General features: G+C 65.9%; 55 protein-coding genes, 1 tRNA gene and 1 riboswitch (2 of these 57 only partly in view). Of the genes, 20 read left to right on the plus strand and 36 right to left on the minus strand.

Annotated features, from left to right (window positions below; genetic code table 11):
* From ACLMAJ_RS14235 to ACLMAJ_RS14245, 3 genes are all read right to left on the minus strand, one after another.
* Positions 1–374, minus strand: partial view of an MDR family MFS transporter gene (locus ACLMAJ_RS14235; RefSeq protein ID WP_412014136.1) — the start only. 1,351 nt of this gene lie to the left of the window's left edge; 374 of the gene's 1,725 nt are visible here — the first part of the coding sequence; its start codon is at positions 372–374; its stop codon lies off the left edge, out of view.
* Positions 371–877 carry a MarR family winged helix-turn-helix transcriptional regulator gene (locus ACLMAJ_RS14240; protein WP_412014137.1) on the minus strand — a complete coding sequence of 169 codons (507 nt, stop codon included), beginning with the start codon at positions 875–877 and terminating at the stop codon, positions 371–373. The genes ACLMAJ_RS14235 and ACLMAJ_RS14240 overlap by 4 nt, the downstream gene beginning before the upstream one ends.
* 90 nt (positions 878–967) lie before the next feature.
* Complete coding sequence (locus ACLMAJ_RS14245) at positions 968–1,789, minus strand: crotonase/enoyl-CoA hydratase family protein (protein ID WP_412014138.1); 822 nt, start codon at positions 1,787–1,789, stop codon at positions 968–970.
* A 183-nt stretch (positions 1,790–1,972) separates the two neighbouring features.
* Here ACLMAJ_RS14245 and ACLMAJ_RS14250 point away from each other — a divergent pair, with 183 nt between their 5' ends.
* Entirely contained in the window at positions 1,973–2,446 is a 474-nt protein-coding gene (locus ACLMAJ_RS14250; RefSeq protein WP_412014139.1) for a YbaK/EbsC family protein, read from the plus strand.
* A gap of 67 nt (positions 2,447–2,513) precedes the next feature.
* The gene (locus ACLMAJ_RS14255; RefSeq protein ID WP_412014140.1) at positions 2,514–3,065 is read left to right on the plus strand and encodes a flavin reductase family protein; all 552 of its coding nucleotides are present in this window, start codon (positions 2,514–2,516) and stop codon (positions 3,063–3,065) included.
* Between the two features lie 87 nt (positions 3,066–3,152).
* Here ACLMAJ_RS14255 and ACLMAJ_RS14260 read toward each other — a convergent pair whose 3' ends face one another.
* Positions 3,153–4,475 carry an aminotransferase class V-fold PLP-dependent enzyme gene (locus ACLMAJ_RS14260; protein WP_412014141.1) on the minus strand — a complete coding sequence of 441 codons (1,323 nt, stop codon included), beginning with the start codon at positions 4,473–4,475 and terminating at the stop codon, positions 3,153–3,155.
* Positions 4,476–4,532: 57 nt separating this feature from the next.
* Positions 4,533–4,646, minus strand: a riboswitch (SAM riboswitch).
* Positions 4,647–4,771: 125 nt separating this feature from the next.
* Between ACLMAJ_RS14260 and ACLMAJ_RS14265 the strand changes: the two genes are divergently transcribed.
* A complete protein-coding gene (locus tag ACLMAJ_RS14265; RefSeq protein WP_412014142.1) occupies positions 4,772–5,419 on the plus strand; it encodes a LysE family translocator in 648 nt (215 codons plus the stop codon).
* On the opposite strand, the gene ACLMAJ_RS14270 is transcribed toward ACLMAJ_RS14265, so the two are convergent.
* Positions 5,416–6,834, minus strand: a complete 1,419-nt coding sequence (locus ACLMAJ_RS14270) for a DHA2 family efflux MFS transporter permease subunit (RefSeq protein WP_412014143.1) — start codon at positions 6,832–6,834, stop codon at positions 5,416–5,418. The two genes, ACLMAJ_RS14265 and ACLMAJ_RS14270, sit on opposite strands and share 4 nt — an antisense overlap.
* A gap of 80 nt (positions 6,835–6,914) precedes the next feature.
* On the opposite strand from ACLMAJ_RS14270, the gene ACLMAJ_RS14275 reads away from it, so the two are divergent.
* The 3 genes from ACLMAJ_RS14275 to ACLMAJ_RS14285 all read left to right on the plus strand — a co-directional run bounded on the left by ACLMAJ_RS14275 (position 6,915) and on the right by ACLMAJ_RS14285 (position 12,917).
* Positions 6,915–7,349, plus strand: a complete 435-nt coding sequence (locus tag ACLMAJ_RS14275) for a MarR family winged helix-turn-helix transcriptional regulator (protein ID WP_412014144.1) — start codon at positions 6,915–6,917, stop codon at positions 7,347–7,349.
* A 148-nt stretch (positions 7,350–7,497) separates the two neighbouring features.
* Positions 7,498–11,568, plus strand: coding sequence for a Pls/PosA family non-ribosomal peptide synthetase (locus ACLMAJ_RS14280; RefSeq protein ID WP_412014423.1), 4,071 nt, complete (start codon positions 7,498–7,500; stop codon positions 11,566–11,568).
* Positions 11,568–12,917, plus strand: coding sequence for a M1 family metallopeptidase (locus ACLMAJ_RS14285; protein WP_412014145.1), 1,350 nt, complete (start codon positions 11,568–11,570; stop codon positions 12,915–12,917). Before ACLMAJ_RS14280 ends, ACLMAJ_RS14285 begins: the two co-directional genes overlap by 1 nt.
* 5 nt (positions 12,918–12,922) lie before the next feature.
* Here the strand turns inward: ACLMAJ_RS14285 and ACLMAJ_RS14290 are convergent, their stop codons facing one another.
* Both ACLMAJ_RS14290 and ACLMAJ_RS14295 read right to left on the minus strand, forming a co-directional pair.
* The gene (locus ACLMAJ_RS14290; RefSeq protein WP_412014146.1) at positions 12,923–13,111 is read right to left on the minus strand and encodes a hypothetical protein; all 189 of its coding nucleotides are present in this window, start codon (positions 13,109–13,111) and stop codon (positions 12,923–12,925) included.
* Positions 13,112–13,168: 57 nt separating this feature from the next.
* The gene (locus ACLMAJ_RS14295; protein WP_412014147.1) at positions 13,169–13,630 is read right to left on the minus strand and encodes a DUF2752 domain-containing protein; all 462 of its coding nucleotides are present in this window, start codon (positions 13,628–13,630) and stop codon (positions 13,169–13,171) included.
* Between the two features lie 148 nt (positions 13,631–13,778).
* On the opposite strand from ACLMAJ_RS14295, the gene ACLMAJ_RS14300 reads away from it, so the two are divergent.
* On the plus strand, positions 13,779–14,045 hold the full coding sequence (locus ACLMAJ_RS14300; protein ID WP_412014148.1) for a hypothetical protein: 267 nt from the start codon (positions 13,779–13,781) through the stop codon (positions 14,043–14,045).
* A gap of 275 nt (positions 14,046–14,320) precedes the next feature.
* Positions 14,321–15,373, plus strand: coding sequence for an alpha/beta fold hydrolase (locus tag ACLMAJ_RS14305; protein WP_412014149.1), 1,053 nt, complete (start codon positions 14,321–14,323; stop codon positions 15,371–15,373).
* Between the two features lie 60 nt (positions 15,374–15,433).
* On the opposite strand, the gene ACLMAJ_RS14310 is transcribed toward ACLMAJ_RS14305, so the two are convergent.
* The gene (locus ACLMAJ_RS14310) at positions 15,434–16,255 is read right to left on the minus strand and encodes an SDR family NAD(P)-dependent oxidoreductase (RefSeq protein WP_412014150.1); all 822 of its coding nucleotides are present in this window, start codon (positions 16,253–16,255) and stop codon (positions 15,434–15,436) included.
* 24 nt (positions 16,256–16,279) lie between these two features.
* Between ACLMAJ_RS14310 and ACLMAJ_RS14315 the strand changes: the two genes are divergently transcribed.
* Together ACLMAJ_RS14315 and ACLMAJ_RS14320 are read left to right on the plus strand one after the other, a co-directional pair.
* Entirely contained in the window at positions 16,280–16,762 is a 483-nt protein-coding gene (locus ACLMAJ_RS14315; RefSeq protein ID WP_412014151.1) for a TetR/AcrR family transcriptional regulator C-terminal domain-containing protein, read from the plus strand.
* Positions 16,763–17,450: 688 nt separating this feature from the next.
* Positions 17,451–17,579: a hypothetical protein gene (locus tag ACLMAJ_RS14320; protein WP_412014152.1), complete on the plus strand. Its 129-nt coding sequence runs from the start codon at positions 17,451–17,453 to the stop codon at positions 17,577–17,579.
* A gap of 151 nt (positions 17,580–17,730) precedes the next feature.
* On the opposite strand, the gene ACLMAJ_RS14325 is transcribed toward ACLMAJ_RS14320, so the two are convergent.
* From ACLMAJ_RS14325 to ACLMAJ_RS14335, 3 genes are all read right to left on the minus strand, one after another.
* Entirely contained in the window at positions 17,731–18,285 is a 555-nt protein-coding gene (locus ACLMAJ_RS14325) for a C40 family peptidase (protein WP_412014424.1), read from the minus strand.
* A gap of 694 nt (positions 18,286–18,979) precedes the next feature.
* Positions 18,980–19,858 (minus strand): hypothetical protein, encoded by an 879-nt coding sequence (locus tag ACLMAJ_RS14330; protein WP_412014153.1) that lies wholly within the window; start codon positions 19,856–19,858, stop codon positions 18,980–18,982.
* On the minus strand, positions 19,858–20,583 hold the full coding sequence (locus ACLMAJ_RS14335; RefSeq protein WP_412014154.1) for a ParA family protein: 726 nt from the start codon (positions 20,581–20,583) through the stop codon (positions 19,858–19,860). Before ACLMAJ_RS14335 ends, ACLMAJ_RS14330 begins: the two co-directional genes overlap by 1 nt.
* Before the next feature lie 493 nt (positions 20,584–21,076).
* Between ACLMAJ_RS14335 and ACLMAJ_RS14340 the strand changes: the two genes are divergently transcribed.
* Complete coding sequence (locus ACLMAJ_RS14340) at positions 21,077–21,388, plus strand: hypothetical protein (RefSeq protein ID WP_412014155.1); 312 nt, start codon at positions 21,077–21,079, stop codon at positions 21,386–21,388.
* A gap of 65 nt (positions 21,389–21,453) precedes the next feature.
* Here the strand turns inward: ACLMAJ_RS14340 and ACLMAJ_RS14345 are convergent.
* From ACLMAJ_RS14345 to ACLMAJ_RS14370, 6 genes are all read right to left on the minus strand, one after another.
* Positions 21,454–21,529: transfer RNA gene (locus ACLMAJ_RS14345), tRNA-Thr, on the minus strand.
* A 126-nt stretch (positions 21,530–21,655) separates the two neighbouring features.
* The gene (locus tag ACLMAJ_RS14350) at positions 21,656–22,957 is read right to left on the minus strand and encodes a cytochrome P450 (RefSeq protein WP_412014156.1); all 1,302 of its coding nucleotides are present in this window, start codon (positions 22,955–22,957) and stop codon (positions 21,656–21,658) included.
* Positions 22,958–23,329: 372 nt separating this feature from the next.
* Complete coding sequence (locus tag ACLMAJ_RS14355; RefSeq protein WP_412014157.1) at positions 23,330–24,535, minus strand: DNA polymerase III subunit delta'; 1,206 nt, start codon at positions 24,533–24,535, stop codon at positions 23,330–23,332.
* An 82-nt stretch (positions 24,536–24,617) separates the two neighbouring features.
* Complete coding sequence (locus ACLMAJ_RS14360) at positions 24,618–25,121, minus strand: DinB family protein (protein WP_412014158.1); 504 nt, start codon at positions 25,119–25,121, stop codon at positions 24,618–24,620.
* A gap of 90 nt (positions 25,122–25,211) precedes the next feature.
* Positions 25,212–28,031, minus strand: a complete 2,820-nt coding sequence (gene topA / locus ACLMAJ_RS14365) for a type I DNA topoisomerase (RefSeq protein WP_412014425.1) — start codon at positions 28,029–28,031, stop codon at positions 25,212–25,214.
* A gap of 448 nt (positions 28,032–28,479) precedes the next feature.
* Positions 28,480–28,686, minus strand: a complete 207-nt coding sequence (locus tag ACLMAJ_RS14370; RefSeq protein ID WP_011206895.1) for a cold-shock protein — start codon at positions 28,684–28,686, stop codon at positions 28,480–28,482.
* Between the two features lie 433 nt (positions 28,687–29,119).
* Between ACLMAJ_RS14370 and ACLMAJ_RS14375 the strand changes: the two genes are divergently transcribed.
* Positions 29,120–31,495, plus strand: a complete 2,376-nt coding sequence (locus ACLMAJ_RS14375) for a DEAD/DEAH box helicase (protein ID WP_412014159.1) — start codon at positions 29,120–29,122, stop codon at positions 31,493–31,495.
* Positions 31,496–31,802: 307 nt separating this feature from the next.
* Here the strand turns inward: ACLMAJ_RS14375 and ACLMAJ_RS14380 are convergent, their stop codons facing one another.
* From ACLMAJ_RS14380 to ssd, 7 genes are all read right to left on the minus strand, one after another.
* Complete coding sequence (locus tag ACLMAJ_RS14380) at positions 31,803–32,330, minus strand: Rv3654c family TadE-like protein (RefSeq protein ID WP_412014160.1); 528 nt, start codon at positions 32,328–32,330, stop codon at positions 31,803–31,805.
* Positions 32,327–32,641, minus strand: coding sequence for a TadE family type IV pilus minor pilin (locus ACLMAJ_RS14385; protein ID WP_412014161.1), 315 nt, complete (start codon positions 32,639–32,641; stop codon positions 32,327–32,329). The genes ACLMAJ_RS14380 and ACLMAJ_RS14385 overlap by 4 nt, the downstream gene beginning before the upstream one ends.
* A 53-nt stretch (positions 32,642–32,694) precedes the next feature.
* The gene (locus tag ACLMAJ_RS14390; RefSeq protein WP_412014162.1) at positions 32,695–32,934 is read right to left on the minus strand and encodes a DUF4244 domain-containing protein; all 240 of its coding nucleotides are present in this window, start codon (positions 32,932–32,934) and stop codon (positions 32,695–32,697) included.
* A gap of 342 nt (positions 32,935–33,276) precedes the next feature.
* A complete protein-coding gene (locus ACLMAJ_RS14395; RefSeq protein ID WP_412014426.1) occupies positions 33,277–33,909 on the minus strand; it encodes a type II secretion system F family protein in 633 nt (210 codons plus the stop codon).
* A 130-nt stretch (positions 33,910–34,039) separates the two neighbouring features.
* On the minus strand, positions 34,040–34,831 hold the full coding sequence (locus tag ACLMAJ_RS14400) for a type II secretion system F family protein (protein WP_412014163.1): 792 nt from the start codon (positions 34,829–34,831) through the stop codon (positions 34,040–34,042).
* Positions 34,828–36,015, minus strand: a complete 1,188-nt coding sequence (locus ACLMAJ_RS14405; RefSeq protein WP_412014164.1) for a TadA family conjugal transfer-associated ATPase — start codon at positions 36,013–36,015, stop codon at positions 34,828–34,830. The genes ACLMAJ_RS14400 and ACLMAJ_RS14405 overlap by 4 nt, the downstream gene beginning before the upstream one ends.
* Positions 36,012–37,124: a septum site-determining protein Ssd gene (gene ssd / locus ACLMAJ_RS14410; RefSeq protein ID WP_412014165.1), complete on the minus strand. Its 1,113-nt coding sequence runs from the start codon at positions 37,122–37,124 to the stop codon at positions 36,012–36,014. The genes ACLMAJ_RS14405 and ssd overlap by 4 nt, the downstream gene beginning before the upstream one ends.
* A 369-nt stretch (positions 37,125–37,493) precedes the next feature.
* Between ssd and ACLMAJ_RS14415 the strand changes: the two genes are divergently transcribed.
* Positions 37,494–38,330, plus strand: a complete 837-nt coding sequence (locus tag ACLMAJ_RS14415) for an HAD-IB family hydrolase (protein ID WP_412014166.1) — start codon at positions 37,494–37,496, stop codon at positions 38,328–38,330.
* A 501-nt stretch (positions 38,331–38,831) separates the two neighbouring features.
* On the opposite strand, the gene ACLMAJ_RS14420 is transcribed toward ACLMAJ_RS14415, so the two are convergent.
* The 5 genes from ACLMAJ_RS14420 to ACLMAJ_RS14440 form a co-directional block, all read right to left on the minus strand.
* A complete protein-coding gene (locus ACLMAJ_RS14420) occupies positions 38,832–39,578 on the minus strand; it encodes an oxidoreductase (RefSeq protein ID WP_412014168.1) in 747 nt (248 codons plus the stop codon).
* A gap of 31 nt (positions 39,579–39,609) precedes the next feature.
* The gene (locus tag ACLMAJ_RS14425; protein WP_412014169.1) at positions 39,610–41,292 is read right to left on the minus strand and encodes a dipeptide ABC transporter ATP-binding protein; all 1,683 of its coding nucleotides are present in this window, start codon (positions 41,290–41,292) and stop codon (positions 39,610–39,612) included.
* 8 nt (positions 41,293–41,300) lie between these two features.
* Positions 41,301–42,254, minus strand: coding sequence for an ABC transporter permease (locus ACLMAJ_RS14430; RefSeq protein WP_412014170.1), 954 nt, complete (start codon positions 42,252–42,254; stop codon positions 41,301–41,303).
* Complete coding sequence (locus tag ACLMAJ_RS14435; protein WP_412014171.1) at positions 42,247–43,173, minus strand: ABC transporter permease; 927 nt, start codon at positions 43,171–43,173, stop codon at positions 42,247–42,249. Before ACLMAJ_RS14435 ends, ACLMAJ_RS14430 begins: the two co-directional genes overlap by 8 nt.
* Positions 43,174–43,235: 62 nt before the next feature.
* Positions 43,236–44,843: a peptide ABC transporter substrate-binding protein gene (locus ACLMAJ_RS14440; protein WP_412014172.1), complete on the minus strand. Its 1,608-nt coding sequence runs from the start codon at positions 44,841–44,843 to the stop codon at positions 43,236–43,238.
* 414 nt (positions 44,844–45,257) lie between these two features.
* Here ACLMAJ_RS14440 and acs point away from each other — a divergent pair, with 414 nt between their 5' ends.
* The 4 genes from acs to ACLMAJ_RS14460 all read left to right on the plus strand — a co-directional run bounded on the left by acs (position 45,258) and on the right by ACLMAJ_RS14460 (position 50,141).
* Positions 45,258–47,213 (plus strand): acetate--CoA ligase, encoded by a 1,956-nt coding sequence (gene acs, locus ACLMAJ_RS14445; RefSeq protein WP_412014173.1) that lies wholly within the window; start codon positions 45,258–45,260, stop codon positions 47,211–47,213.
* Positions 47,214–47,391: 178 nt separating this feature from the next.
* Positions 47,392–48,612 (plus strand): Na+/H+ antiporter NhaA, encoded by a 1,221-nt coding sequence (gene nhaA / locus ACLMAJ_RS14450; RefSeq protein ID WP_412014174.1) that lies wholly within the window; start codon positions 47,392–47,394, stop codon positions 48,610–48,612.
* Between the two features lie 39 nt (positions 48,613–48,651).
* Positions 48,652–49,158: a phage holin family protein gene (locus ACLMAJ_RS14455; protein ID WP_412014175.1), complete on the plus strand. Its 507-nt coding sequence runs from the start codon at positions 48,652–48,654 to the stop codon at positions 49,156–49,158.
* Positions 49,159–49,205: 47 nt separating this feature from the next.
* On the plus strand, positions 49,206–50,141 hold the full coding sequence (locus tag ACLMAJ_RS14460; RefSeq protein ID WP_412014176.1) for an alpha/beta fold hydrolase: 936 nt from the start codon (positions 49,206–49,208) through the stop codon (positions 50,139–50,141).
* 43 nt (positions 50,142–50,184) lie between these two features.
* Here the strand turns inward: ACLMAJ_RS14460 and ACLMAJ_RS14465 are convergent, their stop codons facing one another.
* Genes ACLMAJ_RS14465 through nth form a run of 4 tightly spaced genes read right to left on the minus strand, consistent with a single transcriptional unit; the run spans position 50,185 to position 53,493 of the window.
* Positions 50,185–51,378 (minus strand): MarP family serine protease, encoded by a 1,194-nt coding sequence (locus ACLMAJ_RS14465; RefSeq protein ID WP_412014177.1) that lies wholly within the window; start codon positions 51,376–51,378, stop codon positions 50,185–50,187.
* Positions 51,375–52,100 carry an NUDIX hydrolase gene (locus ACLMAJ_RS14470; protein ID WP_412014178.1) on the minus strand — a complete coding sequence of 242 codons (726 nt, stop codon included), beginning with the start codon at positions 52,098–52,100 and terminating at the stop codon, positions 51,375–51,377. The genes ACLMAJ_RS14465 and ACLMAJ_RS14470 overlap by 4 nt, the downstream gene beginning before the upstream one ends.
* Complete coding sequence (locus ACLMAJ_RS14475) at positions 52,097–52,735, minus strand: TlpA family protein disulfide reductase (RefSeq protein ID WP_412014179.1); 639 nt, start codon at positions 52,733–52,735, stop codon at positions 52,097–52,099. Before ACLMAJ_RS14475 ends, ACLMAJ_RS14470 begins: the two co-directional genes overlap by 4 nt.
* On the minus strand, positions 52,732–53,493 hold the full coding sequence (gene nth / locus ACLMAJ_RS14480; RefSeq protein ID WP_412014180.1) for an endonuclease III: 762 nt from the start codon (positions 53,491–53,493) through the stop codon (positions 52,732–52,734). The genes ACLMAJ_RS14475 and nth overlap by 4 nt, the downstream gene beginning before the upstream one ends.
* A gap of 163 nt (positions 53,494–53,656) precedes the next feature.
* Between nth and ACLMAJ_RS14485 the strand changes: the two genes are divergently transcribed.
* Both ACLMAJ_RS14485 and ACLMAJ_RS14490 read left to right on the plus strand, forming a co-directional pair.
* Positions 53,657–53,899, plus strand: coding sequence for a hypothetical protein (locus ACLMAJ_RS14485; protein WP_412014181.1), 243 nt, complete (start codon positions 53,657–53,659; stop codon positions 53,897–53,899).
* A gap of 146 nt (positions 53,900–54,045) precedes the next feature.
* Complete coding sequence (locus tag ACLMAJ_RS14490; RefSeq protein ID WP_067517152.1) at positions 54,046–54,720, plus strand: Crp/Fnr family transcriptional regulator; 675 nt, start codon at positions 54,046–54,048, stop codon at positions 54,718–54,720.
* A 103-nt stretch (positions 54,721–54,823) separates the two neighbouring features.
* Here ACLMAJ_RS14490 and ACLMAJ_RS14495 read toward each other — a convergent pair whose 3' ends face one another.
* Genes ACLMAJ_RS14495 through sp36 form a run of 3 tightly spaced genes read right to left on the minus strand, consistent with a single transcriptional unit; the run spans position 54,824 to position 56,298 of the window.
* Positions 54,824–55,618 (minus strand): MBL fold metallo-hydrolase, encoded by a 795-nt coding sequence (locus ACLMAJ_RS14495; RefSeq protein ID WP_412014182.1) that lies wholly within the window; start codon positions 55,616–55,618, stop codon positions 54,824–54,826.
* 43 nt (positions 55,619–55,661) lie between these two features.
* Positions 55,662–56,120, minus strand: coding sequence for a RidA family protein (locus tag ACLMAJ_RS14500; protein WP_412014183.1), 459 nt, complete (start codon positions 56,118–56,120; stop codon positions 55,662–55,664).
* 16 nt (positions 56,121–56,136) lie between these two features.
* Positions 56,137–56,298, minus strand: a complete 162-nt coding sequence (sp36, locus tag ACLMAJ_RS14505; RefSeq protein ID WP_412014184.1) for a Sp36 family protein — start codon at positions 56,296–56,298, stop codon at positions 56,137–56,139.
* Positions 56,299–56,481: 183 nt separating this feature from the next.
* Between sp36 and bagA the strand changes: the two genes are divergently transcribed.
* Positions 56,482–57,121: the 5' portion of an ATPase BagA gene (bagA, locus tag ACLMAJ_RS14510; RefSeq protein ID WP_412014427.1), read on the plus strand. The gene runs 380 nt beyond the window's last position; the window shows 640 of its 1,020 coding nt (coding positions 1–640); its start codon is at positions 56,482–56,484; its stop codon lies off the right edge, out of view.

Genomic DNA, 57,121 nt, shown 5'->3' on the forward strand with positions numbered 1-57,121 from the left:
ATCAGGCCGCCTGCTCCGAGCCCCTGGAACGCACGGAACGCCGCCAGCTCGTACATCGACTGCGAAATCGTGCACAGCAGCGAGCCGATCACGAAGATCGAGATCGCCGCCATGAAGAACGGCTTGCGGCCGAACATGTCGGACAACTTGCCGTACAGCGGTGTCGCCAGCGTCGCGGTGATCAGGTAGGCCGTGGTCGCCCACGCCTGCATCGAGTAGCCGTCGAGATCGTCGGCGATGGTGCGGATCGAGGTGGACACAATCGTCTGGTCCAGCGCCGCGAGCAGCATGCCGAGCATCAGACCACTGAGAATGGTCAGGATCTGCCGGTGGGTGAAACCCGTGGACTCCTCCACGGTTGCCGTTGCTGTCACGAATCGTTCTCCGTCCGAGTATTGTACAGGTCTTTGTCGATGCGGATGGCCGCGAGCATGCTCGGCTTGGCTTGCTCGAAGTCGTCGACGAACTGAGTGAGCAATCGGGCGAAGGCGGCCCGATCCTGCGGCGTCCAAGCGGCCGTCACCCGGGTCAAGTTCTCGCGCTTGCGCCTGCGGATCTGCTCGGCGACGGCACGGCCGTGCTCGGTGACGACCAGCACGGTGGCACGACCATCGGACGGGTCGGCCTGCCGCTCGACAAGCTTCCGCTCAACCAACTGCGCGACCTGACGACTGACCGTCGAGGCATCCGAGTGCACCGCGTCGGCGAGCGCACCCGAGCGCATCGGACCGTCGCAGAGCAATCGGAACAGGATCGCGAAGGCAGCGGGATCCACCCCATCCCTGGTACGCAGCTGCGCTGCGACCCGATCCCGGTGCCGTTGCAGCCTGGTGAGCTGGATGGCGATCGTGTCGACCGACTGCTCGTCCGCGTCCACTCAGCCCTGCCTTTACTTGCGACAATCAATTAGTTGTGTGATGCAAGTATGTAGACAATTCGTCGGCTGGGGCAAGCGATTTACTGGTCTTTACCGCCCCTTGAACTCCGGCGTCCGCTTCTCGAACACCGCTTGAATGGCCTCGGTCAGGTCCTCGGACGCCAGGAACGCGGAGTTCCACGCGGACACGTAGCGCAGCCCCGCGGCCACCTGATCCTTGGTCCGCTGCTCGAGCACGTCCTTCGCACCCTGCACCACAAGAGGCGGGTTCGCCGCGATCTCACGCGCGGTGGCGTGCGCCGCGTCCAGCACCGCCTCCTGATCGGCGAACACGTCGTTGACAAGGCCGATCTTCTCGGCACGCGCGGCGTCGATGTCCTTGCCGGTGTAGGCGAGTTCGCGCAGATGTCCCTCGCCGATGATGCCGGGCAGCCGGTGCAGCGAACCGATATCGGCGACGATCGCCACCTTCGCCTCACGCAGGCTGAACTTCGCCTCCGCGCTCGCATAGCGAATATCGACGGCGGCGATCAGATCGAGACCGCCACCGATGCACCAGCCGGACACCGCGGCGATGACCGGCTTGCGGCAGTCCGCCACCGCGGTCACCGCGGCCTGCATCCGGCGCACCTCGTAGAGGAATTCCGTGCGCGGCGCGGCGAAGGCCCTGTCGGCCATGAGCGGACCGAACGTCCCCGCCATCGCGGGCAGATCGAGGCCGTAGGTGAAATGTTTGCCGGAAGCGGTGAGCACGATCGCACGCACCTCCGGGTCGGCGTCGAGGCCCCGGAAGATCTCCGGCAGTTCACGCCAGAAATCCGGGCCCATCGCATTGCCCTTACCGGGACCGATCAGGGTCACCTGCGCGACGTGGTCCTTGGTTTCGACGGTGAAAGCCAGCCAATCAGTCATTTGTACAGCGTATCCAGCGCAGCGCGGACCGAGACTCCGGATCCCGGAAATGGCTCGACGCCCGGGGTCACCGCATGCGCCCGAGTGTTGAAGCCGCGCAAAGAACGCTGCGCCACACTGGTTCTCACCTCCTATCTGGTCATCCGCCCGGCATACCGCTCGCAATCGCTCTACCCTGGTTTCATGCGCAGGTCCCTTCCACCAGTCGCATGCCGGGTCTCGGACACGTTGATCGCGCGCGGCCATCACGGTGTCATCGTCACACAACCCGAGCCGACGCCCACCGCCGCCGATGCCGCGCGGGCACTCGGCATCGATGTGGGCGCGATCACAAAGTCACTGGTGTTCCTGCTCGACGACGATCCGGTGCTGTTGCTCGTCTCGGGCGCGCATCAGGTCGACCTGCGCCACACCGGCGAACGGCTGGAGGGAACGCTGACCCGGGCCCCCGCCGCGATGGTGCGCGAGGTCACCGGCCAGCCGATCGGCGGCGTCGCTCCCGTCGGCCACCCGACCAACCTGCCGACCTGGGTCGATAACGCGCTGTCCGAGCATCGCGAATTGTGGGCGGCGGGCGGTCATCCGAACACCATCTTCCGCACATCTTTTCGTGAACTGGTCCGCATTACCGCCGGACTCCCGCTCGACGTGGATTGAATGCCGACCGACCGGACGAAGAACGACGCGAGCTCCCCACACTCGTAAACGGGCGTAGTTTCGTCAGGTGACCGAAGCACAGCGGCCAGCCACGGATTTCCAGATTCCCGACGATCTGAGCGGTATCACCGCCGACCAGTACCGCGCCTCGATGCGCCATTACCCTGCGGGCGTCACCGTCGTCACGCTCCGCTCCGCGACCGGCCCCGTCGGTTTCACCGCGACGTCCTTCGCGTCGCTGTCGCTGGACCCACCACTGGTCTCCTTCAATATCGCGCACACCTCATCGAGCCTCACCGCGCTGCGGGCGGCCGACTCCGTTGTCATCCACTTCCTCGGCGAACACCAGCACGACCTGGCCAAGCGCTTCGCACGCACCGCCGACGAACGCTTCACCGACCGCTCACTGTGGACAACCCTGGACACCGGCGAGCCCGTGTTGCACGGCACCCCCATCTGGCTGCGCACCACGATCCGACAACTCATCCCCATCGGCGACCACACCTTCGTCGTCGGCCTCGTCACCCGAGTCCACGACAACACCGATGAAAAACCCGCCGCCGCCCCACTGCTCTACTACAACGGCAGCTACTACCGCCCGACCGCGCTCAACGACTGAACACGGCCGGACGGCAGTCGGATTCGCCGGTAGCGGCCGATTGGTTCCATCCGGATGAAATCGCCTGCGACACAGGCTTGTTTCCAGCTACTCGATCAGACAGGGTGCCGCACCGGCGAATGTGTCCGGGCCGGCGAAAGGACGGGTTTCGGGGGTCGGATTCCAGAGGCCGTCGGTGCCGGCGTAATTCCACTTCGAGCCGGACTCGACGAGGGTGGCGACCGCCCCGACGAGGCGGTCGACGTCGGCGGAGCTGGTACCGAGACCGACGCTGGCACGCAGCGCGCCGTCGAGGCCGAGGCGGGCAAGTAGCGGGTGGGCGCAGAAGCGGCCGTCGCGGACACCGATGCCGTGTTCGGCGGAGAGGTAGGCGGCGACGTGGCCGGGGACGAAGCCGTCGAGGGTGAAGGCGACGATGCCGACGGTGTCGGGGCTGTCGTCCCAGATACGCAGGAGATCGACGCCGGGGATGGCGCGCAGGCCGGCGCGCAGGCGCTCGGCGAGCGCACGCTCGTGGGTGATGAGGGTTTCGGGATCGATCGCGCAGAGCGCCTCACAGGCGGCGGCGAGCGCGGCCGCGCCGAGAACGTTCGGGGAGCCTGCCTCGTGCCGCTGCGGCGCGGGAGCCCACTCGGCGCCGGTTGTGCTGACCTCCCTGACCGCGCCGCCGCCCGCCAGATACGGATCCGCCGCATCCAGCCAATCGCGGCGACCGACAAGGACGCCGGCGCCGAACGGCGCGTACAGCTTGTGGCCCGAGAACGCGAGATAGTCGATTCCGGTGTCGCGCAGGCTGATTCGCCGATGCGGTGCCAGCTGCGCCGCATCGACCAGTATGCGTGCGCCGCACTGGTGGGCAATGGTGGCCAGCCGCTCGAGCGGTAGCACCTCGCCGGTGACATTGGACGCACCGGTGACCGCGAGCAACGCGGCGGGCTTGCTGCACAGTTCGGCGACGAGCAGCCGGATGGTCTCGGCCACGGTATCCGCGGCCCGCACGACCCGGCGGCCATTCCTGGTCCAGGCCAGGAAGTTCGCGTGGTGCTCGATGTCGAGCACCACGGTGTCACCGGGCACGCAGCCTGCAAGCAGGTTCAGCGAGTCGGTTGTGTTACGGGTGAACACGACCACCTGGTCGTCGTCGGCATCGAGGAACCGCGTCACCGAACCGCGTGCGGCCTCGTAGCACTCGGTGGAGATCCGCGAGGCGTACCCGGCACCGCGGTGCACACTCGCGTAGTACGGCAGCAGCTGCTGCACGCGGTCGGTGACCTGCGCCAATGCCGGAGCACTCGCGGCGTAGTCGAAGTTCGCGTAGGTGGTCGTCCCGCCTTGAACGAGCGGGACCTGGAGGTCGTCGCCGGAGACCCTGGCGAGAGCGGTACAGGTCTGATCCACAACAGCAGTCATCACGAAATCCCGTCGGTTTTAGGACCCAGAACCAGGAGGAACCAAGAGATTTGTTCGAGTCCGCGCTTGCCGCGCCCGGTCGGGCGGCGGCCAGGTCGTCACCTGGAGCACCCCACCGCGGAGGAGGGTTGCCGACCAGCTAGCCAGGGCTTGATGCTGGTACTCATGACCTGCACCGAGATTGGCAGACCTCACCCGCCCCTGTCAACAGCAATCACAAACGCCGCCCATCACGGCGTGGCGTGCGCAGGTCGAACTCGGTTGCGCAATGTCGTGATGTGCGGTCCCATCGGTGGGTGACGCTTTCCCTGCTGCTCAGTTTCATCGGTGTGTGCGTGCTGCTGTCGATCACGCCTGGGCCCGATACGTTCCTGGTGCTGCGTTTCTCGATGGTGGACGCGCGACCCGGGGTCGCCGCGGCGATCGGGTCGGCACTCGGCGGCATCGTGTGGGCCGTGGTGGTCGCGGCGGGCGTCGCCGCCCTGCTGGAGCAGTCGGCGACGGCCTATCGCGCGCTCAAGGTCGTCGGCGGAATCTACCTGGTGTACTTGGGCGTCCGCGCACTGATCGATCATCGGCGGCAACGCCGCGCGGCGGTTGCGGACCCCACGGAAGCGATTACCGCGCAGGCGAATTCCGGCACGCCGAGCTCGATTCGCTCGGCGTTCGCCGCCGGACTGGTGTCGTGCATGTTCAACCCGAAGGTCGGCCTGTTCTACCTGGCGGTGCTGCCCCAATTCCTCACCGAGGTCACCTTCGCCAATACCCTCGCCCTCGGCGCGGTCGAATCGAGCATCGCGGCGGTGGAGATGGTGCTGCTCGCGATCGCCGCCTCCCGCGCGGTGGCGATGCTGCGCAAGCCGAAGGTCCGCGATCGCCTCGAACAGGCGAGCGCGGCCATCCTCGCGGCACTCGGCATCGGCACCGCCGCCTCAGCTGCCTAACCTTTTTCCTTGCGCCACAACAAGACCGAGGCGACAAGCGCGATGAACCCCGCCGCCGTGAGCCACCAGAACGCCTGCTGGAAGCCGACGTCGATGGACCGGCCCGCGGCGCCGGCGCGGTACAGAACCACCGCCATCAGCGCCGCGCCGATGGACCCACCCACCCGCTGCAGAATATTCACGAACGACGCCGCATCCGGTAGCTGCTCGCGACCGACCGCCGCATAGGCCGCCGCGATGATGGGCATTCCGGTCAGCCCGGCCGCGATTCCTCGGACCAGCAATAACCCTTGCACCAGAACGGCATCGAGCGAGGCATCCGAGAGTGCGAACGGCATTGTGGTCGCGACGATCAATACATTGCCGACCACCGCGACGACACCACCGCCATAGCGGTCGGTTAGCCGCCCCGCTACCGGCATCGCGACGATGCCGCCGATACCGAACGCAAGCAGCAGCAGCCCCGTGGCGATCAACCCCTTGCCGTGCAGTAGCTGGAAGTACAGGGGCAGCAGCAGCATCGACCCGAACATCGCCGCACCCGAGAAGAAGTTGGCCACGTTCGCGGTCGCGAAGATCGGGCTGCGGAACAGGCCGATGTCGAGAACCTTCGGCCCGCGGCCCCACACCGATCGCAGCACGAAGCCACCGAGCGCGAGCGCACCTACGACCACGGGAACCCACACCGACACCGCGGAAAGACCGCCACGGCTACCGAATTCGCCGAGTCCGTAAACCAGCAGCGATAGGCCCGCTCCGATCAGCACGAACCCCGCGATATCGAACGGCTCGCGGCCGAGGGACACCTGTTCATGTGGCAGCACGCGCCGCGCGAGCACGAACGCCACCGCGCCGAACGGAATGTTGATCAAGAACAGCCACTCCCACGACAGCTGCGCCAGCAGCACGCCGCCGATCGTGGGCCCGACCGCGGGCGCGACGACCACCGCGATCCCGACCACGCTCATCACCCGGCCCAGCCGCTGCGGTCCCGCGACCCGGCCGATCAACGTCTGCCCCGCTGGCACCAACAGTCCGGCGGCCAATCCCTGCGCGATGCGCAGCGCGATGAGCCAGCCGATGTTCGGAGCCAGCGCGCAGAGGCCGGAGACGACCGTGAAAGCGACCAACGCGCCGAGCCACACCCGATCCGTCCCGACCCTTCGCCCCAGCCAGCCGCACAGCGGCAGCGTCACAGCGAGAGCGAGCAGATAGGCGCTGGCGATCCACTGCGCACTGTCCAGCGATGCGCCGAGATCGCCCGCGATCACGTTGAGCCCGATATTGACCAGCGATGTATCCAACATGCTCATCACCGCGCCGAAGACAACGACACCGGCCACTCGCCACACATGTGCGGGGATCGGTTCGAGTGTGGGCCCGGCAGTGGTGACCGTCGCTCGAGTTTCCGTCACGGCTTCTCCCATTTTGTTGAGCTTCTAGATTGTGGAGAGTATCAACAATCTGGAAGCTCAACAATGGGTAGACTTTCGAAATGTCCGCCGAATTCACCCACCCGCCCGGGCTGCTGCGCTTCCCGACCTTCGTGCTCGGCAAGCTGCACCAGGCCATCAAGGCGGAGGTGGGCTCGTCGCTGCGCGATCACTGGGTGCTCGTATATCTCGAGGATCACGACGACTTGAGCCAACAGCAGGTATCGGACGCACTGAAGATCGACCGCAGCGAAGTCGTGCGGCTGATCGACAGCCTCGAGCAGGCCGGTTTCGTGGTGCGCACCCGGGATACCAGCGATCGCCGCAAATACCGGCTCACCATCACCCAGGCCGGACGGGCCGAACGACGACGGTCCGACACACTCATAGAACAGGCCACCGACACCGTCCTACATCGCCTCGACGACGACGAAAGACGGACCATGCACCGACTCGCACTGAAGGCACTCGGCGAGGACATCCCCGACGGTTGCTGACCGCCCGGACGGTTCGCTACGCCACAAAAGCCCAGTACCGCAGGTACCGTGGACTGTTGGTCACCATGATGTTTGCCCATTGGTAACCCTCTTGTGAAACAACACTCGTGAAGCGTTAGGCAGGTCTATGAGAGGTGGGCAGGACGTGATGCTGCAGCCGCAGGTCGACGCGGCGACGGGCGAGGACAGCGATCCCGGGCAACCGGCACCGAGTCCACTGCTGCACGCCGTGCTCGCTCCGCAGGTCAGGACCCTTGTCGACATCTTGGCCAGCACGACCATCGCCCACCCCGACGCGGCCGCCATCGACGACGGCAGGGTCGTACTCAGCTACACCGAGCTGCGAGCCGAGATCGAAACAGGCGTTGCCCGGCTGATCGCGGCGGGCGTGCGCTCCGGCGACCGAGTCGGCATCCGGATGCCCTCGGGCGCCCATGAGCTCTACGTCACCATCCTCGCCATCCTGCACGCGGGCGCCGCCTACGTTCCTGTCGATGCCGATGACCCCGAGGAACGAGCCCGACTTGTGTTCGGCGAGGCGAAGGTCGCCGCGATCGTGACCGCGTCGGGCATCAAGACGACGGTCGAGGGCGCCCAACGGATCGCGGCGGGAGCCGACTCGGACGATGCGGACCCGGCCGACGACTCACCGCTGCGCCCGACCCCCGCCGACGATGCCTGGATCATCTTCACCTCCGGCTCCACCGGAACCCCGAAAGGCGTTGCGGTCACCCATCGCAATGCCGCCGCATTCGTCGACGCCGAGGCGCGACTGTTCCTGCGGGACGCCCCGATCGGGCCCGGCGACCGGGTCCTGGCCGGACTCTCGGTCGCGTTCGACGCCTCCTGCGAGGAAATGTGGCTGGCCTGGCGCAATGGCGCCTGCCTTGTGCCCGCACCGCGCGCACTGGTGCGCACCGGCGCAGACCTCGGCCCCTGGCTGGTGCGCAGGGAGATCAGCGTCGTCTCCACGGTGCCGACACTGGCCGCGACCTGGCCCGCCGAGGCGCTCGACCCGGTCCGATTGCTGATCTTCGGCGGCGAAGCGGTACCACCGGAGCTCGCCGAACGCCTGGCGGGCAACACTGCGGCGCGAACGACGGGCCCGGAGGAGGTGGGGCCCCACGAACGCCACGAAGCCAACACCGACCCCGACCGCGAGGTGTGGAATACCTACGGCCCCACCGAAGCAACGGTCGTCGCCTGCGCGGCACTACTGGACGGGAGCTTCCCGGTTCGGATCGGCCTCCCACTCGACGGCTGGGACCTCGCCGTAGTCGACGCGGCCGGAGATCCGGTGGGCGAGGGCGAATCCGGCGAGCTGGTGATCGGCGGTGTCGGATTGGCCCGCTACCTCGATCCGGCAAAGGACGCCGAAAAGTACGCCCCACTACCATCTTTGGGCTGGGATCGGGCCTACCGCAGCGGTGACCTCGTCCGCAACGACAGCGCTGGCCTCGTTTTCCTCGGCCGCGCCGATGATCAGGTCAAACTCGGCGGCCGCCGCATCGAACTCGGCGAGATCGATAACGCGTTGCAGCACCTGCCCGGCGTGACCGGCGCCGCCGCGGCAATCCGAACCACCAAGGCGGGCAACAAGATCCTCGTCGGCTACCTGACCGGCACGGCGTCCGACTTCGACATCTCCGCCGCCAGAGCCGCACTCGCCGAACAACTTCCCGCGCCACTTGTGCCACGCCTGGCCGTCGTCTCTGAACTGCCGACCCGCACCTCGGGCAAGGTCGACCGCGACGCACTGCCGTGGCCACTGCCCAACGACACCGACACCGACACCCCGAGCCACGATCTCACCGAAACCGAACAATGGGTTGCGCGACTGTGGGATTCGATCCTCGGAGCCGAAGTCACCAGCCCCGATACCGACTTCTTCGACGTGGGCGGCGGCTCGCTCGCGGCCGCCCAACTGGTCACCGCGCTGCGCGAACGCTACCCACGCATCGCGGTCGCCGACCTCTACGACCATCCCCGCCTCGGCGCGCTCGCGGAATTGCTCGACGAGACCGCGCCGAGCGCCGCCGCCGAAAAACGCATCGTGCGCCCGATGCCACTCGGCGCCCAGTGGATCCAGGTGCTCGCGACCATTCCGCTGTCCACCCTCACCGGCATGCAGTGGCTCACCTGGCTGGCGGTTGTCGGGAATATCGCGGGCTGGTCCGGCTCGCTGCCCTGGCTGCCGCACCTGTCCTGGTGGTGGACCATTGCCGCGTTCACGCTCTTCATCTCACCGCCCGGCCGCATGGTCATCTGCGCGATCGGCGCTCGCGTGCTGCTGCGCGGGGTATCGCCCGGGAACTACCCGCGCGGCGGATCGGTGCACCTGCGCCTGTGGGCGGCGGTCCGATTGTCGGAGGCGAGTGGGGCCGAAAGCCTCTCCGGCGCACCATGGATGGTGCCTTTCGCGCGCGCACTCGGCGCGAAAATCGGCAATGGCGTCGACCTGCACACACTGCCACCGGTGACCGGCATGCTGGAACTCGGCAACGGCTGCAGCGTGGAACCGGAGGTCGATCTGTCCGGGTACTGGATCGACGGCGATGTGGTGCATATCGGACCGATCGTCATCGGACCTGGCGCGGTGATCGGCGCGCGATCGATCCTGCTGCCCGGTAGCAAGATCGGCAAGAATGCGGAGATCGCGCCGGGCTCCGCGGTATCGGGCAAGGTCAAGGCCGAGCAGGAGTGGGCGGGCTCGCCCGCGACGAAAGTCGGCAAGGCCCAACACCGCTGGCCCGACTATACCCCGGCAAGGGCCGCGCACTGGATCGCGATCTTCGGCGTGACCTCGATGGCGCTGGCTTCCATGCCCATTTTCGGGCTCGCCGTTGGCGGCGCGTTCATCGCCTGGTTCATCCGCGACGCCCGCACGGTCGCCGGTGCGCTCGGCCGTGGCTTCGCCATCCTGCCCGTCGCCACGCTGCTGAGCCTCACCGTGTACGCGGTGATGACGCTGGTCGCGGTGCGGCTGCTCAGCATCGGGCTCGTCGAAGGCCACCATCCGGTGCGCAGCCGGGTCGGCTGGCAGGCATGGGCCACCGAGCGGCTGCTGGATTCGGCGCGCAACTTCCTGTTCCCGCTGTATGCCAGCCTGCTCACCCCGGTGTGGCTGCGGCTGCTCGGCGCGAAGATCGGCAAAAACGTCGAGGCGTCGACGGTACTGCTGCTGCCGAAATTCACCACCGTCGCCGACGGCGCGTTCCTCGCCGACGACACCATGATCGCCAGCTACGAGCTCGGCGGCGGCTGGCTGCGCATCGGTGACGCGAAGATCGGCAAACGCGCGTTCCTCGGTAACTCCGGGATGACCGCGCCGGGACGGCGGGTACCGAAAAACGGTCTTGTCGCGGTACTTTCCGCCGCACCATCCAAGTCCAAGGCAGGCTCTTCCTGGCTCGGCAGCCCACCCGTTCGCCTGCGGCGAGCCTCCGGCACCGGCGACACCGAGCGCACCTTCGATCCACCGCTGCGGCTCGAGCTGGCACGCGCCGTCGTCGAAACGTGCAGGCTCTTCCCCGTACTGGTGACCTTCGCCATCGGACTCGGCGTGCTGTTCACCCTGGCCTGGACCGCCCGATCGATCGGCTACTCGGCCGCCGCATTACTGAGCGGACTGGTCCTGATGGCCGCGGGCGCGGTGGCAGGCGCGAGCGCGATCACCGCAAAGTGGTTGCTGGTCGGCCGAATCCAGGCCGGTGAACATCCGTTGTGGAGCTCGTTCGTGTGGCGAAACGAGGTTGCCGACACCTTCGTCGAAACCGTTGCCGCGCCGTGGTTCGCGCGCGCCGCGACCGGAACGCCGGTGCTCAATCTCTGGCTGCGAGGCCTCGGTGCGCGCATCGGGCGAGGAGTATGGTGCGAGTCCTACTGGCTACCGGAGGCGGACCTGGTGACTCTCGGCGATGGCGCAACCGTGGAACGCGGCTGCGTGGTGCAGACCCACCTGTTTCACGATCGAATCATGGCCATGGACACCGTCACCATCGGCGCGGGCGCCACCCTCGGGCCGCACTGCGTCGCACTGCCTGCCGCGACCATCGGCGACGGCGCGACCATCGGCCCCGCCTCGCTGGTCATGCGTGGTGACACAGTGCCCCCGTCCACCCGCTGGTGGGGCAATCCGATCGCGCCGTGGTCGGGTCCGGCTAACGGCACACAGGTCGCCCGAAGAGACCGGCAGAGTGAGGCCGGGGCAGTCGACTGATGCCGGGCAAGTTCTACGAAGAGCCCATCGACGAGTACCTGCCGCAGAACGGAAACCGTGGCTACCGGGTATCGCGGTACGAGCTCGACCTCGTCTATAAGGTCGCTGGCAACCGGCTGGCGGGCCGCGCCGAGATCACCGCGATAACCACCGCCATCCAACCTCGGTTCACACTGGATCTTTCCCAATCACTCACCGTTTCCAAGGTATTCGTCAACGGCGCGAAGCCCGCGAAATATGTGCACCAGCACGGCAAGCTGGTCATCACGCCGCAGCAGAGCATTCCGGCGGGCGGCCTGCTCTCGCTGGCCATCCAGTACGGCGGGATACCGAAACCGGTGCGGGGCCCGTGGGGCGAGGTCGGCTGGGAGGAACTGGCCGAGGGTGCGCTGGTGGCCAGCCAGCCCAATGGCGCCGCGTCCTGGTTCCCCTGCGACGATCATCCGAGTTCCAAAGCGAGCTACCGGATTTCGATCACCACCGATACCCCGTACTATGCGATCGCCAACGGCACCCTGATGCGCAAACAGATCAAGGCGAGTCAGACCACCTGGGTGTACGAACAGTCGGAGCCGATGTCGACCTACCTGGCCACCATCCAGATCGGCCCCTATCAAAAGCATCGCATCGGTTCCGCGCACGGCCCGGTGCCGATGCAGGCCATCGTCCCCGCCCGCCTTCGCGCCGAATTCGAGTACGATTTCGCCCGTCAGCCGCAGATGATGGACCTGTTCATCGAACGCTTCGGTCCGTACCCCTTCGAGGGTTACACGGTGGTGGTCACCGACGACGAGTTGGAAATCCCCATCGAGGCACAGGGCATTTCGATTTTCGGCGCCAACCACTGCGACGGTCGCCGCGGTGCGGAACGACTTGTCGCGCACGAATTGGCGCATCAGTGGTTCGGCAACAGCCTCACCATCCGGCAGTGGCGCGATATCTGGCTGCACGAGGGCTTCGCCTGCTACGCCGAATGGATGTGGTCCGAGGCCGCGGGCGGGCCGACCGCCGATCAGCTGGCGCGCGCCGCCCGGCACAATCTGTCGCGGCAACCGCAGGACATCACCGTCGGGGACCCGGGGCCGCAGCGCATGTTCGACGACCGCGTCTACAAACGTGGTGCGCTCGCCCTGCACGCGCTGCGGCTGCAGCTGGGCGAGCAGTCGTTCTTCGATCTGCTCCGGGAATGGACCCTCCGCTACCGGCACGCGTCGGTCACCACCGAGGAATTCACCGACCTGGCAGGCCATTACAGCCTGCTCCCACTGCGCCCGCTGTGGGATGTCTGGCTGTTCAGCGAGCCGCTGCCGCAGCTGCCGCCCTACAACGGCGTCTCAGCCGGAGTCTGACCCGCTCAGAAGACGAGATAGCGGCTCGCCAGTTCTTCGATCAGCGGGTCGTCATCGGCGACGCTGTTCAATACCTCGAGATCGGTCTCCACCGAGAGCTGCCGTGGATCGTCCTGCTCCGCATCCGGCGTGCCGTCCCCGGCGAGCAGGCGCAGCAGCTTCGCGCGGACACGGTCCTTCAATGAGTCACTCATGATCGAAGCTTGCCCAGTTCTTACCGGAAGATTCACGAAGGCCACGCCGAAGAGCGACTAAACCGGCGTCAGCCAGCTTCCCCACGGGGTGTTGCGCAGCACCGAATACGCCCCGAACAGCGCGAACACCACCCACATCGTGGTGCGACTGATCCGGGGCATCCGCATCCGCTGACCGCGCCAGGCACGCACCGACCAATCGCCGACCAGCAGCACGAAGGCGAGCACCAGCGGCACGGCGAGCACATTGCTGTGCAGCGAGTCGATGAGGTGGCCGTCGGTCAGGTTGTGCATCGCGCGCAGCCCGCCGCATCCGGGACAGTAATAGCCCGTCAGTGCGTAGACCGGGCAGATCCCGTAGGAACCCTCGCTGTGCGGATCACGGAAGTGCAGCAGCACCGCGGCGCCGATACCAACGCCCGCCACCAACAGCGGTACCCCGAGCGCGCGCCACCCCGAGCGATTCGCACCCTCCGGCTCCGGGTGCGCGGCCGGGTCGGCTACGTGCGTGGTCTCCACAAGTAATAACGGTAGCGGTGCCGCACCCGCCGCCGCCACCTATGGAAAACGACCCTCTGCGGCCCACAGACCCGACATGGTCTCCCGAATTGTCGGATCATGATCGAAAACTTCCAGCGTTTCCGCAGCTAGAGTACAATTTCCCGACGTGGACGCCGCTGGATTTGCCCGGCTCGACGGATTCGGGGTCAGTGCGGCTCGCAAGCTCGAATTCGGGCACGTGGGCCACTGGCAGTTCGCACCGGACAGCGATACCCCAAGCTCCGTCGCGGTGGAAATCGACCCAGGCGACGGTTCCTCCCTCGTGGTCTTCGTCCGGGCTCCCAACCGCCGCGACCTCCCCGGCGATTTTCACCCCGACGACCAGGTCTGTCTGGTCGTGCCGGAGGACATCGCCGCCCTCTATACCCGCTGACCGGTAGCACGACACTCGACGCCGCGGGGCCCTGCCCCGCTGGATAACGCCGCCTCCCGCCATCTCGATAATCACGAGAGGTGACGGTCCGGATTTATTCGTAGCGCGTCCGGAAGAACTCGCTCGTACACGATGTTCGTTCCGAAAGAAGAGTTCACCCGTCCGAATATCGGGTATTCACCTGGGTGAGCCAGGTTTCCCGGTCAGTGGGCGCTTGCACTAGCAAGCACCTTGCTTGCACGGTACGGTGGCGGCAGACACAAAGGAGTGCTCTAATGCTGGTGAAGTCGATGAAGACGCTGGCGGAGGCGCGAAATGGCGCCCTCACCGCCGCCTACCGTGCAGGGTTGCGATCGCGCACTTTCCGGACCGCGTCGTTGAATACGCCCACTGTTCCGCATGAGGTCATCCCCGTCACCACCGTCGACGGCGCCCGACTGCGTGTGCACGCCTACGGCCCGGCCGATGGTCAGACGATCGTGCTGATCCACGGCTGGAGTTGCAGCATCGAGTACTGGAACCCGCAGATCAACGCGTTCGCCGACCGGTATCGCGTGGTCTGCTACGACCAGCGCGGCCACGGCGAAAGCCAGCTCGGCACCGTCGGCCCCGGCGCGGAAACCCTCGCCGACGATCTCTCGGCGGTCCTCGACGCCACCTTGCGTCCCGGCGAGCTCGCGGTGCTCGCCGGACACAGCATGGGCGGAATGACGTTGCAGGCGTGGGCAGCTCGCTATCCCGAGCAAGTCGAGCGCCGCGCCCGCGCGGTCATACTGGTGAATACCACCTCGGGCAACGTCAGGTACGACACCGACCTGCTCCCGCTGCTGAACAGGACATTGACGATCTCCAACAAGCCGGTCACCGTGTTCGGCTCCCCCGTCCGCATGCCGGCCCTCGTCTCCGAAACCGTTCTGACAACACCGGTTCCACTGCCCGGCGGCTGGCCGGTCGCCACGGTCTTCAAATCCCGCGTGATGTCCAAGAACTCGACCAGCGACGAGGTGAACTTCTCCCTCGGCATCGTGCGCTCCTGCCGCCCGCTGACCCGAGGCAGGTACGCCGCGGCACTCGCCGACCTCCAACTAGGTGACGCCGCAAAGCATCTCACCGTCCCCACCACCGTAATCGCGGGCAGCAACGACCACCTGCTTCCAGCGCGCATGTCCCGCACAATCGCCGAAACCCTTTCCGGGACCGGCTATCTCGCCGACTATCACGTCTGGCCGACCGGCCACCTCGGCAATATCGAAGCAGCCGACCGCTTCAACGCGGTACTCGAGCAGGTCGCCGGAGGCGAAACCCTCCGCACCGCCGAAGCAGGCTGACACGACGTTCTCCTGGACCGATCAACGGCGCCCGGTCCAGGAGTAACACCCACACCCGGCTCAGCGCAATAGCTTCGAGGTGAGCTCGGACAGCCGGTCAGCCGCTGCGGAGTCGAACGGCCCGCCGTGTACGTCGATCGGGTTGTCTTGCATGAACGCCGTCAGCGGTGCGGTCGGCGGGTTGTCGAGGTGACGGAGAATTCGAACGAGAGCCGCTTCTATCGGCTGGCCTCGTTCTCGCATGCGTTCGACCAATTCGGCACTGGCAGCGTCATATTCGCCGGTGAACCCGGTCGCTGTCAGTCCTGGGTGCAGGAGAACGTATCGAACCCGGGTGGCGGGATAGCGGCGAGTGAAGGCTACTGCGAGTAGATCGCTCAGCTTCCCGCACTGTCCCATGACCTCGTCAGGGTTGTAGCCCTGCGCGAATTGCAAATCGTCCCAGCGGATTCTGGACAGCTCGCCGCCGGGGCCGGCCAGGTCGAGGATCACAGGTGCGGCGGCCTGATCGAGTTGCGCCATGAGGCCGTGCCCGAACAAGTATCGACTCAGATAGAACAGTGCGAAGTTGGCTTCGAAGCCTTCTGTTGTGACGAACCTCGTCGCACGGAAGTACCGCGCACCAAGCACAAGGGCATCCACCGCCTGATGTGTCGATGCGATCTGGTCGATCACCCGCCGGTTCTCGGCCAGCAGGCTCAGGTCCGCCTGGATGAACTCGATGCGCCGATCGGCACCGAGTTCGGTGGCGGCGTCAAGGACCGCCTGGCCCTTGCGTGCGTTGGTGCCAATGACGACAACCTGCTCGCCGCGCCGCAGATAGGTCAGCGCGAGCGCCTTGCCCATGCCATCGGTCCCGCCGGTAATGACCACGGTCTTCACACGAATCTCCTCACACAACTGCACTTGCAAGTTCACTACATTACACCCGCGAGTCTAATCGGAGGCAGCAACGACCAGCCTGCGAAACTGTGGGAGGTCGGATTGCAGCTCGCCAGGTGCTACCGCATAGAAGAATCCCGCGCGCTGCGGCGGTTGCTCACCGCCGAAGCCGCACGGTTCCCCGACCTGCTAGACATCGTCGATGAGGTTCCGCGCCGGGTTATGCGGGCACTCGCAGACCGGCTCGGCACCCGCCCGATCCCCGACACCGAACTACCCGCCATCACCGACGCCGCGGCGGCGCACCTGGCTGTGGGGACGCCCGGACTATTCACCCCTTCTCGCCGAACTGGAGGACCTCGCGTGTGCATCCCGACTTTCCTCGAGCCCGGTTTCAGCCCCGACCTCGACGCGGTGGCGCGGTGGCCAACCCGCACGGGTATGGCTACGCGATCATCACCGGCGACACCTTCACCGTCGGCCGTGGCATGGACCCCGAACTGGTGATCGTCGAATCGCTGCTGTGCGAACGCTGTACCCAGAAGGTCCGGCGCTGTTCCATTCCCGATTTGCGACCCACGGCGTGCGTTCGGTGGAGAACTGCCACCCGCTCGCTGTCGGTGGCGATGAGCGAACGGTGCTCGCGCACAACGGGATCCTGGCGCGACATCCACGGCCAACCGGTGATCACCAGCACCGATGGCCACCGGGTCCGGCGGCTGATCCACGAGGGCGAAGACCCTCAGAGTGGTTGGTATTACACAAATCTCGGGCCCGAGGCCGCCGATGCTCGCCGCGGCGCTGACCAACCGCTATCGACCACGGCCGATGCGTGGCCTGCCCCGCTGGTTCGGCTCCTACAGGACTCGTCGATGAATGTATCGGCTCAACGTCTGCGTGGTGCGCGCAAGAGGAACCATCGCGCTGCCGTCCCCAGCCGATAGAGGTGGGATGTTCCGACGCTGGGTCGAACCTCCCCGGTGGGCATTCCATCCGTCCGGGAGCGGACTTCACACCCGGCTGCATCGCAGTCGTGCGCCGATGACCGAGATCGAGCCGCCCCGGCGAAACGAAATCGCCCCATCCGTCGCGACGCTGCTCGCAGTCTCCCCATGCGGCCATCCTGTTCGAGCTCGAACGCACTCCTGCGGACAGCTCTCCGCTGTACCAGCGCGCGAATGGTTCGCTCTGCGACATGGACGAAGACGGCTACCGCACCGAATACGACGACCTGGACAACGTCGACGCGATCCTCGTCAAGCCAACCGACATTCGCGACTTTGCCATGGTCCGCCCGATCTCGGGCTGGATGACCGGCGGGTAGGCCGCAAGCGTGGCCGTCGTACGCACTCGGGGAAGTAGGAGTGTCCGTGAAAGCCATGTGGTTCATCGGAGCCTCGACTCGCAGTTCGAGTGGATTCGGGTACGGGCGCAGATACGGACGGCGCGCCGGTGGGCGCATTCGCGGGCGGAGGTCACATCCGGCGAGCACCCGTCATCGGCATCGACGAGATCGGCGACGTGGTCACTCCAGTGCCGTAGGTCGAGGCGTGGATGACTTGGCCGTCACCGGCGTAAAGGGCAGAGTGGCTGCCGCCGTAGAACGACACCACATCGCCCGGCTGCAGGTCGTCCAGCGGCACCGGCGTTCCGGCGGCGAGCTGACCGTAGCTGGTGCGCGGCACGTCAACGCCGGCCTGCTCGTAGGACCACTGCACCAGACCCGAGCAGTCGAAGGCACCTGGGCCCACCGCGCCATAGGCGTAGTCAGCACCGAGCCTGGTCCGCGCGGCGTCGACGGCGACCTCGCCGGTTGTTTTCTGCGGCTTCACCACAGCGGGAGCGGCCTGCGCCGGAGGAGCCAATCCGGGAATGCCGGTAAGGATTGGGACCTCGATACGAGGAAGGCCGTTGGGGAATAGGAGCTCCATCCCCGGAATGATCGCAGGCACCGAAAGTTGCGCTCCCGGGACAGCCAAGGGCGCCGAAAGCTCGATGCCCGGAGCGGTGGCGGGTATTGCAATCTCAATTACAGGAACCGCGGCCGGTTCGAGAAACTCGATTCCGACAACATCGGGACCGATCGAGGCTTCCAATTCCGGCAATATCGTGTTGTGCCGCAAATCGATTCCGACAACATCGGCACCGATCGGGGCTTCCAGATCGGGCAATATCGTGTTGTGCCGCAAATCGGTTCCGACAATATCTGCAGGGATCGAAATTTCGTCGGGGATCTCGAATGTTCCCACGCTCGGGATCGTCACCGGCTGGGCCGCTGCCTGACCGGAATTCAGCAGCATTGCCATGAAGGCGACAGCTCCTGCAGCAAGCGCCCAAAGAACAGCGCGCCGCAGGAAGCTAAAATATCGGACGTCGGTAGTTGATGCCATGATACGGTCCTCCGATTTTCATATCGACTGCCGATGATGGGCCGCGCGACGCCGTATTTCTTGACGTGCAGGGCTTCACCAAGACCTCGAACTGATTCGAATACCATCACGGTGATCTGTTAACAGCGGATCCGATCCGAGCGCCTACCTTTCGGCACATAGCGCACGCCGCAAAGCGCAACACACTTAAATTTCGATAACGAAACAATAACTACTTTCGACGGCCGTGGCACTCTAATTCGAAGATCCATATTCCGCACAGCAATTTCGACCCGTTACGCAAAGGCCCCGCAGCGGAAATACATTCCACTGCGGGGCACGTCGACGTTGGATCTCAGGCGGTAATCTGCTCCTCGATCTGTTCCGCGATCGTGCGGAGTTTCGCTGCGAATTCGCGCGCCGCGACCGGGTCGCCGCTCGACCCCTTGACAACTCGCCGGGTCAGCGCGACGAGCCGCGATTCCATGGCGGTGAACATGTCCGCCGCTCGGTTGTTCGAATCGTCCGGCAATTCACCACGCAGCCACGCCTGGAGTCGCTCGACCACCGCGGCCTCGTCGTAACGCTCAGGAATGAGCGCGACCGCTTCCCGGAGCTTGCCCGCAGTGACCTTCACATCGGCGCCACCAGCGAGCGTGGTGTATATGGTGATCGCCGCGTCTTCGCCGTGTTCGGCAGCTACCGGCAGCAATTCGCGTACCTGCCCCTCGTTGATGGCAGGCGCCAGTGGGTGCAGCCGGGCGGCAAGCGGCCAGGCTCGAATGAGCTTGTGGGCGTATGACCGCTGCATATCCCACCGCTGTTCCACGTAATCGTCGAATGTCTCGTGGTCGTCGCGGTACAGCCGCCCGTCACGCACAATCTGCAGAGCTCGCCCGGCGGCCCAGAATGCGATGCGCAGCGTGTCGATCGACGACTCGCACAATGTCAACTGCGACCGCTCCCGCTCGCTCAGCGGGCCATCACCGGCGACGGGCACCGGCATGGTCAAGACATTCAGACCCGGGGCCGGTGCCGGGGCTTGTTCCCGGGGCGGCTCCGGGGCTTGCTCCGGGGGCGCGGCGGAGGCGACGGAAGCCGGCGCGACCACCTCGGTAGCACCCCGCCGCCGCCATTCGGCGTCGCGCAGCGGCGAAACCGGCGGAGTGTGCTCAGCACCGTCGGCCAGCGGATTGAGGCCGCCTATCAAACCCTTCCTACGTTGGGGAGGCATCAGGCAGGCACCTCCACCGCGACCCGATATGCGCTCACCAGCTCGTCGCCCACCTGCCGATACTCTCCCAGATCTTCGATCGGGTTCTCGGCACCGTCACCGACCTCCCCGTCGGCCGCCTCTCGATACCATTTCCAAGAGCTCAAATACGTTTGGAATACGTCATACCCAGCGCTCTCCAGATTCCCCCGTTGCGTCCGGTATTCGGTCGAGATATTCACGCCGTTCTTCATCGTCACCGGAACCTTGGTCATCAGGACTCGCACTCGAATCTCCCGATTGCCTTCGGCCGCCGCCTCCTCGGCGGCCCTATATGTACTCGGCACTCGTTTGACCTCAGAGGGGCTCACACTTGTCAGCAGTACGAGCTCATCGCTCGCGGGGATGGCAGCTTTGAATATTTCGGCCGACTCGCCACCGGCATCCACGATGATGACATCGAAATCGGCGGCATTGTCGGTGATGCAATCATTGACGTGCCTGGAAGGGAAAGCAATCAACTCGAACGGCACGTCGATTTCCCCCTTGATCAGCCGCCGATGCCACGAGTAGCCGGTTTGACTGAGCGGGTCGGCATCGATTACCAGCACCCGCAGCCCGTGAATCGAAGCGAAGTAACTTGCCAAGAAAAATGCTGATGTCGTCTTGCCGACACCGCCCTTGAGATTCCCCAGCGTAATAACCAGAGGTTCGGGCAGATCGAGTGTCGCAACAGAATTCGTCATGGACAGTCCTCCGAGGGTGAGGAGTTAAATTACTGTGCGGGGCAAGTTTCGCACAGCGCCGGCGAATTGCAGCTGATTGCGGCAGTCTATTTCGCGGGCGTGGCGCAAACCGCATGTGTCCAATTGGACACACTGCGTCCACTGGACGCTATTCTGATATTCACCGACTCCAGCCGCCTGCTCCGGCGCCAATCGGTGGCTCCGGGCACAGCAGCCTTGCCGCACGCGACACTCGTGCCGTACCGATTCCGGCGGGCCATTCGGCACGGAAGATGATTCGCAGTGGGGTCTAATCGCCGCCGCCGAAGACGATGACGACGTCGAAACCAGGTCGTGGACGGTGGATGAGGTCGATGCATTCCGCGAATCGGTGCGCACCGAGCGGCTGTACGCCTGCTGGCTGTTGTCCTGCTACGGGATGCGACGCAGCGAAGTACTCGCCGCTTGGTGGACACGGTTTGGCAAGTCCAAACTTCGCGTGAGGCGTGGCCGCGTGGCAGTCGGCACTGAGACCGAGGAGAACCTGCCCAAGTCCCGACGCAGCCGCCGCGACCGTCCCCCGCCACCCGATGTCACCGAAGCGCTGGATGCGCTCATGACGCTGCAGAAGACCGAATGCCGGGCAATGCGTATCCCGTGGACCGACGATCGGCTGATCGTGGTCCACGAGGACGGGACGCCGGTCAGGCCCGAGTGGTACAGCGACGCGGCCTGGCACGGCCACGACCCCGCGGTTTCCCTGTCCATCTACAGCGACGCACAACCCGAAGATCTGAAGGCCGCAGGCGCCGCGCTCTTCAAGTGATTCAAGAGCGTTGGCACGCTGGGGGTCCCACCAAAGGTAGGTGAGTGATGGAATGGCTTCTGACCTGGAGCCGCCTGCGAGAATCGAACTCGCGACCTTTTCATTACGAGTGAAGCGCTCTACCGACTGAGCTAAGGCGGCGTGCCTTTCGGCGTCGCGAGTCTATCGCCTCGGCGGGCGGATCGCGAAAACGGCTGGTCATCGCAGCGCGAACGGCAGACCCGACCGCAGCGGCCGGCCAGTTCTCGGTCGGATGCAGGCGCCCGGTCAGCGCGCCACGGCACGCAGCCGCAGCGCCCGCGGAGCGAGCACAAATCGGGGTGCGGCCCGAACAGGATCGTCGGAGACTGCTTCGAAGCGCCATTTCGAGGCGATGGTGGCCAAAGTGAGGGTCGCTTCGGCCAGGGCGAAGCTGTCACCGAGACACTTACGCGCACCGGCCCCGAAGGGGAACAGCGCGTGCAGAGCCCGCCGGTCGTAGTTCCGGTCCGGGTCGAATCGCTCCGGATCCGGATAGATATCGGCGCGGTGATGCATCAGATAGGGGCTGCATAGCAGCGTAGCTCCTACCGGAATGTGGTATCCGCCCAGTTCAGTGCCAGTCCGCGCGACGCGAGTAAGAGCCCAGGCCGGGGGATACAGCCGGAGGGTTTCCGTGATGACGCGCCTGGTGAGCTCGAGCGCGGGCAGGTCGGCGGCCGTCGGGGTACGACCGGCCAGCACCGTGTCGGTCTCCCGGTGCAGTCGTTCCGCGATATCCGGATGTTCGGTCAGCAGATGCAGCGCCCATGTCAAAGTGGCCCCGACGGTATCGACTGTCGCCGCCAGGAAGTTCATCACCTGGTCCACCAGCTCCGTTTCGGAAGGCCCGTCGCCGTTCTCGTCGCACTCAGCCTTCAGAACAGACAGGATGACACCAGGGTCGGTGGTCGGCGAACCGGTCACGATGGCGGCACCGAGATTGCGCATGCGGGCTACCGCTTCGTCGAAACGACGCCTTCCCGGAGTCGGAAGCCCGTCCAGCAGCGATGGAAGAATAATGCGCCGATACACCCCTGACAAGAAGATGTCGAGGTCACGTGTCACTTGGGTGATGCGGTGAGCGGGTAGCTCGGTCGCGAACATCGTCGCACAGCTGATCCGCGTGGTGATCGCGTACATCGCCGCCATCACATCGACGACCTCGCCATCTCGCCAGGTTTCGATCACTGTCGTGACCTGCTCGGGCATCATCTCGGTATAGCCGCGCAGCAAATCCTTATGGAATGCGGGTTGCACCAACCGACGCTGGCGGCGATGGTCGACATGGCTACAAGTGGCCACGCCGTTGCCGAGAAGGACGCTGAACCGTTCAGCGATCAGCCCGCCTTTATCGTAGGTCCGGTCGTCGACCAGAACCTGCTTCAACAGCTCCGGTTCACAGACCACGAATGCCCGCCACCGGCCTACCCCTATCGCCACGATGTCGCCGTGGGCGGGCAGTTCGGTCAACGCACGCAAGGGATTCCACAGCAACCGCAAGGTGCTGCCGAACAAACGAAACCGGCCCGGTGTGGTCGCAGTCGTCACCGTCTCGAGATTAGGCGCACGCGAGCCGATCTCCATTGCGGAGAACAAAGTTCGTGCGCTGCTGTGGTCCGGAAGCTGCCTACGCGCGGTCGGTGGCCGACTACTCGCCCACTCTCGGTCCGGGATCGACCGATTCGGGGCGCAGGTGCGGCGGCTGGTTCCTGGCTACGGTCCCCCGCCTATCGGGCGATCTCATCCGAACCAAAGCTATTGTCCCACAACAATATTCTGCGCATGTTGGTCATCGGATGACGGAATCGAGAGTGGTCGCCGCAGCACTCTGCCCGACTTCTGCGCCGGCAGTGTCCAGAAAGCCCGAGATGACCATCAGCCATCAGACGATCTACCGGTCGATCTACGTGACGGGGAGGGTCATGCCGATTGGGCGGATATGAGGGTTGCGACCATAGCGGCGAGAGCGAAGCGGGGCTTGACGTTGAGGTCCAGGGCCTCGCGGCAGGCCAGGACGGCCTCGACCGAGCGGAGCAGGCCCTCGGGGCGGACTCGATCGGCGAGATCATGGATCTGGTCGGAGAGGTCCGGGTGGGTGAGTGCGACGCCGGAACCGTTGCGCGCGGCGCCGAAGCGGACCGCGAGTGCGTCGCGGTACACGCCTGCGACGTCGATCAGGGCCCGGTCGAGCGCGTCGCGACCCGTTCGGGTCGCGCGGGACTTCTGTCTGCGCTCCAGGTCTTTCAATACTCCGGCCGAGCCACGAGTCGCGCCCGCGGCGCCCTTGCCGGTGCCACCGGCACCGAGCGCGGTCGCCAGCTCGTCCCGTTCGCGTTCGTCACGGGCCGCACTCATCTGTTTGGCCTCGTCGTCGGCGGACTTGACCAACTCGTCGGCCGCCGCATAGGCGGCACCTGGTCGCGCCACCGCCGCAGCCAACCCCACCGCACGCTGACGCCGCGCTCGCGCCTCCTCGTCGGTGGCAAGTCGTCGCGCGCGACCGACGTGCCCGCCGCTGATCGAGGCCGCCCAGGTGGCCGTCTTCTCGTCGAGTTTGTCGCGGTCCCGCAGCACCTGCGCGATGGCGGGCACCGACGGCGTCACCAGATGTACATGCCTGCATCGGGAGCGCAGCGTCACCGAGATGTCCTCGGGATCCACCGAAGGCGCGCACAGCAGGAACACCGTGCGATCCGGCGGTTCCTCGACCACCTTCAGTAATACATTGCCTGCCGCCTCGGTGAGCCGGTCGGCATCTTCGATGAGCACCACCTGCCAGCGGCCTGTGCTCGGCCGCCGCGACGCGATCTGCACGATCTCGCGCATTTCCTTGGTGCTGATACTCAAGCCCTCGGGAATCACCCGGCGCACATCACCGTGTGTCCCCGCCATCGTCGTCGTACAGGCATGGCAGCGGCCACACCCGGGAGTGCCCTCGTCGGTGCACTGCAACGCGGCCGCAAAGCACAGCGCCGCAACCGATCTGCCCGATCCGGGCGGGCCGGTGAACAACCACGAGTGCGTCATCGCGCCGGAAATATTGCCGCCACGGGCATCGATCGCGGCAGCAGTCAGTGTGGACTCGACCACATCTTGGCCGACCAGCCGATCGAAGACACCCGCCACGCCGTACACCCTAGCCGCCCCCACCGACACGATTATTCCGGCGCGGCCCCGCCCTATGCCGATGCCCGTCCAGTAGACCGGATCAGACCCGCTGATACGTGGTATTCGCGCCGTCGAGCGCCTCGCGGATGATGTCGGCGTGCCCGCTGTGATGGGTGATCTCGCGCAGGATGTGCAGCACCGTGGACCGCACCGTCCACCAGACCCGGTCGGGCGTCCAGGGGGTTGTCGGGGTGGGGATGGAGGTGTCCAGGCTCGCTTCGGAGCGGATCAGGTTCGCGGTCGCCTCGGCCACCGTTTCCCACTCGGCGAGCAGGCCCGCCACCGTTTCTTCGTCGGCCAAAACGTATTCGCCGTCGAACGTCGAGATGTCCAGCTCCGCGGTCTCGTCACGCTCTTCGATGACAGTCACCCAGTGCCGTTCGCAGTTGACAAGGTGATGCAGCAGACCGCCGAGGGTCAGCTCACTGGCCGTGGTGCGCAGCCTGGCCTGTTCATCGTCGATGCCACGCAGCGTGATACGGAACAGCTCGCGCTGACTGGCAAGCGCGGCAATGAGATCAATACGTTCCTGTTCGGTTGCCATCGGCGTCCTTTCGCGGTCGATAGGCGATCGGACCGAGGCTACGGCACATTCGCACCGCCGTCGCCCGACGACTCGGGCGACCGGGTGCGCTCAGGACTTCTCGGCCGCCGTTTTCTTCGCGGCCGTTTTCTTCACCGCGGTTTTAGTGGTCGTGGCCTTCTTGGCCGCAGTCGTCTTCTTGGCCGCGGTCTTCTTGGCTGGTGCCTTCTTGGCCACGGCCTTCTTCTTCACCGGTCCGCGCGCGCGCCGATCCGCGAGCAGTTCCGAGGCGCGCTCGTCGGTGATCGACTCGACCTCGTCGCCCTTGCGCAGGCTGGCGTTGGTCTCACCGTCGGTGACGTACGGGCCGAAACGCCCATCCTTGATCACCATCGGCTTGTCGGTGGCCGCGTCCTTACCGAGCTCGCGCAGCGACGCCGCGCTTGCGGCCTGCCTGCCGCGCCGCTTGGGCTCGGCGTAGATCTTCAACGCCTCCTCCAACGACACGGTGAACAGCTGAGCCTCATCGGTCAGCGAACGAGAGTCCGTGCCCTTCTTCAGGTATGGGCCGTAGCGACCGTTCTGCGCGGTGATTTCCGCGTTATCGGCCGGGTCGACACCGACAACGCGAGGCAACGACAAGAGTTTCAGAGCGTCGTCGAGGGTGATCGTGGCCAGATCCATTGTCTTGAACAATGATCCGGTGCGCGGCTTCGGCGCGACCGCCTTCTTCGCGGTCTTCTTTGCCGGCGCTGGTGTCTCCTCGGCGGGCGGATCCGGAAGCACCTCGGTGACGTACGGGCCGAAACGTCCTTCCTTGGCGACGATTTCGTGCCCGGTCACCGGATCCGTGCCGAGCGAGCGTCCCTCCTGCGGTGTGGAGAACAGCTTCTCGGCGACCTCGTTGGTCAGCTCGTCCGGCGGCAGATCGTCGGGCAGGTTGGCCCGCTGCGAGATCGAATCACCTTCGGGGTCATCCGGATTGGTGACCATCCGCTCGAGGTACGGACCGAACCGGCCGACCCGAACGACGACGTCGCGCCCCTCTTCGTCGGCAAACAACCTGATCGAGTTGACCTCGCGGGCATCGATCTCGTCGAGCCGTTCGCCGACCATCTTCTTCAGACCACCGGAGCGCGCCACCGAACCCTCGACGCCGTGATCACCGCCGAAATAGAAGCCGGACAACCAGTTTCCGCGTTGCTCACGCCCACCGGCGATGGCATCGAGGTCGTCCTCCATACCGGCTGTGAAGTCGAAGTCGACCAGTCTGCCGAAGTACGACTCCAGCAAACCGATCACCGCGAACGCCACCCACGACGGCACCAGCGCACTGCCGCGCTTGTAGACATAGCCGCGGTCGAGGATCGTCTTGATGATCGACGAATAAGTCGACGGGCGACCGATGCCGAGCTCTTCGAGCGTCTTGATCAGCGACGCCTCGGTGTATCGGGCAGGCGGATTGGTGCTGTGCCCATCAGGATTCAGCTCCGCCGCGGTGACACTCTGCCCCTCGTCGAGAGCGGGCAACCTGGATTCGGCGTCGTCGGACTGACCGCCTGCCTCTTCGTCAACACTCTCGACGTATGCCTTCAGGAAACCCGGGAAGGTCAGGGTGCGACCCGAGGCCGAGAACACGCATTCCTCGCCGGTGCTCGCGACGCCGGTGATGCGCAGCGTGAGGGTGGTACCCCTGGCGTCGGCCATCTGTGAGGCGACGGTGCGCTGCCAAATCAGCTCGTAGAGCCGGAATTCGTCATTGTCCAGCCGTGCGTGCAGCTGACCCGGCGTCTGGAAGGTATCGCCGGACGGGCGGATCGCCTCGTGTGCTTCCTGCGCGTTCTTCACCTTGCGGGTGTATTGACGCGGCGTCGGATGCACATACTCCGCACCGTAGAGCTGGGCCGCCTGTGACCTGGCCGCAGAGATCGCCGACTCCGACAATGTGGTCGAGTCGGTACGCATGTAGGTGATGTAGCCGTTTTCGTACAACCGCTGCGCGACCCGCATGGCCCGATCGGAGGTGAAACGCAGCTTGCGAGCCGCCTCCTGCTGCAGCGTGGATGTCATGAACGGCGGGTATGGCTTACGGGTATACGGCTTGGCTTCCGCGGAGGAAACCGCCAGGTCGGCACCCTCGAGCGCCGCGGAGAGCCGGCGCGCGTGCGCCTCATCCAGTACGACGACCCCACTGCCCTTGAGCTGCCCGTCCGGACCGAAGTCCCGGCCGCTCGCCACTCGGGCGCCCGCGACGTTGACCAGCCGCGCACCGAAAGTCCTCGGGTTGGTTGTGTCGCCGTTCTCCCCGCCCGCATCGAGCTTGGCCGCGATATCCCAGTATTCGGCGGAGCGGAATGCCATCCGCTCGCGTTCGCGCTGCACGATCACCCTGGTCGCGACGGACTGCACCCGGCCTGCCGACAACCGCGGCATGACCTTCTTCCACAACACGGGGCTGACCTCGTAGCCGTACAACCTGTCCAGGATGCGGCGAGTTTCCTGCGCGTCGACCAGATCGGTGTCGAGATCACGGGTGTCGGCCGCGGCGGCCAAGATGGCTGGCTCGGTGATCTCGTGGAACACCATGCGCCGGACCGGGACCTTCGGCTTGAGGGTCTCCAGCAGGTGCCAGGCGATGGCCTCGCCCTCGCGGTCGGGGTCGGTGGCCAGGTAGAGCTCGTCGGCGTCCTGCAACAGGCTCTTGAGCTCGGATACCTTGGCCTTCTTATCCGGGCTCACCACATAGATCGGCTCGAAGTCGTTATCGACATCGACGCCGAGGCGCGCCCAGGACTGGCCTTTGTACTTGGCAGGGACATCCGCCGCACCGCGTGGGAGGTCCCTGATATGACCAACCGAGGCCTCGACCGTGTAATTGGACCCCAAGTAGGGCGCAATCTTACGGGCCTTGGTCGGGGACTCGACGATCACGAGACGACGCAGGGGACGGCCCTGGTCGGCTGCACCGCGGTCTCGTGTTGCCACCGGCGAATACACCTTTCCTGTCGACCCGCGCGACGCTGTTCATGCACTGCGCGGCTGGGGCAAGCGGCGGCGACAGCTCTTGATGGCGCCACCAGACACGTTTATACCTTGACGCTCTGTGTGGTCGGGTGCTTGCGACCCGAACCACAGAGCGTACGCGCGTCATTGCCGATCAGTATGCCCTGTCTTTTTGCGGCACCTGCGACGCGCCGTGTTCGGAGCCTCGCATTTCGACGGTCGCCGCAACGGCTCCGACGTGCGTTGATCGTGCCGACAGGCCGAATGACATTGGTGCGCTTGGGTTGTGCGCGTGTCCGCTGTATCTGCCCCAGATATAGCTCGTCCCCCACCCCCGTTGCCGGTGGTGAGGGACGCGCTGCGGATCGTTGCGTGCTCAGCTGAGCGCGCGAACTCCGGTGGCCTGCGGACCCTTCGTGCCCTGGCCAACCTCGAACTCGACCTTCTGGTTTTCCTCGAGGGTACGGAAGCCGGACCCCTGGATCTCGGAGTAGTGGACGAAGACGTCAGCGGAGCCGTCCTCGGGCGCGATGAAGCCGAACCCCTTCTCCGCGTTGAACCACTTCACAGTTCCCTGTGCCATTCTGTTCCTTCTCTTTTCTACCGGAACGGTGGACAAGTAGGTTCGCCCACCGGGTCCGTTCCGATCGTTGTACTGTTGGTTCCCCCTGCAGGAAAGCACCAAGCACAGCGTTCGCAACATCGATCCTGCTGCGGTTTGGATTTGGATCCGTCCCTCGAACACAGAAGCTTGCGACCAGGAACCAGTGAACCATGTCTCCGAGCAATTCAACAGTCGAGTTACCGACAATTTGCAAAAAAGTTGATCTTGCGAATGCGCAGGTGAGGGACACAATGCCAGAATCCAGACTTGAGGTTCGTTTGCCTCCTGATAACCGAGCGAGCGTCTGGCTAACCGCCTGTGACCCAGGTCGCTATTGGGTATCGAAATGGCAGGTGAAGCTTCCAAAGCGCACACGTTTCACACTTTCTATGCGTGTCGCGGTGCCCGAGTCATGAATCCGGCAGAGCCGACAACCCAACCGCGCGCCGGCAACCACCTCAGCTACGGGGGATCGTTGCTGAATCGTGTCCTGGCCGGAGCACCCGGCGACGACTCCCGACTTACCCATGTCGTCGAGCTGCCCGCGCGGCTTGCGACCACGGCAACCTGGCCGGATTGGGCGGCGCCGGAGGTGGTCGAGGCCTTTCGCGGCGCCGGCATCACAGCACCGTGGACGCACCAGACCAAGACCGCGGACCTGGCGGTCGGCGGCGACCACGTCGTGGTCAGCACCGGTACGGCATCCGGCAAATCACTGGGCTATCAGCTGCCCGTCCTTACGGCGCTGCGCGCGGACCCGCGGGCTACCGCCCTGTATCTCGCGCCGACCAAGGCGTTGGGCGCCGATCAACTGCGTGCGGTGAACGAGCTGACACACGAAGGCGCGCTCCGGGATATTCATCCGGCCGCCTATGACGGTGATACCCCTGCCGAAATCCGGCAATGGGTGCGTGCGAACGGCCGCTGGATCTTCACCAATCCCGACATGCTGCACGTCGGCATCCTGCGCTCCCACCAGCGCTGGGCCAGGGTGCTGCGCAGGTTGCGCTACGTCGTAGTCGACGAATGCCACGCCTACCGGGGCGTCTTCGGCTCCCACGTCGCACTCGTGCTGCGCAGGCTTCGGCGCATCGCGGCGCATTACGGCGCCGAACCGATATTCGTACTGTGCTCGGCGACAACAGCCGACCCCGCGGCCGCCGCATCCCGGCTGATCGGCGCGCCCTGCGTCGCGGTCACCGAGGACGGATCACCACAGGGCCCGCGCACCGTCGCACTGTGGGAGCCGCCCCTGCTCACCGCTGTGACCGGCGAGAATGGTGCTCCCGTTCGACGCTCGGCCACTTCGGAGGCGGCGCGGATCATGGCGGATCTGGTGGTCGAGGGCGCCCGAACGCTGACCTTCGTCCGGTCACGCAGGGCAGCCGAGCTGACCGCCATGGAAACGCGCAGGCTGCTCGCCGAGACCGACCCTGACCTCACCGAACGGGTTGCCGCATATCGCGCGGGCTATCTGGCGGAGGACCGACGGGACCTGGAGACCGCACTGTCCACCGGGGCGCTGCTCGGCGCGGCCACCACCAATGCGCTCGAGCTCGGTCTCGATATCGCGGGGCTCGACGCAGTGGTGATCTCCGGATTCCCCGGCACCGTCGCCTCGTTCTGGCAGCAGGCCGGACGCGCGGGACGCCGCACTCAGGGCTCTCTGGTACTCCTCGTGGCCAGGGACGATCCGCTCGACACCTTCCTCGTGCACCATCCGGAGGCGCTGCTGGACAAGCCGGTCGAGGCCACCATCACCGACCCGCACAACCCATACGTGCTCGGTCCGCAACTGTTGTGCGCGGCGCTGGAGCTGCCACTGACCGATGCCGAGGTCGACGCACTCGACGCTCGCGAACTGCTCACTGATCTCGCAGGTCAGGGACTGATACGCCGCCGTGTGATCGCCGAGGCGAAGGGTGGTGCGCGCTGGTATGTCACCGCGGAAACGCAGCCGCACGATGCCGTCGACGTGCGCGGCGGCATCGGCACGCCGGTCGCGATCGTCGACGGCGAGACCGGCAGGCTGCTCGGTACCGCGGATGCTGGACGCGCCCACGCAACACTGCACGAGGGCGCGGTTCACCTGCATCAAGGCGATACCTACGTCGTCGATGAGCTGGACCTGGACGAGGGTGTCGCCTTCGTGCACGCCGGCGATCCCGGCTGGACCACCAGCGCGCGACAGGTCACCTCCATCGCGGTCGACGCGATGACCGAGCAGCACGCCCACGGCCGGGTGACCACCGCCTTGGCGCACGTGAGGGTGACCAGCCAGGTCATCGGCTATTTGCGCACCCTGTTCAACGGCGAGGTCCTCGATCTGGTCGAGCTGGATCTGCCCGCGCAGACACTGCCGACCCGTGCGGTTCTGTACACCGTGACGCCCGATCTCCTGGCCGTGGCAGGCATCGATCCGCAGCAGGCGCCGGGCGCGCTTCATGCCGCCGAGCACGCGGCAATCGGCCTGTTACCGCTGGTAGCGACCTGCGACCGCTGGGATATCGGGGGTGTATCCACCGCCGAACATCCGGACACCGGCCTGCCGACCGTGTTCGTCTACGACGGACAGCCCGGGGGCGCCGGCTTCGCCGAGCGAGGTTTCGCGCAGCTGCGGCGCTGGTTGTCGGCGACCCTCTCGGTCATCGACTCCTGTGCCTGCGCGGCAGGCTGTCCATCCTGCGTTCAGTCACCCAAGTGCGGCAACGGCAATCACCCGCTGGACAAAGCTGGTGCGGGACGCCTGCTCACGGCGGTACTAGCCGAGCTCGGCACCAGCCCATGACCTTCTCTACGGCAGGTCGCGCGGCCGAGCTCGATCCGTGACGGGGTATCGATATGGCCGGATGGTCACCAGAACTCAACGGCAGGCCCGCGCGGCGGTACCTGAGGTGCGGGGACGACCGAATAAAGAGGAATAAATTCATGTTAACTGAGGTATTGCCACAGACTTTCCCTCGCGACATGCGCATTCATTTATTGCTTTGTCCGGTAACTTGCGGGAATTGATGTGGGACCACAATTATCCGACCATTCGAATTACCGAATTACACCATGTTGAGCTACCACGCATGAGTGCGTGTACACACGGGTCACAGTTCATCTTCTACCGGACCCGCACGAGCGACAGCTCGAACAGACCACTTTCCGTACAGACCCATTGGTCCATTCCGTACGACAGTGACGGTGACATCCCACTGCGCGACTTCGCACTCCTGAATCCCCACTTGCATGCGTCGCGCGATCTCTGACGCGAGCGCACAACCGGCCTCCGCTCCTTGCTCCAGTGCACCCGCCGCGGCCAATGCCCCAAGATCCGCCGCGGCTTGCGCACGATGCCTCGCCACCACCACAACACCGACCTGAGCAACCAGCAGCGTCGCCCCGATCAGCCCCGCAAGCGCGAGGCAGGCCAACACCGTCGCACCGCCTTCGTCCGCCCGACGCACACCGAGCCCGCGCGCGCCCCGGACACCCTTACGATCTCCGCCCGCCGCAGGCGCACGGCCCACGTCTTGCCCGCCCAGAACGGCACGCCATAGACTCGCCGCCGCACGCCGCAGGCTCTGGTGTGCCGGCGAGCGCGCCGTGACCTGGATCGGTCGTGCGCACTCACTCACTGAACGACTCCCGGCTCGAGTACCGCAACAGCCTCGGCACGCAGGTCCAACAGCGGCAGTAGGACGGAGCGCGCGGTGACGACCGCGATTACCCGATCACCTTCGTTGCGCACGGCGATGTCGGCGGCGGGCGGGGCGATCCGCTCGGCCGCCGACATCGCATTCGATTGATCGCCCCTTGCGGTGAGCCGCGCTGCCTCACGAGCGGCATCGACACAGCGCACCTGTGTCGATGCCGCGAGGAGTGCACCCAGGCACAGCACTACCGCGACAACGATGGCGGCGAACGCGATCGCGGCTTCGACCGTCACCGACCCCCGCTCATCACCGAGAACCGTTGAACCGCAACTCTTTACCAGCCTCGCTACACCGCGGTGTTCAGCGCCCGATCGATGATCTTCGTCAACGCGTTCACTATGCTGTCGCCCGTAACCACCCCGTAGAGAACAGCACCGAAGGCGGCTGCCGCGATCGTCCCGATCGCGTACTCGGCGGTACTCATGCCATCGTCGGCGACCGCCATGCGCACCAGTCGCGCTCTCAACTCCACATATACGGTGTCCAGCCGATGCAGCGCCCGATCCGTCATCTGCTCGATTCGCATCGTCTTCCCCTCTCTCTCCAGCCCGTGCGGCCGATCCGCACGAACAAGCCCTCCCCGGCATCGCAACATGCTCGGCCGCAACAACACTCCGCAGAGTTTTCGCTACCCGGCGGGACGCTCCCCCCATCGCAACAGCACTCCGCGAACGTCGCCCCAACCCGTCGGGCGGCCAGTCGGTCGCAACAACGCTGCACCCGCACCCCACTCCCCCACGGGACACCCGGTCGGCCGCAACGACACTGCAACCGCACCCCACTCCCCCACAGGACACCCGGTCGGCCGCAACGACACTGCATACGCACCCCACGATCTCGCCGCACGCCGAGCTCCTGCTTCGCTCGCTCACAGCAGCCCACCACCCAGGACCCGGCCTGCGAGGCCGATCACCACGGGCACAATGCCCAGGCAGATGAATGCGGGCAGGAAACAGAGGCCGAGCGGGCCGCTGATCATCACGCCGGCCCGCTCGGCACGTGCCGCCGCCGCATCTTCCATCGCGCCACGACGCTGTTCGGCCAGTTCGCCGACCGCCAGCGCCAGCGAGGCGCCCGAACGAGCCGACCGTCGCGCCATCCGCGCAAGCGACTCGACCTCTTCCGCCCCGGGCTTACCCACGGCGTCCTGCGCCGCGCGGCCCCACGCCGTCGCGGCGTCCGCCCCCAACGCCAGGAGATCGGCGGCCCGCCGAAGCGCGTCGCCGAGCACCGCGGGAGCACCCGGCGCCACCGCCCGCGCCGCACCCACCATCGGCAACCCCGCCCGTAGACACGCGGCAAGTAGATCGAACACCGAAGCAACCGCCAACGGATCGTCCGCACCTCCCCGCCCGGCCACCACCGACGGCTCCGCCCCCTGCCCGCGCAACCTCCGCAACCTTCGAGTCACCGCCACTCGCCCAGGTAGCACCAGAAGCGCCGCCGCCGACAACAACACCGCCCCACCAGCAATCCCGGTCACTGCTCCCCTCCCTTTCATCGAGCTGCCACCCGCCCACACCGGTCGAGTCACTACACCCTTCTCAGGCCAAGCCATTTCGGGCGAACACCTCTCGGACGATCCATCGACCGCACGCCTCGACGAACAGACGAGAACCTCCTTCCCCGGCTCATACGAGCACCTTTCGGGTGATCGCGTCTGTCCATAGCAGGCCCGCGCATGCCAGACCGGTGCCGAGTGGAAGCAGCACGGCGCCCGCGGAGGAGGCGAACAACACGTTCAGCGGTGCTGCGCCCATCAGTTGGCCGAGCGCGATGCCGAGTAGGGGGAGACCGGCGAGGACTGCGGCGGTGGCGCGGGCTCCGGCCAGGGCGGCGGCGGTGCGGCCGCGAAAACGGATGCGCCCGAGGAGATCTGTGCGGGCGGCGGATAGCAGTTCGGCTAGGGCCAGGCCGTGGTGTTCGGCGACCCGCCACGCGTCGGCTATCCCAGCCAGTTCCGTGGCTACCACGGAACTCAGGTCTCGCAGGCCGTCGGCACCTGAGCCGCCCAGTCGGCTGCGGGCCGCGCTGACGGCGAACGCGTGTGCCGCCTCGCCGCGAGATTCGTTTGCCGCGGCCGCGGCGGCGGCGCTCGGGTGGGCGCCTACTCGCAGTTCGCCGATGACGGCATCGACCGCGTCGAGCAGGTGAGCGCATTCGGTATGGCGCAGGCGGTCACGGCGAGCGCGACTGATCCGGATAACAGCGGTGCCCGTCACCAGGGCAGCGGCGATGAGAGGACCGATGCCCGCGGCTGCCGTCGCCGCGATGCCGCCGACGATTGCCACTCGAAACAAGCTGTTGCGCTGAGGTTTTCGAGCGACATCGGAGGCGACGAACAGTGCGATGAAACGTCGGCGGTGTATCGATGCCGGCGCGCTGAGTAGCGCGAGGGCCAGGCAGATCAATGCGGCGATCATCGGTCGAGCCGTTCGGCGAGCAGGGCGGACAGTTCAGCGGCGGCCGCAGCTGGGCCATCGTCCGCGCGCCAGGCCGCCACGATGCGCACCCGCCCGCTCTCATCGGGCTGGACCACGCCGATCTCGCGCAATCCGCGAGAACCGTCCGATCTCCGGTGCACGTGCAGTACCACCTGCACTGCGGCGGCGAGCTGACTGTGCAGCGCGGCGCGGTCCATGCCACCCAGTGCCGCAAGAGCTTCCAATCGCGCGGGAACCTCCTGGGGCGAGTTCGCGTGCACAGTGCCCGCGCCACCGTCATGCCCGGTGTTCAGTGCCGTGAGCAGGTCGACGACCTCGGCACCGCGCACCTCACCGACAACGATCCGGTCCGGCCGCATCCGCAGCGCCTGGCGTACCAGGTCCCGCACTGTCACCTCGCCGACGCCTTCGACATTCGCGGTTCGCGCAACCAAACGAACGACATGGGGATGCGGCGGCGCGAGTTCTGCCGCGTCCTCGACACAGATGATCCGTTCTTCGGGATCGACCTTGGCGAGCAGCCCGGACAGCAGCGTGGTCTTCCCGGCACCGGTCCCTCCGACGACAAGAAACGCCAATCTGGCCCGAATAATCCGCTCCAGCAGCAGTTTCGCCTCAGGGGCCACCGCGCCGGAAGCCGCTAGCGCATCCAACCCCTGCGTTGCGGGGCGCAGGACACGTAGTGACACACAGGTGCCACCGTGCGCCACCGGCGCCAATACCGCGTGGAGCCGGACACCGAAGGAATCCCCGAGCGCCCCTTCCCTTCCCGAAAGCCTGCCGTCGACCCATGGCTGCGCGTCGTCGAGCCGCCGACCCGCGGAGAGAGCCAGCCGCTGCGCCAGCCTGCGCACCGCGGCCTCATCAGGGAAGGTGACCGAGGTTTTCCGCAGTCCGTGTCCCCGGTCTATCCAGACCGCATCCGGCGCTGTCACCAGGACATCGGCGACCTGTGGATCGTGCAACAGCGGTTCGAGTACCCCGGCCCCGGTCATCTCCGTCTGCAACAACCGCAGTGCGCGCAGCAGATCCGTATCACCGAGCACTCCGCCCGCCTCGGCCCGAATAGCGGCGGCCACCTGAGCGGGGTCCGGATCTCCTGCCCCACCGGCGAGGCGTTCCCGAACACGGTCCAGCAGTTCGGGTGTCACCAATGGGCTCATCGCCGACCCCGCCCTGTCGGCGCGCTCAGGACCTCGAGCACCGCATCTGCCGCGTCTCGAAGTGGTCCTCGGCGACGGACGGTCAGGCCGCCGCGTTCGAGGCGGGCTGCGAGGCCCGGTTGGGCTCGGACCGCCGCGAGCAGTGGCAGGTCGAGTACCTCGGCGACCTCGTTTCCCCGTAGCCCGCCGGGTGCTGGGCCGCGTACTACCAAGCCCTGGTTCGGGTTTCGCCGACCGATGTAGGCGGCAACGGATTGCGCGGCGGCCATCGCACGCAGCCTGGCCGGAACCACCAGCACCACGAGGTCGGCCGAGTCGAGCATTTGGTCGGTGTGTGGACCGCGCTCACCGGATACGTCGCAGACCACCAAATCGCCTGCGGTACGGCCTGCTTCGACTACCGCACGGACCGCGGCCGGGCCGACCGCGCTCGGCAAGCGCCCGGCACCACCGCGGCCGCAGGACAGCACGGCGAGCCCGGGCACCGCCGCGGGCAGCGCATTGTGCAGCGCGGCAGCGGACACCCTTCCGTCCTCGATGACCAGATCCGGCCATCGAAGACCGGCGACCATCTCGATGCCGAGCAGCAGGTCGAGGCCACCGCCGAGCGGTGCGCCGTCGACGAGGACGGTGTCGGGCCGGAACCGTTCAGCGGCCGCGCGCAGCGCCGTCGCGGCCGCCAATGTGGACGCGCCCGCACCGCCGCCCGCACCGGCGATCGCGACGACTACACCTTCCCCGACACGGTTTTCACCGTGCTCAGCAAACTTCTCGATAAGCCCCACCGCGGCACCGGGGAGCGCGATCACCCGCTCCGCTCCGACCGCGGCCGCCACCTGCCAATCAGGCAGATCGGGCTCACCATCGGTCACCAGAACGACGCCGACACGCCGCAGATATCCGGCCGCCGCGCACTCTTCGGCGGCCGTAGTGTCGAGAATCACCAGCGGCGCGCCGGTCCAGGCGTGCCTACCCACCGGCAGTTCGCGTTCGTCGAGCGCGCGTTCCGCGGCCGCCGCGACCCGGCGCACCTCGTCGCGAAGTCGGGTATCGCAGATGAGCACAAGGGCCGGCGACGTTGTCACCGGCTGCGCAGCGTCGAAATCCATGCAGGTCAGCGTGGTCGAAACGGAGGCGGTACAGAAGAGGCAATATGCAGAATGTGGATAACTCCGGGGGTGTGGATAAATCCGGAGTAGAAGGGAGGGTGAACCGTCCCTTGGATAGAGGACGGCCCCAGCCGGGGGGGGAGGAGGCTGGGGCCGTCGGGTTCAGCCCCGGGGGGTCGGGCTGAACGCGCCTGGACTATGTCCAGGTGCCAGCAATACTACACCCAAGCCCTGGCCACAACGCAAGTCTGTGGTTGGACAATTTTATGCCTGTCACCGGCCCGGCGTCTCCAGGGCAAACTCCTAGAATGGCCGTCACCGCAGTGCGCTTGGCGTAGCGGAGGCGGAGTCACCGCCTATTCTGAACACGTGACTGCCGAGGGTGACCGAACCGGGCTTCCGGACCAACCAACCGGCGGCGGACGTGTCGCTGCCTTCTTCGATCTCGACAAGACGGTGATCGCGAAGTCGAGCACTTTCGTGTTCAGCAAGCCCTTCTACGCACAGGGTCTGCTGAACCGCCGCGCGGTACTCGAGAGCAGCTATGCCCACTTCCTGTTCATGCTGTCCGGCGCCGACCACGATCAGATGGAGCGGATGCGCGCCCACTTGACCAATATGTGCGCGGGCTGGGACGTCGAACAGGTGAAATCCATTGTGGCCGAGACGTTGCACGAGCTGGTCGACCCGCTGATCTATGCCGAAGCCGCCGATTTGATCGCCGACCACAAGATCCGCGGCCACGACGTGGTGATCGTTTCGGCCTCGGGTGAGGAGATCGTCGGCCCGATCGCCGAGGTGCTCGGCGCCTCGCATACCGCGGCGACCCGAATGGTCGTCGCGGATGGTCTATATACCGGCGAGGTCGAGTTCTACTGCTATGGCGATGGCAAGGTCACCGCGATCGAAAAGCTGGCCGCCAGCGAGGGGTATGACCTTTCGCGGTGCTACGCATATTCCGACTCGGTGACCGATCTGCCGATGCTCGGCGCGGTCGGCCATCCGACAGCCGTGAACCCCGATCGCAACCTGCGGCGTGAGGCACTGGCACGGGGCTGGCCGACGCTGACGTTTTCCAACCCGGTTTCGCTGTGGGCCCGCTTCCAAACCCCCTCGTCGACCACCCTTGCCGCGACCGCGGTGGTCGGATTGAGCGCGGTGGTGGCCGGGGCGCTCAGCTACCGGTTGTTGCGCCGACGTCGCTGAGGCTCAACTGGTACGAAGATCCCAGACGCACCGGCTGTTGGAGAGCCAGCGGGCTACTTGCCGGAGCGTTTGCTGACATTCATTTCCAGCACGTCAGAACCGCGGATTGAACCATGAAACGCCGAAATTTGCGCCGGTTATCGAATGTTTTACCAGCCCTTGATGTGAGTGCCGTCACAGTGTAGAAAGGTACTTACGGAAGGCCGGAAGGCTAAGGCGGAACCGGAAGAGAAGGTTCAGTCTCCCGTCCATCCTTCCCAGCACGGACACCAGGCACCCACGCGGAGCGCGCCGCGAAAGGGCAGAAGCGTTGTGGGCCTGCGAAATTTGAGTTGCCGACGGCGAGAGCCTCGCACAGGTTGCGGGGATGAACCGGCGGAGTTCGAATTATCGCCGAGGCCGAAGAACACAACCCACCGAGCACGCTTGGTAACCGGGTATCCGTGCTCGCGGGCGGTGAGGTCGATCAACGACACGCCGCCCGCTTTAACGTGTATGTGCCTAACCAGACGCCGAGTCGGCGATCGATGTAGCCTCCCGAGCGCCGTCCTCGAAGGCTCCGCAGCACAGGATCACCCAGCTGCCAACGGCCTCCGCGGCACCCGTCCCGAACCCGGCCGCGGCATCCAGATACCCCTGCCGCCGCCGCAGCCAGAACACCTCGGGCACACCGAGGCTGTGCGGGTCGAGCCCACTGGACACGGCGACGAGTCGCGAGGCCGCTCGCGCGACAATGCCGTCGGCCGTCCCGAACGGCCGCAACGCCAACAATTCGCCATGCACAACGGCCGCGACGACCGGCGCCGGCACGCTGGACCCGTGTACCGCCTGCACCAGCATGTCGAGCCGTTCGGCAACGCCCGCTTCTGAGCGGGGCCGCCCGAGCAATGCCTCGTCGGTCACCAGATCGGCCGCGGCCAGCAGGTGCAGCCGAGCAAGTGCCTGAAGGGGGGCCCGCTGCCAGGTACCGACCAGGTTCCGCAGCGCGTCGCCGTCCAGCGCCTGTCCCACCCGCAACGACCCCGCCAGGATCGGATCGGCCACTCTGCCGTCCGCGGGCAGCTCGGTAGATCCGCCATCGATCGCCGCAGAGGATCGCGCCGCTCGCACCGCGGCCTCGGCGGCCGTGGTCGGCCAGCCGCGCCGGTTCGCCTTGTGCCGATGCACCTCGGCGAGCGCGTCGCGGGCCCGATCAGCGCTTTCGCGCACACCGGGCATATCGACGAGAGGCTGTAGCGGATCGGTCACGGGATACGAGGCTAGTTCATGACGATGGGGCTCACCCCGCCAGCAGTTCGCGTCCCGGGATCGCGTCCAGTAGGCGCCGGGTGTACTCCTCTCGCGGATTGTCGAAGACCTCGTCGGTGGTGGCCGCCTCGACGACCTTGCCGTTCTGCATGACGAGAACATCGTCGGCGATCTGCCGAACCACGGCCAGATCGTGCGTGATGAACAGGTACGAAAGCCCGAGTTCCGCTTGTAAATCGTTGAGCAGCCTAAGGATCTGGGCCTGCACGAGCACATCGAGCGCGGAGACGGCCTCGTCGCAGACCACCATTTCCGGGGACAGCGCCAGCGCGCGTGCCACGGCCACACGCTGGCGCTGACCACCGGACAGCTCATTCGGATAGCGGCGCATCACCGTGGCGGGCAGCGAAACCTTGTCCAGCAGTTCCCGCACCGTCGCTTCGCGTTCCTTGGTGGTGCCGATCCGGTGCGTGCGCAGCGGCTCCTCGATGGTGCGGTAGATCGAGTACATCGGATCCAGCGAACCGTAGGGATCTTGGAAAATCGGCTGCACTCGGCGGCGGAAAGCGAAGGCGCCCTTTCGGTCCAGCTTCGCCACCTCCTTGCCGTCGAAGCTCACCTTGCCTGCCGTGGGGTCCAGCAGGCCGAGAACCATCTGGGCGACAGTGGATTTGCCGGATCCGGATTCACCGACGATGGCTGTGGTTGTGCCGCGCTTCAGCCGGAACGAGACCTCGTCGACCGCGATGAAGTCCGTCGACTTCCACGGCGCACCGCCGCGGATCTTGAACGCCTTGGTCAGGTTTTCCACGACGACCATGTCATCGGAGACCGTCGCGAGCTCCGCCACGGACTCCTCGGCGACCTGAACCGCCTGCTTGCGTATCTCGACACGCTCGCGCACCGAGGACAGTCGCTGCGAGGCAAGTGAGGGCGCCGAGTTCACCAACCGCTTGGTGTACAGATGCTGCGGCTCGCGCAGAATCTGTAGCGCGGGACCGGATTCCACTACCCGACCGCGGTACATCACAACCAGATGCTCGGCCCGTTCGGCGGCGAGTCCCAGATCATGGGTGATCAGCAGGACCGCGGTGCCGAGCTCACTGGTGAGCCCGTCGAGATGGTCGAGGATCTGCCGCTGCACGGTCACATCCAGCGCCGAGGTCGGCTCGTCGGCGATCAACAGTTTGGGCCTGCACGCCAGTCCGATGGCGATGAGCGCTCGCTGGCGCATGCCGCCGGAGAATTCGTGCGGATACTGGTTGACCCGGCGTTGCGCGTCCGACATCCCCGCTTCCTCCAGCAGTTCGATCGCTCGCTTCTTGGCGGCCTTGCCCTTGGCTATTCCGTTGGCCTCCAACGTTTCCTTGATCTGGAATCCGACCTTCCACACCGGGTTGAGGTTCGACATCGGATCCTGCGGGACGAGACCGATGCCGGTGCCGCGCACGGCGATGACATCCTTCTTCGATGCCGTCGCGAGGTCCTTGCCGTCGAAAAGGATCGAGCCGGAAGTGACCTGCCCGGTACCGGGCAGCAGATCGATGATGCTGTGCGCGGTCGTGGACTTCCCCGAGCCGGATTCGCCGACGATGGCCACGGTCTGGCCCGGATACACCGATAGACTGACATCGCGGACGGCCGGAATCTTCTTGCCCTCGGAAGTGAAGCAGACGTTGAGATCTTCGATCTCGAGCAGTGGTCTATCGGACATCGCCATGGTCACCTCTTCCTCGCCTTCGGATCGAGCGCGTCGCGCACCGCGTCGCCGAGCAGGATGAAACTCAGCACGGTCAGCGCCAAAGCCGTTGCGGGATAGAACAGGATCGGCGATCCACCGCGTAGCTCGTGCTGATTGGTGTTGATGTCGGAGCCCCACGACACGATCGTCCGTGGCAGCCCGACACCGAGGTAGGACAGCGTCGCCTCGGTGACGATGAAAGCGCCGAGCCAGATGGTGGTGACCACGATCAGGGGACCCGCGGAGTTCGGCAGCACATGGCGAAGCAGTGTCCGAATTCTGGAGACGCCCAATGCTTTCGCCGCCGTGACGTACTCGCTGTTCTTGGCCTCGATGACCGCACTGCGCGCGATGCGCGCCGCCTGCGGCCAGGTGAACGCGGCCAGGATCAGGATGACGGTCCAGATGGTCCGTGAGTCGAGCAGCTGCATGATGACGATCGCGGCAAGCATCAGCGGGATCGCGTAAAAGATCTCCGCGATCCGCGACACCACCGAATCGAGCAGCCCGCCGTAGAAGCCCGCGAGCGCCCCGAGCGTGCCGCCGACGAACAGGAACACCGTCGTCGCGCCGAGCCCCGCCATCACCGAAGCCCGTGCGCCGTAGACGGTTCGGGTGTAGACGTCACAGCCTTGTTTGTCGAAGCCGAAGGGATGGCCCGACTCGCGCGGCCCCATGCTGAAGTCACCGTTGCAGTAGCGCGGGTCCTGATCGCTGAACAGTCCGGGCCAGAGCACGACAATGGTGATGAACAGGATCAGCAGCGCGGCGGCGATGAAAATCGGATTCCGACGCAGCTGCCGCCACGCGTCCTGCCAAATACTGGTCGGCGAACCGGAATCGTCGACCTGGTCGGTGGCGAGCACCTCCACCTCGTCGGGCGGCGCGACGAAGTGCTGCTGTCTGTCCGGTGTTGGTTTGTCGAGGTCAGGCATATCGGATCCTCGGGTCGAGCGTCGCGTAGAGCAGGTCGATGAGCAGATTCGAGATCAGGAAGATCACGATGAGGACCGTCACGAAGGAGACCACCGTCGGTGGTTCACCTCGGGTAATCGCTTGATAGAGCGTCCCTCCGACGCCCGGGATGTTGAAGATGCCCTCGGTGACGACCGCACCGCCGATCAAGGCGCCGAGATCGGCGCCGAGGAAGGTGATCACCGGGATCATCGAGTTGCGCAGGATATGCACAGTGATCACCCGTTGCCTGCTCAGTCCCTTGGCGGTCGCGGTCCGCACGTAGTCGGCGGACATGTTCTCCGCCACCGAATTTCGTGTCAGTCGAAGCACATAGGCGAACGACAGCGAGCCGAGCACGAAAGCGGGAACGAGCAGTTCGCCGACACTCGCCTGACCGGTGACGGTCACCGGTGCGATGCCCCATTTCACACCGAGCAAAAACTGGGCGAGGAAGCCGACCACGAAGATCGGCACCGCGATGATGAACAGGCTGATCACAAGCAGCGTCGAGTCGAACAGCTTGCCCTTGCGCAGGCCCGCGATCAGACCGAAGACAACACCGAAGACGCCCTCGATGAGGACCGCCATCAGCGACAACTTGATCGTGATCGGGAAGGCGCGCGCGAGCTCGTCGCGAACCGGCCTGCCGGAGAAGGCCGTTCCGAAGTCGAGCGTGAAAATGCCCTTCAGGTACAGCAGATATTGCATGAAAAACGGGCGGTCGAGGTGATAGCGGGCGCGAAGTTGGGCTTCCACGGCAGGCGTCATCGGCTTGTCGCCGGCCAGCGCGTGGATCGGATCGCCCGGAACTAGGAAGACCAGTGCGTAGATGAGCAGCGTCGCCCCGAGGAACACGGGGATCATCTGAAGCAGACGCCGCACGACATACCAGGCCATTTCGTCTCCTGGGTGAGCGGTGCGGCCGCGACGCCGGGTGGCGGCGCGGCCGTACCGAGCGGCTACTTTTCGATGTTCTCGAAGTCGAACAGGCCGTTCCAGGCCAGCTCGGCCTTCTTCACCTTGTCCGACCGGCCCGCGGCGGCGAGGTAGTCGATGACCGGAATGTCGGCCATGTCCTTGATCAGCAAGGCCTGGGCCTGTGCCACGATCTTGTAGGACTCCTCGAGCGTCGGAGCCGCGAGCGCCTCGTCCAGCAGTTTGTCGAACTCGGGGCTCTTGTAGTCGACGTTGTTGGTGTCGGAGTAGCTGTAGTACTGCGAGGTCAGGAACTGCAGCATGGTCGGGTAATCGCCCTGCCAGCCGTAGCGGAAGGCCTTACCGATTGTCTTGGCGTTCACCAGGTCCCGAATGTTCTTGAAGGTCGGGAACGGGGTGCCGACGGCGTCGATACCGAGGGTGTTCTTAACGCTGTTGGCAACGGCTTCGATCCAGGCCTGGTGGCCGCCGTCGGAGTTGTAGGCGATCTCGTATCGGCCCGACCATGGCGAGATGGCATCGGCCTGGGCCCATACCTTCTTGGCCTCTTCGGGGTTGTACTTCAGCACCTCGGAGCCGGGCAGGTTCCCGTTGAAGCCGGGCAGGGTGCTGGCGGTGAAGTCTAGCGCCGGAGTCTTGGTGCCGTTGAAGATCGTGTCGCAGATCTGCTGGCGGTTGATCGCCATCGAGATCGCCCTGCGGCGCAGCAGCCCCTCCGCACCGCCGAAGTGCGGGACGTTGGATTGGACACCGATGTGCTGGTTCTGGGCGGTCGGCGCGAGAATCGCGCGTTCACCGAGGTCCCTCTTGTAGGAGGTCAGCGCGCTGTCCGGGATGGTGTCGAGGGAGTCGAGATTACCTGCCTGCAGATCCGAGTAGGCCGTGTCGAAGGACTGGTACATCACGAACCGCAGGCCCTTGTTCTTGGGAGCGCGGCCGCCCTTGTAATCCGGGTTGGGCACCAGGTCGATCTTGACGTTGTGCTCCCAAGCGCCCGTGCGGGCAAACTTGTACGGGCCGTTGCCGATCGGGTTCTCACCGAAGGCCTTCATGTCCTTGAACGCCGCCTCGGGCAGCGGGTAGAACGGCGCGTAGCCGAGCTCGGTCTCGAAGTCGATGGACGGCTGCTTCAGCTCGACGGTGAACGTGCGATCGTCGACAACCTTCAGGCCCGACATCGTCTGTGCCGTCGGCTTTTCCGCCGAAACCTCGTCGAATCCGAGTATCGGGGTGAACACGTAGCTCTGCAGCTGCGCGTTGGTGCCGAGCGCGCCGTAGTTCCAGGCGTCGACGAACGATTTCGCCTGCACCGTGGTGCCGTCGGAGAACTTCCAGTCCGGCTTGATGGTGATCGTGTAGTTCTTGCGGTCGGTGGTCTTGATCGACTCCGCAAGCTCGTCGTGCGCCACGCCCTTGCCGTCATAATATTTCAGGCCGGCATAGAGTCGGTCGACGACGCGGCCGCCCATATTCTCGTTGGTATTGGTTGGCACCAACGGGTTCTGTGGCTCACCACCGTTGGTCGTGACGATGTCTGCATCGGCACTGTCGCTCGACGAACATGCGGACAGTCCGAGGCTTGTGGCCAGCAGTACTGCCGCGGTCAACGCTGTAGCTCTGTTGAATCTCAACGCGTTCTCCCGATTTCGAGACAGGCGAAGGGGGGTCGATGACGCACGCGTGAGCACTTCCCCAGCGCGCCTCAACTCTCGCCTTGGAATGCCTGGGACAGTAGCTACCCGGACGAGCGTTGTCATCGGATTGACCAAGGTTCGTTCCACTTGTTACCAATCCGGCAACATGGCCGAAACACGCAAAACTTGGCGCCGAAAACAGCCTTCCACCGGAACTATGCCGTTACTGGGGTATTCCGGTGTTCTAAGAGGTTGCAGAAGACGATAACTAGCGCATGGCCGGTTTGTCAGGCGATCGGGACGGATACGTGCCGAGTCGGCGGGATCGAAACCCGGTGAACACACCGGGCACGGCTCGAGTCACAGTTGATTACTGTCGAACTTGCCCGCGCTCGTGAAAGAAGAGACGAGATGACCGATACCACCGGCGACCACCGGGACTCGTACCCGCCGACCCCGGAATTCGCCGCGGCGGCCAACGCCGACGCCTCTTTGTATCAGCGGGCCGATGCGGATCGCGACACGTTCTGGGCCGAGCAAGCCGGGCGCTTGCACTGGGATCAGCCCTGGACACAGGTCCTCGATTGGAGCGACGCGCCAGTCGCGAAATGGTTCGTCGACGGCAAGCTGAATGTCGCGTACAACTGCGTGGACCGGCACGTGATCGACGGCCACGGCGATCAGGTCGCGATCCACTGGGAGGGCGAACCGGGCGACTCGAAGGACATCACCTACAGCGAGCTGCTCGCCGAAGTATCCAGGGCGGCAAACTATCTCACCGAACTCGGCCTCGAGGCGGGCGACCGCGTCGCCATCTACATGCCGATGGTGCCCGAGGCCATCGTCTCGATGCTGGCCTGTGCCCGCCTGGGCCTGACCCACTCGGTCGTGTTCGCGGGCTTCTCCCCCACCGCGCTGCGGCAGCGTGTCGACGACGCGAGAGCGCGCCTGATCATCACCACCGACGGGCAGTGGCGGCGCGGCAAGTCTGCCCCACTCAAGGAGGCGGTCGACGAGGCGCTGTATGCCAGGGGGGATGTTCCGCACAGCGTCGAGCACGTACTTGTGGTGCGCCGCACCAACATCGAGGTGCCGTGGACCGACGGGCGCGACGTGTGGTGGCACGAGACCGTCGCGCAGGCCGCTCCCGAACACCAGGCGCGAGGCTTCGACGCCGAGCACCCGCTGTTCATCCTCTACACCTCCGGCACCACCGGAAAACCCAAGGGAATCCTGCACACCACCGGCGGCTACCTGACCCAGGCGTCCTATACCCACCACAACGTCTTCGACCACAAGGCCGGTCACGACGTCTACTGGTGCACCGCCGATATCGGCTGGGTCACCGGGCATACCTACATCGTCTACGGCCCGCTGTCGAACAGGGCGACGCAGGTCGTCTACGAGGGCACGCCGAACTTCCCGGACGAACACCGGCACTGGCAGATCGTTGAAAAGTACGGTGTATCAATCTATTACACCGCGCCGACGCTGGTGCGCACCTTTATGAAGTGGGGCCGGGAGATCCCTGCCGCGCACGATCTTTCCAGCATCCGGCTGCTCGGCTCGGTGGGCGAGCCCATCAACCCTGAGGCCTGGCGCTGGTACCGCGAGGTGATCGGTGCGGGCACCGCGCCCATCGTGGACACCTGGTGGCAGACCGAGACCGGCGCCATCATGATCTCCCCGCTACCCGGCGTGACCGCCACCAAACCCGGCGCCGCGATGCGGGCACTGCCCGGCATCTCCTCGGCGGTCGTCGACGAGGTAGGCAAGCCCGTCGAACTCGGCGAGACCGAGGCCAACGGCTACCTGGTGCTCGACCAGCCATGGCCGTCGATGCTGCGCGGCATCTGGGGCGATATGGAGCGGTACCGGGCGACCTACTGGGAGCGCTACGCCGAGCAGGGCTGGTACTTCGCCGGTGACGGCGCCAAGCTCGATGCCGACGGTGACCTGTGGGTGCTCGGCAGGGTCGACGACGTGATGAATGTGTCCGGCCACCGGATCTCCACCGCCGAGGTGGAGTCCGCGCTGGTCGGACACTCCGGTGTCGCCGAGGCCGCTGTCGTCGGCGCAAGCGACGAGACCACCGGCCAGGGCATCGTCGCGTTCGTCATCCTGACCGCGGAGGCCGAGGACACCGGTGCCGCGCTCGTCGCCGAACTCGGGGCCGAGGTATCCCGCGAGATCAGCCCCATCGCGCGGCCGAGGGAGATCCACGTCGTGCCCGAGCTGCCCAAGACCCGCAGCGGCAAGATCATGCGCAGGCTGTTGCGCGACGTCGCCGAGGGCAGGGAACTCGGCGACACCTCGACACTGGTCGATCCGAACGTTTTCGAGGCGATTCGGGCCGGCCGCGCCTGAGCAGTTCCGGGCAAACCCGCACATGATAGGGCCGGTGGCGATATTCGTCACCGGCCCTATCCGTTAGGATTGCGTAAGGTGTGCCGGGAAGTCTGGTCGGCATGCGGTCGGGTACCCGAAAGCCGATTCGGCGGGATTGCGCGTCCGCAGCTTTGACCACCCTGGCGGAAGGTTTCCCGTGATCAGCCAAGTGCGCTCGGAATTGACGCGCTATCTACGCACCGAAACCGTCGGTGGCGCAATCCTTCTCATCGCGGCCGCTACCGCGTTGCTATGGGTGAACTCGCCGTGGGGCGACAGCTACTTCACGATGACCGAGACAGTGCTGCCGATCGCGCCGCTGCACTTGGATCTGACACTGGCCGACTGGACCAAGGACGGCCTGCTCGCCATCTTCTTCTTCGTCGCGGGACTCGAGCTCAAACGCGAGCTCGTCGTCGGTGAGCTCGCCGATCCCAAGCGCGCGGCGCTGCCGATCATCGCGGCGCTCGGCGGCGTCGCCACCCCCGCGCTGATCGCGTTCGTAGTCGGATTCGGTACGGACGGAATGGATCGCGGCTGGGCCATTCCGGTGGCCACCGATATCGCCTTCGCGCTCGCTGTGCTCGCCATGACCGGTTCCCGCATTCCGGCCAGCGCGCGGGTGTTCCTGCTCAGCCTGGCGGTGGTCGACGATCTGGTCGCTATCGTGCTGATCGCGGTGCTGTTCACCAGCGCGGTGTCGTTGCTATGGCTGCTTGCCGCCGCGGCGTGCTTCGGCGGCTGGGCGCTGGCGCAGCACAGACGGATCAGTTCGCCGGTCATCTATGTGCCGCTGGCGCTGATCGCCTGGTATGCGCTGCACGAGGCGGGAATCCATCCGACCCTCGCCGGTGTCGGGCTCGGTCTGCTGACCCGCGTGCGACCCGACGAGAGGGAAGACCAGGCACCCGCCACCCGGCTCGAGCACCTGATCCAGCCGATCTCGGCCGGGCTGTGCGTGCCGCTGTTCGCGCTGTTCGCCTCCGGAGTTCCGTTGGACGGCAAGGTCTTCGGGCAATTGTTCACCGACAGACTGTCTCTTGCCATCATTCTCGGTCTGCTCCTGGGCAAGACCATCGGCATCTTCGGGATCAGCTGGCTGGCAATTCGGTTGGGCATCGCCGAGCGCCCCGCCGATCTCGGCCACCGCGACATGTTCGCCCTGTCGGTGCTCGGCGCGATCGGCTTCACCGTTAGCCTTCTAGTGGCAGAACTCGCACTCGCCGATGTCGGAGACGGCTCCGCCGTCGAATTGGCGAAGGCAGCGGTGTTGGTGACATCAATGGCGGCGTCACTCATCGGTTCGGCGCTACTGTTGCGGCGTGGGCGTGTCCACCGAGCACGTCATGAAGCACGTGCGCTACAACCAGAAGAGTGAGGCCGAGGCAGTGCCTGGACAGGGAGAAGGGTCGACCAAGTGAGTTTCACAAACGGCGGTAACGGAAACGACGCAAGGCGCGACCGCACGGTCACCTCGATTCCGCTCACCGACGCCCACCCGAATGGATCGGCCAGCATCGGCGGACTGGTCCGCGACGCGACCGAGCAGATGTCGACGCTGGTGCGCGCCGAGGTGGAGCTGGCCAAGGCGGAGGTGACCGGTGAGATCAAGAAGGGGCTGCAGGGCAGCGTCTACTTCATCCTCGCGCTCACCGTGCTGCTGTTCAGCACCTTCTTCTTTTTCTTCTTCCTCGGCGAGCTACTCGATGTCTGGCTGGTGCGGTGGGCGGCGTTCCTGATCGTGTTCCTGCTGATGATCGTCGCGACCGCGGCACTGGCCGGACTCGGCTATCTGCGGGTGAAAAAACTGCGCGCGCCGGAAAAGACGATCGATTCGCTGAAGCAGGCCCGCACGGTGCTGCCGAGCGGATTCGGCGCGGGCGCGCACGAGAACCAGCTCGCACTCGACAAGCCGCGTACTTAAGCGGTGGCCTCGCCCCTACCGCACGTCGGCCACTAGGCTCGACCGGCGTGTCGTCGAACCCAATTCCGGATCCGTCCAGCGTCCGTTTCGACGGACCATGGACGCATCGGGACGTTCATGCCAACGGCATTCGATTCCATGTCGTCGAGGCCACTCCCGACCGTGCCGACGCACCGCTGGTCGTGCTGCTGCACGGCTTCGCGGATTTCTGGTGGTCATGGCGCCATCAGCTGACCGGCCTCACCGAACTCGGCTACCGGGCCGTGGCGGTGGACCTGCGCGGCTACGGCGACAGCGACAAGCCACCGCGCGGCTACGACGGCTGGACGCTGGCCGGTGATGTCGCGGGTCTCATCCGTGCGCTCGGCTACACCGATGCCACCCTCGTCGGCCATGCCGAGGGCGGGCTGGTGTGCTGGACCACAGCGGTGCTGCACCCGCGACTGGTGCGTTCTATCGCACTGGTGAGTTCGCCGCATCCGGCCGCGCTCAAGAGCGCGGTATTGCACGATGGCCGCCAGCGCAAAGCGTGGCTGCCGAGTTTCCTGCGCTACCAGCTGCCCAGGTATCCCGAGGGTCTGCTGACCGCAAAGGACGGCTTCGAAGTCGAGCGGCTGCTGCGCCAGCGGGTCAGCGGAACATGGTCGGGCACCGTCGAATTCATCGACACCGCCAGGCGGATGCGCTCGGCCATCCAGATCCCCGGTGCCGCGCACTGTGCGCTGGAGTACCAGCGCTGGGCCTTCCGCAGTCAATGGCGTCCCGACGGCCGCCGCTTCATGGCCACCATGCGCGAGCCGGTCGACATCCCGGTGCTGGCTCTTCGAGGCGAACTGGACAACTACCTGCTGCGCGGCACTGTTCAACGCGGTCAGCAGTGGTCACCGCGGCGCCGGCTGGCAACCATCCCCAATGCCGGGCACTTCGCCCATCAGGAAAACCCTGACGCCGTGACCGCGGAGCTGGCAAAGCTGCTCGGCTGACTTCGGCCGGACACCGGGGCGGGCACGCCGCCCCGGTGTCCGGCTAACTCAATACACAGGCCCCGGTACCGACAGCTGTGTTCTCCGCCGGTGCCATGTCCAACTGCGCACGGACCTCGGCCAGGGTGAGGACATAGCCGGTGTCGTCGTCGGTGACGGCGGCGCCGAATACGACGCCGAGCACCTGGCCGTCGGTATCCACCAGCGGCCCACCGGAGTTGCCCGCCCTGACCTGGCCGCGGACGGTGTAGACCTCACGTTCCACCGTGCCGTTGCGGTAGATGGTCGGTCCGGTCAGATCCAAGGTCTCGCGGACCCTGGCCGCGCTTGCCGTGTACGGCCCGCCACCCGGGTAGCCGAGCACGATGGCACTGTCGCCGGAGCGCGCGGGCGCGGGGGCCTGCACCACCACCGGCGAGGTGAGGTTGGGCACCGCCAGCACCGCGACGTCCTTGGACGGGTCGAACAGCACGACGGTCGCGTCCAGCGGACCACGAGCGGTGTCCACCTGGACACTCGTGGTGCCCGCGACAACGTGCGCGTTCGTCATCACCCGTTCCGGGGCGATCACGAAGCCGGAACCCTCCAGCGCGCGTTGGCAACTCGGCGCGACACCGCGGATACGCAGCACGCTCTGCTGCAGCGAGGCCGCGACGGGGCTGGCGAGCACACTCGGATCGGGCGGTTCGACGGCCGCGATCGGCGCGCGACCGAACGGTCCGATGACGTCCGGCAGCCCGGAGGTGTTCAGCAGCCTGGAGAATTCGTTCGGCAGCCTGCGCAGCCAGTTCGGCGCGACCTCGTTGACGTCGGCGAGCACCCTGGATCCGTTGATCGCGGTGGCGATCGCGGGTTGTGACGAGGAGGCGAGCGGCAGCGCCAGCAGCCAGGCGGTGACCAGCACGGCCACCGCCTGCAGCACCGCACCGACCGCGCTGTCCACGCTGCGGGTCAGCGAATGCCGCATGCCACCGCGCGCGGCCCTGCCGAGCACCATCCCCGCGACCTCACCGACGATCACGAGCACCACGATCAGCAGCACGCCGGTGAGCACCCTGGTGCGGCCCTCGTCGACGTGGACCAGGATGTGCGGCGCGATCAGAATGCCCGCGACCGCACCGAGCACGACGCCGAGGAAGGCGAGCGCGGACGCGACGGCCCCCGATCGCCAGCCCGACGATGCGCACAGCAATGCGAGCAGCACGACGGCGATGTCGAGCCAGGCCGATGAACTCATAAAGTCATCCCCACAGCAGCCAGCGAAGTTTCGAGGTCACGTACGTCGTTTCGATCCCAATCCCGCTCCCAGTCAGCGGCTTTGAACAGCCCTGCGAGGATACCGCCGGTCAGCCCCCACACCAGCATCCCGTCCACCTGGAACGCGGGACTCTGAAAGCCGAGGCTGCCGCGGACCAGAAAGCGGTTCGCCGGATCGAGCAGCTCGGCGAGCGGCACCCGAACCACCCGCTCGGTCTCGCCCTCGTTCACCACACCGACCGCGTGCGGCGTGCGCCAATAGGCGACGACGGGGGTCACGTCGAAGCGGGACGGCGGCACGAACAGCTTCGGTAGCACGGCAAGCGGTTCCACACCCTCGCGCTCCAGCCCGGTCTCCTCGCACGCCTCGCGCAGCGCGGTGTCGATCGGTCCGGTATCCCCGGCGTCGACCTCGCCGCCCGGGAAAGCGACCTGGCCGCGATGCTGACGCATGGTGGACGCGCGCTGGGTGAGCAGCACATCCGCATCGGCGGGCAAGCCGCCCGGTGCGTCCGGATCCGGGTCGGGCGAACCGCTGAACAACACCAGCACGGCAGCCTGTCGAGGTGCGCTCGTGATGGTCATCGCCCGGCGCAGTGCCCGGTCCAGCGACAGCGTGTCGGTGCCGTCGGTGCCCTCGGTGCCCGGCTCGGCCGCCTTGCGTAGCCATGAGGGGATGTTCTCCGGCATCGGAGCTGTCATGCCGCGACTCCCAGTTCACTCGCGACGGTGTCGGCGATGTCGTCGACGCCATCGAACGGACGCACGATCACCTTCGCGACGGATCCGTCCGCGCGCAACAGCACCGATATCGGCAGCACGGCCGGCGCACCGACGGCGTTGCGCACCCGGGTGTCCGCGTCCAACACGCCGGGCAGTGTCACTTTCAAACCTGTCAGCAGCGCAAGCCCCTTGGCCTCATCCGGATCGCTGTGCACGGTCAGCACGGTAATCGCGTTCCCCGCTCGGTGCGCGTACTCCTGTAGATACGGCAACTCCGCAGCGCACGGCCTGCACCAATACGCCCACAGATTCAGCAGCGCGGGCTTGCCTGCCAACGCGGCGGCCAGGTCGACGGATTTGCCGTCGGCAAGGCAGCTCAGCGTGATCCCCGCGAGCGGGCCGCGCCCGACCGCGTCCGCCGCGGGCAGTGGACACGACCTCAGGCCTGCCTCGGCGCGCGACTGTTCGGATACCAATGCACTCTGGTGCGCCTGATCGCCACCGACTGCCGTTCGGTCATCGCCGTCGCCGCGCGGCCACAGTGCCACCCCGAGTGCAACCACCGTGATCAAACCGGCCAACGCCAAGCGCACCCAGAGAGGTACCCGCGTCACCGTCCCACCAGCTCGAGCAAGTGCTCCGCCTCCGGACCTTTCACGAGCTTCGCCGCGGTTTCCGGATCGGTCGGCCCGACGCCGAACGACGGGCAATCCTTCGCGAGCACGCACACACCGCAGGCCGGTTTACGGGCATGGCACACCCTGCGCCCGTGGAATATCACCCGATGCGACAGCATCGTCCAGTCCTTGCGCTCGATCAGCGCGCCGACGATGTGTTCGACCTTCACCGGATCTTCCTCATCGGTCCAGCCCCAGCGCCGCACCAAGCGGCCGAAGTGGGTGTCGACCGTGATTCCCGGCACGTCGAAGGCGTTGCCGAGAATGACGTTCGCCGTCTTGCGACCGATGCCCGGCAACTTCACGAGTTCGTCGAGAGTGTGAGGTAGTTCACCGTCATACCGTTCGACGAGCACCTGCCCGAGGCCGATGAGCGAGCTCGTCTTGTTGCGGAAGAATCCGGTCGGCCGGATGTATTCCTCCAGCTCTGCGCGGTTTGCCTCGGCATACGAGCGCGCGTCCGGGTAGGCGGCGAACAGCGCGGGTGTGGTGAGGTTCACCCGCACATCGGTGCACTGCGCGGAAAGTATTGTGGCGACGGCCAATTCGAGTGGCGTAGTGAAATCCAGCTCACAATGCGCGTCGGGGAAGGCGACTATCAGCGTCCGGTACATCCGGCGTGCCCTACGCACCAGACCCAACTGCGTTTCCGCCTGTCGGGCCCGGTTTTTCCGATTCGGGACTGCGGCAGTCACGGGTTGCGGATCGGTCGCCGAGCGGGCAGACGAAGGCCCGTTCACGGCGGTTGTGGAGGGAGAGACACGCACCGGTCCACCATACGGAACCTCCGCACAACGTTGCCCGTTCAGATCAACTGCCGTGTTCCATCTGAGACCTGAGCCGTGTTTACTGCTCGATATGCAAGGACTCGCTGTGGTGCTCTTCCCAGTGCTGTTGATGCTGTTCGCACTGGGCATGGAGCGGGTCGAGAATCGGCTCCGAAACCTTCTCGAGCCCGACGAAGAGGTTCAGCACTACCTGGACAAGGCCAGCAACCCCGAGGTGAAGGAGCTGACGAAGCTCGGACTGCCGACCGCGGTGGCACGGACGCGAAAGCGCCGGTCCCGCGGAGAAGAATTGGACGTCGCTCGCGCGAGCTGAGCTGGGCCGAAGCCCGCATCGGCGCGCCGATCTATCCACTCGATACGTGGTGTCTGTCACTGCGCTGGCACAATGCCGCGTAGACTGCGCTGTTGGCCGAGTCGGTTCGGTCCAGGACAGAGCCATTTCCCATAAGGAGCACATTCGTGGACGAGGCCCTCGCCAGAGCAGGCATCTTCCAGGGCGTAGAGCCGACCGCGGTCGCGGCTCTCGCCAAACAACTGCAGCCCGTGGATTTTCCACGCGGCCATGTCATCTTCAACGAGGGCGAACCAGGCGACCGGTTGTTCATCATCACGTCCGGCAAGGTGAAGATCGGACGACGTTCCCCGGACGGCAGAGAAAATCTGCTGACCATCATGGGGCCGTCCGACATGTTCGGCGAACTGTCGATCTTCGACCCCGGCCCGCGTACCTCGACCGCTACAACGGTCACCGAGGTCCGCGCGGTCACCATGGACCGTGACGCACTCAAGTCCTGGATCGACCAGCGACCGGAGATCGCGGAGCAGCTGCTTCGGGTTCTCGCTCGGCGGCTGCGTCGTACCAACAACAACCTGGCCGACCTCATCTTCACCGATGTCCCCGGCCGGGTTGCCAAGGCGCTGCTGCAGCTCGCTCAGCGCTTCGGCACCCAGGAGGCGGGCGCGCTGCGGGTCACCCATGACCTCACCCAGGAGGAGATCGCCCAGCTGGTCGGCGCCTCCCGCGAAACCGTGAACAAGGCTCTCGCCGACTTCGCGCACCGCGGTTGGCTGCGGCTCGAGGGCAAGAGCGTGCTCATCTCCGACTCCGAGCGACTGGCCCGGCGCGCGCGCTGAGCCTGCTCGGAAAGCCTTACCCGTCATCCAGGCGAACCGCCCGGACCGGGTCGTAACCAACGCTCTGTGGTCGCGACCAGCTCCGGCGTTCGCCTGGATAGGGTCAGGGTTGGGTTGCGCGCAGGTATTCCAGCTGCGCCTGTACCGAACTGCGGGCGGCCAGCCACAGTCGCTTGTCGACGTCGGCGTAGACCCTCCGCACCACCGCCATCGCACCCGCGTCCGGCCCGAGCACGCGCAGCGCTTCGCGCACCTGCGCGAGACGTTCGTGCCGGTGCGTGATGTAGTACCTGGCGACCGGCTCGAGGTCCGGGTGATCCGGTCCGTGTGCGGGAAGTAGTGCGCGTCCCGCACCCACCTCGGCCAGCCGGTCCAGCGAGACCAGGTAGTCGGCGAGCGTGCCATCGCTGGAATCGAGCACTGTTGTGCCGCTGCCGAGGATGGTGTCGCCGGTCAGCACGGCATCCTGGAGCACGAAACTCACCGAGTCGAGAGTGTGGCCGGGGGTGTCGAGAGCGGTGATGTGTAGCCCGGCCGCCTCGATCACCTCGCCGTCGACCAGTGTCGCGTCGGAACCTTGCAGGAACTCAGCGGTCTTGGCCCGCACCGGGGTTCCGGTGAGCTCGACAAGCCGGTCGATGCCGCCGGTGTGATCGTGATGCCGATGGGTGATCAACGTGAGGGCGATATTGCCCTCGGTGACCCGCGCGATGGCCTCGCTGTGCGTTTTGTCCTTCGGCCCAGGGTCGACCACCACATAGCTCGACTCGCCAGGCGCTCGCAGAATCCAGGTGTTGGTGCCTTCCAGGGTCATCTGGCCCGGGTTGTCCGCGAGCAGAACCGCGGCGGTCGAGGTGACCTGTCGCAGCTGCCCGTAGGCGGGATGAGTCAGCGTCATCGGATTACCCCAGTCGATCGAAAATTAGTGTCCGACAACCTGTCTAACGCACCTCGGCGATGATTTCGACCTCGACGGGAGTGTTCCTCGGCAACTCGGACACGCCTACCGCGGAGCGCGCGTGCTTACCCGCGTCGCCGAACACCTCGCCGAAAAGCTCCGACGCACCGTTGATCACCACCGGCTGTTCGCCGAAGCCCGGCGCGGAGGCCACGAATCCGAGCACCTTCACGATCCGGACGACCGCGTCCAGACCGACCAGGTCGTGCACGGCGGCGAGCGCGTTCAGCGCACACAGCTTCGCGGCTTCCTTGGCCTCCTCGATCGACACCTCGGCGCCGACCTTGCCGACCACCGACAGTTTTCCGTCGACGAACGGCAGCTGACCGGAGGTATACACGAGCGAGCCGGTGCGGATCGCCGGGATATAGGCCGCGACAGGCGCCGCCACCGGAGGCAGGGTCAATCCGAGCCTGGTGAGGTTCTTCTCCCACTGGGTCATTGGTGTCGTTCCTTCTCTACTTGGGCCGCTTGAGGTACGCGACGTGCTGCTCGCCGGTCGGGCCAGGCAGCACCGCCACCAGCTCCCAGCCATCCGAACCCCACTGGTCGAGAATCTGCTTGGTCGCGTGCGTCAGAAGTGGAACGGTCGCGTACTCCCACAGGGTCACTTCACTCATAGCGGTGAGCGTATAGATGTGTGGAATTCGCCGCGCCCGCGGCACGGTAGGTTCACCGACCGCACGCCACCCGACGTCTCACTGTCTGGTACAGAACGGGCTGCGAATCGACCGGTAACCCTATCCCTCGGGCGCGATCTCAGAACGGGTTATAGGCTCGCGCTCGTGGGAGTACCAACAGCAGTGCCCATTTCGGCGGAGCCGGGGCTTGAAACGGGTTGGCCGAAACGGGCGGAAAAGGCCCGCTTGCATTACGTGTCCGGAAAAGGGGGAACCGGAAAGTCCACGGTGGCCGCAGCACTCGCGCTCGCACTTGCCGCGGGTGGGCGGCGGGTACTGCTTGTCGAGGTAGAGAGCAGGCAGTCCATTGCCCAGCTGTTCGATCTGCCGCCACTGCCGCCGACCGAAACCAGGATCGCCACCGCCGACGGCGGCGGCGAGGTGGTCGCGCTCGCGCTCGATATCGAGCATGCCTTCCTCGAATACCTCGATATGTTCTACAACCTCGGCTTCGCGGGACGCGCGATGCGCCGCATGGGCGCCATCGAGTTCGTCACCACGATCGCACCTGGCCTCCGCGACGTCATCCTGACCGGCAAGATCAAGGAGTGCGCCGTCCGCAAGGACAAGGCGGGCAAGCCCGCTTACGACGAAATCGTGGTCGACGCGCCGCCGACCGGCCGGATCGCCAGCTTCCTCGACGTCACCCAGGCCATGGCCGAGGTGGCCAAGGGCGGGCCGATCGCGTCGCAATCCGAGGGCGTCTCGAAGCTGCTGCACTCCGATCAGACGATGATTCACCTGGTCACCCTTCTCGAAGCCC

Origin of the sequence: Nocardia arseniciresistens (genome assembly GCF_046764875.1) — a bacterium.
In the GTDB taxonomy this organism is placed as follows: domain Bacteria; phylum Actinomycetota; class Actinomycetes; order Mycobacteriales; family Mycobacteriaceae; genus Nocardia; species Nocardia arseniciresistens.

Bases quoted from the DNA above. Each gene is read 5' to 3' on its own strand.
- ACLMAJ_RS14245 (WP_412014138.1), bottom strand. From the start codon at position 1,789: ATGACTGATTGGCTGGCTTTCACCGTCGAAACCAAGGACCACGTCGCG.
- ACLMAJ_RS14250 (WP_412014139.1), top strand. From the start codon at position 1,973: ATGCGCAGGTCCCTTCCACCAGTCGCATGCCGGGTCTCGGACACGTTG.
- ACLMAJ_RS14260 (WP_412014141.1), bottom strand. From the start codon at position 4,475: ATGACTGCTGTTGTGGATCAGACCTGTACCGCTCTCGCCAGGGTCTCC.
- ACLMAJ_RS14275 (WP_412014144.1), top strand. From the start codon at position 6,915: ATGTCCGCCGAATTCACCCACCCGCCCGGGCTGCTGCGCTTCCCGACC.
- ACLMAJ_RS14280 (WP_412014423.1), top strand. From the start codon at position 7,498: ATGCTGCAGCCGCAGGTCGACGCGGCGACGGGCGAGGACAGCGATCCC.
- ACLMAJ_RS14285 (WP_412014145.1), top strand. From the start codon at position 11,568: ATGCCGGGCAAGTTCTACGAAGAGCCCATCGACGAGTACCTGCCGCAG.
- ACLMAJ_RS14290 (WP_412014146.1), bottom strand. From the start codon at position 13,111: ATGAGTGACTCATTGAAGGACCGTGTCCGCGCGAAGCTGCTGCGCCTG.
- ACLMAJ_RS14305 (WP_412014149.1), top strand. From the start codon at position 14,321: ATGCTGGTGAAGTCGATGAAGACGCTGGCGGAGGCGCGAAATGGCGCC.
- ACLMAJ_RS14320 (WP_412014152.1), top strand. From the start codon at position 17,451: ATGGACGAAGACGGCTACCGCACCGAATACGACGACCTGGACAACGTC.
- ACLMAJ_RS14330 (WP_412014153.1), bottom strand. From the start codon at position 19,858: ATGCCTCCCCAACGTAGGAAGGGTTTGATAGGCGGCCTCAATCCGCTG.
- ACLMAJ_RS14335 (WP_412014154.1), bottom strand. From the start codon at position 20,583: ATGACGAATTCTGTTGCGACACTCGATCTGCCCGAACCTCTGGTTATT.
- ACLMAJ_RS14360 (WP_412014158.1), bottom strand. From the start codon at position 25,121: ATGGCAACCGAACAGGAACGTATTGATCTCATTGCCGCGCTTGCCAGT.
- ACLMAJ_RS14370 (WP_011206895.1), bottom strand. From the start codon at position 28,686: ATGGCACAGGGAACTGTGAAGTGGTTCAACGCGGAGAAGGGGTTCGGC.
- ACLMAJ_RS14375 (WP_412014159.1), top strand. From the start codon at position 29,120: ATGAATCCGGCAGAGCCGACAACCCAACCGCGCGCCGGCAACCACCTC.
- ACLMAJ_RS14390 (WP_412014162.1), bottom strand. From the start codon at position 32,934: ATGCGAATCGAGCAGATGACGGATCGGGCGCTGCATCGGCTGGACACC.
- ACLMAJ_RS14395 (WP_412014426.1), bottom strand. From the start codon at position 33,909: ATGAAAGGGAGGGGAGCAGTGACCGGGATTGCTGGTGGGGCGGTGTTG.
- ACLMAJ_RS14400 (WP_412014163.1), bottom strand. From the start codon at position 34,831: ATGATCGCCGCATTGATCTGCCTGGCCCTCGCGCTACTCAGCGCGCCG.
- ACLMAJ_RS14405 (WP_412014164.1), bottom strand. From the start codon at position 36,015: ATGAGCCCATTGGTGACACCCGAACTGCTGGACCGTGTTCGGGAACGC.
- ssd (WP_412014165.1), bottom strand. From the start codon at position 37,124: ATGGATTTCGACGCTGCGCAGCCGGTGACAACGTCGCCGGCCCTTGTG.
- ACLMAJ_RS14425 (WP_412014169.1), bottom strand. From the start codon at position 41,292: ATGTCCGATAGACCACTGCTCGAGATCGAAGATCTCAACGTCTGCTTC.
- ACLMAJ_RS14430 (WP_412014170.1), bottom strand. From the start codon at position 42,254: ATGCCTGACCTCGACAAACCAACACCGGACAGACAGCAGCACTTCGTC.
- ACLMAJ_RS14435 (WP_412014171.1), bottom strand. From the start codon at position 43,173: ATGGCCTGGTATGTCGTGCGGCGTCTGCTTCAGATGATCCCCGTGTTC.
- acs (WP_412014173.1), top strand. From the start codon at position 45,258: ATGACCGATACCACCGGCGACCACCGGGACTCGTACCCGCCGACCCCG.
- ACLMAJ_RS14465 (WP_412014177.1), bottom strand. From the start codon at position 51,378: ATGAGTTCATCGGCCTGGCTCGACATCGCCGTCGTGCTGCTCGCATTG.
- ACLMAJ_RS14470 (WP_412014178.1), bottom strand. From the start codon at position 52,100: ATGACAGCTCCGATGCCGGAGAACATCCCCTCATGGCTACGCAAGGCG.
- ACLMAJ_RS14485 (WP_412014181.1), top strand. From the start codon at position 53,657: ATGCAAGGACTCGCTGTGGTGCTCTTCCCAGTGCTGTTGATGCTGTTC.
- ACLMAJ_RS14495 (WP_412014182.1), bottom strand. From the start codon at position 55,618: ATGACGCTGACTCATCCCGCCTACGGGCAGCTGCGACAGGTCACCTCG.
- ACLMAJ_RS14500 (WP_412014183.1), bottom strand. From the start codon at position 56,120: ATGACCCAGTGGGAGAAGAACCTCACCAGGCTCGGATTGACCCTGCCT.
- sp36 (WP_412014184.1), bottom strand. From the start codon at position 56,298: ATGAGTGAAGTGACCCTGTGGGAGTACGCGACCGTTCCACTTCTGACG.